Below are 57,671 nucleotides of genomic sequence, written 5' to 3'. Positions count from 1 at the left end.
GGCGTAAGCCGAAAAGGCCGCAGTAACTCGCTGGAACACGAACCGAACCACCAGTATCTGTTCCGATAGAAAAATCAACGTCACCTTTTGCTACCGCAACAGCACTGCCACTTGAAGAACCACCAGGTAAACAGTCAGGCGCTAAAGGATTAACTGGCGTGCCATAGTGAACATTAATACCATTCAGGCTGTAAGCTAGCTCATCCGTTTGAACTCGGCCTTTGCACTCTGCTCCTGCATTTAAAAGCGAGATGATGAGTGGCGAAGTACTTTCTGCTTTGCTGTGAGTCTCTAGCCACTTAGGGTTTCCTGCTCCGGTGACATATCCCTCTACGTCAAAGAGATCTTTAAAGACAAAACTCAATCCATTCAGTGAGCCTTGCTTTAAAGCCGGTAGGTAATCAGGCCCTTGGGTACAATAAATACGTTGATCGATTTCCATTCTTTCTTCTCATTCCTTTGAAGTAAACAAGCAACCACTTGTTGAGTTACTTGTTTACTTTATCTTTAAGTTGGCGATTTAATTCAATTTAAAGCCACGAATAAAGTTGTTTATTGTTGCTTTGCTAGAGCTGCCTTTGATACCCAAAACAATTTCTTTTGCATCAACTGTTTGTACACGATTGCTGAAACGAAACCACCGATAAACAACGCGTAGTTCGCTAATTCCGTGACAAAGAAGGTTGCAATAATGGCAGCGACACTTGCGATTACTAGCGCATAAACACTGTTCATGTTAACGCCGTTTTTGTACCAGTACTGACCTTGTGGCGATTCAGTGTAAAGTGATGGGACATCGATTTGTCCTTTCTTCACAATGAAGTAGTCAACAATGATGATGCCGTATAGTGGACCAATCATCGCGGCTAAAACGTCAACCGTGTAGTGAATCACTTCTGGGTTGTTAAACAGGTTCCAAGGAGTCAGTAGGATTGAACCAAACGCTGCGATGAAACCACCCATTTTAAAGCTGATTTTCTGTGGTGACACATTCGAGAAGTCAAACGCTGGTGCAACAAAGTTAGCCACGATGTTGATGCCGACTGTCGCGAAAATAAAGGTCAATGCACCAAGAACAGTGATTAAGCCAGAATCAAGGCGTTTAACTGTTTCAACCGGGTCAACAATCATCTCTCCGAAAACTGGAATCGATGCTGACACAATAACCACACTGAACAAAGAAAACACAATAAAGTTCAGTGGCAGACCTAACAAGTTACCAAGTTTCAAGTCTTTGTAGCTTGTACAGTAACGAGAGAAGTCACTAAAGTTAAGTGTTGGACCAGCAAAATAACCTGCAACCAATGCTGTTGCGATGATCATCTGAATGATTGCTTCAGAACCAACCAGTGTTTCTTTACCTAGGTTAAAGCTGATGTTCTCCCAACCTGCCAGATTGATCATGTATGCACAAAGAGCAAACATAGCGATGTAAATCGCAGGACCAGACCAGTCAATCACTTTACGAATCATGTCCATACCGAACATAAATACGATTGCTTGCAGTACCCACATTGAGCTAAAGCCAACCCAACCTAAGTAAGATAACCCCAGGAACGAGTCATTTGCTAAACTCTCCATCGATGGGAAGAAGTACAGCAGCAAGATAATGAACGAACTTGATGCTAAGTAAGTTTGAATACCGTACCAAACGACAGCAATAATGCCTCGAATGACGGCTGGAATATTCGCACCAAACACACCAAACGACATACGAGCGACGACAGGGAACGGAACGCCCGCTTTTTGTCCTGGCTTACCCATCAAGTTGGCAAATACTAATACAATAGATATACCAGCCAGCAAACTGATGAAAACTTGGATACCGTTTAATCCAAGCGCAAACAAACTCGCTGCAAATACATATCCCCCGACACTGTGCACGTCTGACATCCAAAAAGCGAAGATGCTATACCAGCCCCACTTCTGTTCCTTCTCGGGTGCTAGATCCTCGTTGCTTAGCCTTGGGCTAACAGGTAATTCCTTTTTCATGTGCTTATCTCCATTACTAATTGTATACAATCCCAAATACAATTAGCGTGCCAATTCTGAAAACCCCCGCCATACAACGAATTGGTGAAACTTGCCCTATGGAATCGCCCTTATAGCGCACCAGATTTGACCATAGTGCACATATTTGGTGCCACAAGCAGTGCGTATATACTCAACTCACCTGTCCTTTTGGTCAAGTAATTTGAATAGTCAATCACTATAGACACTAGAATTGGCAAAGATTTAAATTAAGATTGTATACAATGATGCATGCGAGATTGTTTAGTGGTATACATATTGCTTTATTGGGTTGGATAAAAAATTTGGATCGATTACCTATGTCAAACGATGAAAAGATCTATCAACAAATATTGAAGGCGATTGTTGAACACAAACTTGAGCCTGGAGAGCGTCTTCCAGAAGACAAACTCTCAGAAGCTTTTGGCGTGAGCCGAACTGGCATTCGTAAAGTGTTGCAACGATTAGCGCTTGAACGATTTGTGGTTATTCAACCGAATAAAGGCGCACACGTGAACAGCCCTAGTAAGCAGGAAGCAGAAGAAGTGCTGAACAGCCGAATTTTACTTGAGCCACTGCTGATCACCGACATTCTTCGTAACTGGGACGAAAAGCAGTCTAATTATTTGCGCTCCATTGTTACTCAGGAAGACAAAGCGACCCAACATGGTGATTTAGCCGAATCTATTCAGCTGACAGCTAAGTTTCACTATGAACTAGCCAAACAGTCGGGAAATTCTGTATTGGCCGAATTTGTTGAACAGCTTTGTTACCGCTCTTCACTGGTCATCGCCGCGTACGGCTCAAAACATAGCGTCAGCTGCGATTGTGGCTCTCACTCAGAACTTATCGATCTGCTCGACAACTTTCAGGATGAAAAAGCTCAGCAATGGATGAAGCATCACTTGGTCGTGATCAAATCGTCATTGGAGTTGGAATCGAAATCTAAAGAGCCGGTTAATTTTCATAAACTTTTTTGCGAAACGGACTAATACAAAATGAAAATCAATTTGATCAACCCTAATACGTGTCAGGGAATGACAGACAAAATTGCGATCAGCGCACAAACCGTTGCCTTACCTGGCACAGAAATCATCGCGTCTTCACCAGTTAACGGTCCGGAAAGCATTGAATGTGCATTTGACGAAACGCTCGCTGCTGCAGCGCTCCTTGATGTGATTCGCACTGGCGAAGAGCAAGGTGTCGATGCACATATTATCGCCTGCTTCGGTGATCCAGCTCTGGACGCAGCACGTGAGATTGCAACCAAGCCAGTGATTGGTATCGCAGGTGCTGCGTTCCAACTCGCAAGCTTGGTGTCTTACCGCTTTGGCGTCGTCACTACAATGACCAGAACACTACCAGCAAGTGAACACCTTCTTCAAAGATACGGTTACCACCACTTGTGCAGCGGTGTTCGAGCGACAGATATTCCGGTATTGGAACTTGAATCTCTAAGTATGGACACTTATCAGCTACTTGCTGAAGAATGCCGTAAAGCAATCAAAGAAGACGGTGCCGAAGCCATCGTACTCGGTTGTGCTGGCATGTCTGACTTAGCCAACGAGCTTTCAGAAGAACTGAATGTACCTGTGATCGATGGTGTTGCTGCGGCAGTGAAACTTGCTGAGTCACTGCACCAACTCAACTTAGTGACATCAAAAAGTGGCCAATACGGGGCACCGTTGGTGAAGCCAATCCATGGAATTTTCAAGCACTGGTCGCAGTAAAAGTCACCACATACCCATCCTGCTATTTAGAAGAATATTTATATCAAGGTTTACTTTATGGAAGAAAATAACCCTCGCGATTATATCGGTTACGGAAGAGATAACATCCCTCACGCTAACTGGCCTAATAACGCTAAGATTGCGGTGCAATTTGTCCTGAACTACGAAGAAGGTGGGGAAAACTGCGTACTTCATGGTGATGAGCATTCAGAAACATTCCTATCTGAGATCGCAGGAGCAGAAGCGTATAATGACCGCCACATGAGTATGGAGTCACTTTACGAATACGGTTCCCGTGTCGGTGTTTGGCGAATCTTAAACGAGTTTAAACGTCGCGAGCTTCCGCTTACTGTATTTGGTGTTGCTACTGCACTGCAGCGTAACCCAGAAGTGACCAAAGCGATCGTTGAAGAGGGTCATGAAATTGCCTGTCACGGCCTTAAATGGTTGCACTACCAAAACACGCCAATTGACGTTGAGCGCGAGCATATGATTCAAGCACTGGATATCATCGAAGAACTGACAGGCACTCGCCCAATTGGTTGGTATACCGGACGTGATTCACCGAATACGCGTGAACTTGTCGCAGAGCAAGACGGCCTGCTTTACGACTCTGACTATTACGGCGATGACCTGCCTTTCTGGACACAAGTACCAGACAAAAATAATGCCGGCAGCACCCGACCACACCTTGTGGTTCCGTATACATTAGACACCAACGACATGCGTTTCTCCTCCCCTTACGGTTTTAGCCACGGTGACGAGTTTTTCGAATATCTGAAAGATCACTTTGATTGCTTGTACGAAGAAGGGGCTGAAACCCCTAAAATGATGTCGGTCGGTCTGCACTGTCGCGTGGTTGGTAAGCCTGGTCGCTTCAAAGCGTTAAAACGTTTCTTAGACTACATTCAATCTCATGATGCAGTTTGGGTAGCAACCCGTGAAGACATAGCAAGACACTGGATTGAGAACCATCCACCAGCGTAATTGGCTTTTGACTAAATAAGTATCAAAAAGAGCGAGTATTATTTCGCTAGCCACTCAGTTCATCGAGAGCTTTACATCACTCTCGATGACTCTTTCTGTTGCAATGCCTTCACTTATTCTTGAGCATTCCCTTTATCACGTTGCTAATGAACGAAACGCAGACAAAAGCTCGGAGCAGACATACTTGAGCAAGAGGTCAGTTTCATTCTCGCAGGATAGATTCAAGTGCAGTTTGGTTGTGTTGCCCTTACCTGTCACCTCAACCAACAACTTTCTCTCGTCACCGCTCATCGGGATATTGAACAATCTCAATAACGATTCCGCTTGGCCCGAGGCGTTCTCAAATTCTAGATCGTGCTGATACTCAAGAAATACCTCTTCACCTTGCACGACACAAGAATACTGCCCCGGTTGAAGATAAGTGCCAAGCTGATATTCAAGGTCTGCCATGTGCTCTGCCACGGTAGAAAGACGATTGTTTAGTTTACTTAACATAATGCCACCTTTTGTTTCGCTCACCTCAGTACATTAAAGCTCATAAGAAACTTCTCAAGGTGGATTTTGCTCAAAACTTTAATGATCCCTTAAGCTTTAGTGCAAACGAACCAATTTGTGCAGTGAAAACTGCTAGTAATAAAAATCACACCAAATTATTCATCCAACTAATTACACCTATACCTATTAAACCCGTTGATATGTGACCTAAGCGTCGGATTTTCGTCTTGCAAACCACTAAACTATATGCACCCCCAACAATAAGAAACGTAATTACAATGAAAAATCTTATTTATGACACACTAGTTAGCCTTGCAAACCAGGAACCAGAACAACACGCCAAAATCCGTCAAGACTTATACGAGCAGCTCGATCTGCCATTCGATAAGCAGCTGATTTTGTATACGTGTGCACTTGGTCCGGCAAGCTCTGGTAAACTCGACAACAGCGAGGCGCTTAACAACACGGTAGAGAGCGTCATCAAATTACTGGAAACTCCTGAACGGTAATTTTCGTTGTCTTGTTTAAGGTCCGCATCTCAACCGGGCCTTTTTTGAATCCTGCTTTTTCAATGTAAAACCGCTCAACAACCGCCCCGTCGTCACCCCTTTTGTTTAACCCAATAAATCTCGACCCCACAAAGAATTTGTTTAACTTGCGCAGCAATCCAATTAAATCTAGCTACACTAAGTTTTAACCGAGAGTGAGAAACCTATGTTAGATAGCTGTCTTGAGTACCTGTGCGAACGCATGAATCAGTCAATAAACTCTGCTTTTGATCTGTCAGACAACTTAGTCATTGTGGCTTCCCCTTCTGATATTAATAAGCAAAGTAATGGCTCTAATGAAAATAAAGTGCTTATTTTTATTAGCGGCCTGGAAAGAGATCCCTTTTCCAAGGGAGGAAATATTGCCGCTTTCCAGCCCACTTCTCGATCCGCAATATCGAACAAGCCTCTATTTTTAGCGGTTTCCGTGGTGGTAGCTGCAAATTTCTCTGCATCCAATTACACCGATGGCTTAAAAATATTGTCTCATTTACTGGCCTTTTTTAATCGAAACCCGTTATTCAATAGACAGAACTCCCCCGATATGCCTGAGTTTGTCGAACAAATCGCGATGGAAATGGCGACTCTCACAGAAGCAAACTTGAGCCACATGTGGAGCATGCTTGGTTCCCATTACCTGCCTTCATGCGTCTATCAGGTACGTGTTGCGATCCCGAACAGCGAAGCGGTATTACTACAATCTGGGCCGTTAAATTTCGTCAAATCTAACTTACAAAAACGGGAGCAATAATGTCGAATTACGTTCCCTATATTGCACTTTCGGTCAATCATGAGTACTTTTCTAACAGTCGCATGAGCGTACCTGTTGATGTGGCTCCGACAAACGATACGATTCAATGGCTAAAGCATCACTACATGTTTTTAAAGCCTACACTTGGCGGGTTATATGTTGTTGCAGACATAGACATGCTGAAAGAGATCTCTCCACCTGACTCTCCTGCGTTATTGCAATTTAAAGTATTCAGTAAAGACCCACTATTTCGTAATTATACCGATATTCCATTGTCCACACCGATGTCGGTTGCACTATTCGAGATGCATTTAGGTAGTGAGTCGCCTCTTTCGGTATCTCCCAAACAATGGTTGACCGCTGAAGATATTATCAGCGGTGATCAATACGCTGCTATTTCAGAGTTTGAATTAAGTCAAAACCTTGTCGGAATAATAAATCTGACAATTAATGACGACTTTTTTTATAATGAAAACAGACAAGTAATATTAAATTACAGCCACACTTACGCTTATTGGCAGTATTATTTTTTTACCGACAATGAGTCAAAGGAATATCAAATTATCGACTCCAACGGCGAACTCACATTTAAAAGTATTGGGATACAGCATCTCAATCATAAGCCTTGCCTAGTGTTCCGCTCCAATACCTCGCTGCCTGTTTTACACCGTTCTGATTTGACACTTCAACTCAAAGCCAACCATAAAATCATTTACCGTCGTCTCGCCTCCGCCAGCCCCGCTCACATTGAAATTGAAACAGTCGATAATCAACTTCAACGACTGTGCCATATTTTTTTGGCCTAGCGATAAAAACTGTTTTTAAATTGAAAACAGTGATTTACATTCCAAATAAATCTTAATGATACAAAAATCAGTTTGCACATCTAATATTAATTTAAATGCAGTGCATTTTGTTTACTACATTATTTATTAGTAACTGCCTCGCTATGACAGCAGTACTGGGTGAAGTATTACTCTGCTAATCGCGAGCATTTGGTAACCATTCAATTCTCACTTAAAGGATTTAACTATGGTTGTAATGAAAACACCGGGCGTTTACATAGTTGAGAAAAATGCCTTCCCCAATTCTGTTGTCGAGGTCGCTACTGCTGTGCCAGCGTTTATTGGCTATACAGAGAAAGCTGAAAATGGCGGAAAATCGCTGAGTAAAGTACCCTGGCGCATCACTTCGATGTCAGAGTTTCGCCAGTACTTCGGTGGCGCGCCGTTACCAACCTTTGAGATCAGTGAAGCTGGTGATGATGCGAGTGCCGCGGTCGCTTTCAGCCAACAAGGTACGGCTTATCAGATAAAGCAATCGAATACACGCTATACGCTCTATCACAATATGCTATTTTTCTTTCAAAATGGCGGTGGGCCTTGCTATATCGTGTCGGTTGGAGGCTATAGTGATGACCTCGACCCAGGCGTTTTAAAAGGGGGAATTGACCCGCTGATTAAAGAGCCTGAGGCTACCATGCTCGTGATCCCTGAAAGTGTGCAACTGGCAGAAGATGCGTGCATTAATGTCCAGCAAGCCATGCTTGGTCATTGTGGTGGTAAGATGAAAAATAGAGTCGCGATACTCGATATCTGGGAAGGATTTAAAGATCGTCAGGATCCAAGTGGTGACTGTATAGAAAACTTCCGTTCTAAACTTGGTATTAACTATCTGGATTATTCCTCGGCATACTACCCTTGGCTCAATACTTCCATAGTTCAAGACAGTGATGTTAACTTCCATAACATCAGCAACTTAGATAAGCTTTCTGAGTTACTCACCAATGAAGTCAACGAGGCATTCAAAGATCTTGATGGCCTTTCCGATGATGAGCTAAACAGCGGCAGTAATAAACTTCGTGTTACTCGTAAACAGCAGATGCTTGATGAAATTGCCAAGCTCGCGACAGACTTACCTGATCAAGAACAGGTACTGCTTAATAAGGTGCTACAAACAATCAGCCCGCTTTACCAAACCATCATGAAGGAAGTGAAGCACCAACAAAACATACTTCCTCCAGCGGCGGCAATGGCGGGTATCTATACCATGGTCGATAATTCAAGAGGGGTCTGGAAAGCACCTGCTAACGTCAGCCTAAACGCCGTTGTCTCTCCAACGGTTAATATCAGCGATGACGAACAAGAAGATCTCAACGTTACTACTCAGGGTAAATCCATTAACGCGATTCGACCATTTGTTGGTGAAGGCACCTTAGTTTGGGGTGGACGTACACTTGATGGTAACAGCCTTGACTGGCGATACATTAACGTTCGTCGAACCATGATTATGCTTGAAGAATCAATCAAACTTGCCTCAAAGGCTTATGTTTTTGAGCCGAATGTCTCCAGTACCTGGGTATCGATGGAAAGCATGATTGGTAACTTCCTATACGGCATTTGGAAACGTGGCGGTCTGGCGGGGGCATCCCCTGGCGAGGCATACAGCGTTAGCGTCGGGCTGGGTAAAACAATGACCGGCGACGATATTCTAGAAGGTATTTTGAGAATTACCGTGTTGGTAGCCATTAGTCGCCCGGCTGAATTCATTGAGATTACCTTCCAGCAAAAAATGCAAGAATCATAATTACTTAGTACTCAAAAGCGCAGAAGGCTTTTAGCAGTAGTCCTTCGTAACTTTATGAACGAATTGTAGAAAGGAGACTACCATGGCAGATGATGGTTCAGCTCAATCAGAAACCGTATGGCCGATGCCCAAATTCCATTTTGAAGTCAAATGGGATGGTGGTGCTGGTGCCGACGCAAGTATGGTCGCCGCATTCCAGGAAGTATCAGGTCTGGATACCGAAGCCCAACCAATTGAATACCGCGCAGGCAACAGCAAAGTGTTCTCGACGATCAAGATGCCGGGGCTAGTGAAAACCAGTAACGTCACTTTGAAAAAAGGCATTTTTAAGAGTGATAACAAGTTCTATGACTGGTTTAGTAAGATCCAAATGAACACCATTGCTCGAACCGCCGTCACCATCAACTTACTTGATCAAGATAGTGGTGTGGTGATGAGCTGGAAACTAAAAAATGCGTGGCCAACAAAAGTAACAGGCACCGACTTGAAATCCGACGGTAATGAGGTTGCCGTAGAAACCATAGAACTGGCACATGAAGGGTTAGAAATCACAACCTCATAGTGCAACTCATTGGCTTGGTTGTCGTGCTTGATGCGTTAACCAAGCCAGTTTGTGGCATACAAAGCGTTATTGGAGATCAGAGCTTATGGCAGATGAATGGCCCCTACCCGCGTTTTACTTCAGCGTAGTGATCGGTAACAACCAAGATGATTCTGCTTTTCAGGAAATCTCTGGTTTAGAAGCTCAAATAGATACCGAAGACTATCAGGAAGGCGGCAATAATCTGGTCTATCACCTACCTAAAGTGATCAAACACTCTAATCTGACGCTAAAGCGGGGTATCGCTGATTCCAGTTCGGCATTGGTGAAATGGTGTCAGGACACGCTTGAAGCACAACTGTCCAAAGCAATCGTCCCAAAAACGGTCTCGGTCCGATTGCTTGATGAAAAAGGCTCTCCATGCCGGGTATGGGTTCTCTATAACGCCTACCCCGTTAAATGGCGAGTTGAAGGGTTCAACTCGACGAAAAATGACGTTGCGATTGAAGAAGTTGAGATCTGTTACAGCAGAGCAAGCCGCACAAAATAGCCGTTCAAGAGGTGACTAACGTATGCCTATAGAAATCAAACAAATGTCGATTCGTTCCAATGTCACGACTGAAGAAAAAAAATCGTCGAAACAAAAAAAGGAGCACCAATGTGACGGCGCGGATAAAGGCACAGGAGCTCTCTCCGAGGTTTCTTCTCAACACACGGCGCAATTCCAAACCATAAAATGGATGCACCGTAAACTCCAACAAGAAAACAGAGAGCGATAAGCATGGTCGATAAGCTAAAAATTGAGTCGATTGCAGCTTCCGGTAATACCGCAACCACTTTTAATGCCATGCTTAATCCAAATTCCATCAAGCAGGATTATGGCATTGGATATACCGACGACCCTTGCAAACACCGACAATCTCAGGGCGATATAGCGCCGACAGTGCAGTTTCAGGGATACCAAAGTGAGAAACTCAGTTTTGAAATAATGATCGATGCTACGGGTGTGGTTGAGTATAAAAAAGGAAAGTCCGTTCAAGACCAGCTGACTCTGCTTCGGAAAGTGATCTACGACTATAACGGAAAGCAGCACGAACCGAACCCTGTCAAAATCAGTTGGGGCACGGCACTTAGCTTTCGCGGACGCCTCACGTCCATGTCTGTCTCTTATGTGCTTTTTGATTCAAGTGGTGTTCCTTTACGCGCAACCGCTACACTAAACTTTACTCAATTTCTCACTGAGCAAGAGAAAGAAGCACTTGCCAAAAAGTCCTCCCCCGATCTGACACATCATGTCGTTTTTAAAGCGGGTGACACCTTACCGGGACTTTGCCATCAAATTTACAAAGACAGCTCCTACTATTCCAAAGTGGCGGCATACAACCAATTACCCAGTGTGCGAAACATTGCCCCTGGGACCAAGCTCTACTTTCCACCTTTGAGCTAAAAGTGAGGCGACATGGCAACATCTCCCACCGAGACCAATAGTGACATTGTCACGTTAAGCATCAAATCAAATGGCAATGTCATTGAGAGTTCAATTGGCATTATCTCGGTCAATGTTTTTTATCAGGTAAACCATATTGCCTATGCAGAGCTTGAGATCCGTGACGGAGACATCGCTGATCAAACTTTTGAAGTCAGCTCAGGAAACACATTTAAGCCAGGGTCAACGATCACTATCGATGCCGGCTACGGAACGGAAGACGAAACCATCTTCGAAGGCGTGGTGACCAATCATGCTATTCGCATCAGCGAAAACAACCAAACCACGCTCAATGTGACATGCAAAGATCAAGCGGTCGCCATGACGATAGCGAGAAAAAGCCAATGCTATTTGAAGCAAAAAGACAGCGACATCATAAATTCTCTTATTAGCAACTACTCAAGTATCACGGCTGACAGCGTAGACAGTACGTCTGTTGAACACGACGAACTGGTTCAGTTTAACTGCAGTGACTGGGACTTTATGCTGACTCGTGCTGAAGCAAATGGCTTGGTAGTAGCAAACCAGCAAAACAAACTTTCGGTAGAGGCTCCTTCCGTCAGTGATCCTGCGGCACTTGTCGTTACCTATGGCACTGACCTGATCAATTTCTGTGCGGAAGTAGACGCACGTTATCAATTTAGTAGTGTAACCAGTACCGCCTGGGACCCCAGTACACAGGCAATGCTATCGCAACAATCTGCAGCGACCGAGATTAGTAACCAGGGGAATTTATCAGCCAGCGAACTGGCAAACGTGCTAGGTATTAGTGAATATCGAATGCAAACCTCAGCCTGTTACACCCAGGACAGCCTGACCAACTGGGCAAAAGGACAACGTGCGAAGTCGATGCTTGCCAAAGTACGTGGCACTGTCACGTTTCAAGGTAATGCAAAGGCGCAAATTAATAGTCTTATCGAGTTAGCAGGCGTTGGCGATCGATTCAACGGCTCTCACTATATCGGCGCGGTACATCACAGAATCGAGCAAGGTCAGTGGCTAACGACCGTTGACTTGGGGCTTGCTCCGGTATGGTCTGCAGAGCATCGTGACCTCGGTGCCCCACCCGCCTCGGGATGGCTTCCTCCCGTGGACGGTTTACAGATCGGCGTAGTAACTCAGCTCAATGAAGACTCAGAAACCCAATATCGAATCAAAGTAAAAGTACCCGCATTAGGTGATACCAATAACGAGGTTTGGGCAAGGCTTTCCAGTTACTACGCGACTAACGAAAGTGGCAACTTTTTTATTCCGGAAATCGACGATGAGGTCGTGCTCGGTTACATCAACCAAGATCCCGGCCAGCCAATCATTCTCGGCAGTTTGTACAGCAGTAAAAAAGCGATGCCCTATGAGCTCACCCAAGAGAACTACACCAAAGCGATAGTGACTAAAAACAAACTCAAAATAGAGTTCGACGATGACAAGAAGATCATCACCATCACTACGCCCGGTGAAAATTCGATCACCATTAGTGACGATGAAAAGTCCATTACGCTCGCCGATCAAAACAGCAACACCGTCACTTTAGACGACAGTGGAATCACGTTGGATTCCCCTAAAGACATAACCATATCGGCGGGCGGAAACATTTCGCTGAAATCAACCGGTGATACCAGTATCGAAGCGACGGGAGACACCAACATAAAGGGAATGAACGTTTCAGCAGACGCCACCACTTCGTTAACGGCCAAAGGCTCTGCCAGTGCGGAACTGTCTGCTTCAGGAAATACCACCATTAAAGGCGCAATCGTCAATATCAATTAACGACTGATTTAAAGAGGACATCAACATGCCACCAGCAGCAAGAATTACCGATATGCACGCATGTCCAATGGCGACGCCAGGCGTTCCTCCCGTTCCCCATGTCGGAGGTCCGGTGATTGGGCCTGGCGTACCCACGGTGTTGATCGGGAAAATACCCGCCTCGGTCGTTGGTGATTCATGCACATGTGTTGGCCCACCATCCACCATAATAAAGGGTTCGGCGACCGTGATGATTGGCGGAAAACCAGCAGCGCGAATTGGCGACAGCACGAACCACGGTGGCAATGTTGCGATGGGTTGCTTCACAGTGATCATTGGCGGTTAGTTTTCAATGTAAAGGGACTGGATTATGGACAGAGACAATGGATTCTTGGGGACTGGTTGGGCGTTTCCTCCCACCTTTACCTCCGACAACTGCTCGGTCGAACTGTGCAGTAACGAAAAAGACATCAAACAGAGTCTTGCGATCCTCCTCTCTACCTCACCCGGCGAACGCCTGATGCACCCTGAGTTTGGGTGCCGAATTAACCGTTTTGTTTTTGCTGAACTAACAAAAACAACATTGACTGAAATGGAATACGAGATTCGGCAGTCGATATTGCTGTTTGAATCACGTATTGACCTGGATTCGTTAACGCTGACGCCCGTTCCGCTAAACGGGAAAATAATGATTGAGCTCGATTATCAGATAGTCACCACCAACACGCGAGACAACATGGTGTATCCGTTTTATCTGCAAGAAGGCACCCTGGTTAGCCCTGATCTTCTGCCTGATCTCGGTTCGGGAGATGCTTTATGACGCAACAAAACGAACGAGGTAACGTTGCACTTAGCCCTCACTTCTTTCAGCCCTACGAGCTCAGCTTCGAACAGCTCATCCTATGGGCGAAAAAGTTTGCCGAGCTTGTTCCTTATATGGATGAGAACAAGCAGATAAAAGGGAATTGGAGTGCGATGTTTGAACAAAATGAATTGGTGGTTTGTGCTGCAATACTAAGCATGGATGAAGCAGCATTAAAACGTCAGTTCAAACAATCACAATGTCTGGATGAAGAGCATACGCTAGAATTTATTCTTCACCTTTTTACTGTGTTAAACAGCTGGTACCGACACTTACCGAGCACACCAGAAATAAGCTACGAGTTAAAACTTCGCCTGCTCAACCGCTATCAGGCTCAACTTAATGCCCCATTACAACAACTATTTAATTGCACGCCCAAAAACCTCATCAATAAATACGAGCATCTCGATCCTTTGTGGAAACTATCTGATTCATCCCAGAGCGAAAAACAAGCGGCTCAATTAACCAACATCAAAGAGGAAGCACAACATTGTCTGTCTAAGATTCTGGTGTTGATTGAGTCCTTAAAGCAAGACTGTCGTGATACCTTCAAACAATCTCTCCACCATGGTGAACACCCTCCACAGCTTGCTCTGTTTCTCAGCTTTTTAAAACTTTTTAAGCGTGCTCAAAACAAAATTAATCAGTTTACTCATAAACATCTTCTGTTTTATTACCAAGACGTTTTGAACCAGTATCCGCAAAGTGCAGAGGAAGCGCCTGTCTTTCTCAAATTATCTCAAGGTAAGGCGAGCAAGACGCCCGTGATCATCAACAAAGGGCAAGCCTTCACTCCCGGCAATACAGCAACGTTTGAGCCGATAGAATTTCGCACCAACTACGCTATGTCAGTGACCGATGCGGAAGTGAAAAAGGCGTTCGGTTTTACACTTCGCCGTGATCCTCTGATTTCTCCAGAGAAAGAGCTCGGCTTTAATTCTGGTATTAGTCGTCAGAAAATTGAGCTCGATCCGATGCAGACAGGTGCTCAAAGTGACAATACCCAAGCTTTCAAGATGTTTGGTAGCCACCAGATTGATGATGACAGCCTTGAAAAGCATCTTGGACTGGTGATTTCAGACCCAATACTCTCTTTGGCTGAAGGTCATCGAGAGCTCACTTTGCAATTTCAACTTCAAGAAGTGGGCAATGGCATTGTGTATCAAAGATTATCTCAGCTCTATATCGAACATGATCAGGAACACTCGCAAGAGTCCAGTAAGTTGAGAGATGCGCTTGAAGCCGTTGTTAATGAAATCGTTTTATTGCAAGTGCCTGTGATTGGAAATTGGCTGTACGAAATACAAAGCAAAGCGCTTGTCGACAAAGTTGACGATGATAGGATTTTGCAGTTGGCCGACAGAGAGCCGACTCAGCAACTTCGCGCGGTGTATCGTGGTGTATTACTCGCGCTGCTAGAGGAAGTCGCGTCAAAACCCACCCAAAATCTCCACGCCATGGAGCAAAAAGAGCGATTTTTCCGCGTGCTTGGACAGTTAGTCTCACGTTACGCATTAAATCACGTTGAGTGGCTATCAGAAGAAGACATTAACAAGATCAAGTCACTGACTGAGCAGCTGATTGACGAGCATGTTCTCGATGAGTCGGTCAATGCGACGGTCAACTTGTTGCTCGGTTATTCGCGTATTCAGACCTTTTACCAATTATTTGAAGAGATATTTGATGTCGCCATTTCCACTGAAGAAGGATGGCAGCTCGTCGATTGTGCTCAGATCATTCCGATTGAAAATGACAGCGACTTTACCATGGGGTTTGGTCTGAATATCCGGCTTGAACCGGGTTTCCCCGCGACAAAAGTGCCTACCCCAGCCATTCACAACTCGAAATGGAATTTTACTGCGCCAGCATTAAAGCTGTGTTTAAAAGCGCAGAGTAATTGCTTCCCCTACACTATCTTCCGCGATTTTGAATTCGCTCAGCTTTTGATGGAATGCCGTGTAAAAGGAGCAACTCAAGTACAGCTGTTTAATCAGGATGGTCAGGCCGATCCAAGCCGCCCCTTCTTGCCACTTGGTGCCCAACCCAAAGATGGCTCCTATTTGGTTGTCGCAAGCAAAGAATTCGCCATCAAGCATCTCAAGCAGCTCACTTATCACCTCGATTGGTCTGGATTACCACAGGGAAGTGATGGGTTCCGTGACCACTACAATGAGTATCCTTTCCCTTATCGAAACCATAGTTTCAAAGTGGTAACTGAAGTACTGAATAACGGGCGCTGGGATACGACAGATGATGGCCCACAAAGTTTGTTTTCACCGCAAGACGGCGCACTGGATCGCGAGAATATTTTAACGTTCGGCAATATCAGTAACAGCTATACGCCAACGACTCAAACGTGGCCCCAGACACCATACAGCCCTCAGTCAAATATTCGTAATGGTCTGTTTAAGATCACCCTGGTGAAACCTATGGATGCTTTTGGGCACGATCAATATGGATTGCTTTTGAGTAAGACACTGACGGCGAATGCAAAATCGAAAAAACAGCAACCTTTGCCAAAAGCGCCATACACCCCGATGTTAAACCGTCTGTCGATTAACTACGTAGCCAGACACAAAGTCGAGCTGGGTGATATGACGACGAAAACCCAGTGTCGAATGATCCACCTTCACCCATTTGGTGAAGTGGAAATCTATCCACGAAACGAAAAACACAAGTTCGCTTATCCTCGCATCCTGGCACACTACAAAGAAGACAGTCACTTGTTTATCGGCTTAACGGCGTCAGAGCTCTCAAGCTACCTCAATCTTTATTTTCTGCTTGGTGATAAAGCAAAGATGTTGACGCCTTATCCGTCTACGGAATATCAGTGGTATTACCTTGTGGGCGAACAATGGGTCGAACTTCCGGCAAAACACATCATTCATGACACAACGCACCGATTTTTGACGTCCGGCATCATCACGTTGGATATTCCGGATGCCATCAATACCGAGCACAATATTATGCCGTCGGATTTATATTGGCTTAGAGTCAGTACAAACCAAGGCATTGATCAATATCCAAAATGTTACCAAATTGCAACGCACGTCATTCAAGTGGAAGGCGGAAGAAATGCAGAACCGCAAACACCACCCTTTGCGTCCTGGCAGTGTCTGAATAAGCCTGCGAATCTGGGTGCCATTACGCAACTCACTCCGATACAACAATTAAAACCAGATGAGAACTTTGATCATTGGGTCACGAGAACCAGTGAGCATTTACGACATAAAGGAAAAGCAATAACCCCATGGGACTATGAGCGCCTGGTGTTGGAACAGTTTCCGGATATAGACGCCGTAAACTGTTTTGCAGCTAAACAATTTCACTCTAACTCGCACAAGCCAGGGCATATTTTGCTCACGGTTATTCCGGTTCACAACGACTGCAATCACACCCCGTGTCAGCAGCGTTACATTGACTCAACCACGCTTATCGCAATACGTGATTACCTCAGTACGATTGCCCGCGCCCACACTCAAATTGATGTCCGCAACCCCGGATATGAAACGCTACAAGTTCGCTGTTCTGTAACGTTCACTGAAGGTACCCACCATGGGTTAGCGTTACGTCAGTTGGAGTACGCCATTATGCAGACGCTTTGCCCCTGGAACAGCGAAGGTATGAACATGGGTTTGGGATGGCAGTTATCGCTGTCAAAATTAGCCGCATTCATCGGTAAACAAAAACAGGTGACCAGCGTCAGCGGTCTGTCGGTACTTAAAATAAGCCATCATTCAACCAACAAGTATCACTTACAAGACAGCGCACGAACTGAAGAACCCATTGGCGCAGAACTTCCATGGTATTTATTGGTGCCATCTCAGCACCATTTCATCACCATTGCGCCCAAGCATCAGCAAGCGGCACCGGTTCCTGCCGGTGTAGGAGACCTTGTTATCGGCGAAGAGTTCATCATCAACACTCAGCCCCAATCATCACATAACGGTGAAGAGACTCCTGTTCAGTATCATAAGGGGACGGATTAACTATGCCAAAACGCAATAGAAGTACACTCAAAAACTTTTTTCAACCCGGCAATATGCCCTCTGCGGAGCATTTCGCGGACTTGATCGACTCCTGCGTCAATCAGGTTGAAGATGGATTTGAGAAACCGCCTGCAACTGGCTTGCAATTGACCGCTTTAGATCAGGAGCACTTGCTGAGTTTTTATCAGCAAAGTGATCGCAATACTGCTCTTTGGCACGTAGGTTTAGCCGCGAAGACCACCAACTTGCATTTTAAGGCTAACCCACTCGCCAATGTTACGGATTCAGATGAGGATGACGCTCCCGAAACCAATTTGACGCTCACTCCGAGTGGTAATGTCGGGATAAAAACCGAAACGCCAGAACACGAGCTCGATGTAAAAGGCACCGTTTCTTCACAAGGCCGACGCGGAACAGAAACGGTCGACGCTCTGATTCCTGCTGACGGAAAATGGCACGACATCACGGAAACATTAGAGGGTTGCCAAATGCTTGAAGTGGTCGCGGGCATCGGCATCCGACACACTGGCCGATATGCGATGCTCCACGCGATCGCTATTAATACATGCGCGCCGAATCACTGGTGGTGGCAATGGCGCAGAAAAAATCCAATAAAGGCGCAACACGCATTCTTTCGCTCTCCTGCGGACAAGTTAAAACTGAGGTGGCTGCATGAAACTGAAAAAGGCACGAAGCGACCTTATCGACTGCAAATTCGAACCAACACCAGTTATGGAGATAACCGATATATCCGCTATCACATCACGAAATTATGGGATGACGACTACATGACCAATTGCGAGATTGTCCAAGAGGATAAACAGGCCTGATTATGTCAGTGACCATATCGAAGCAAGAACATCAAAACGACCCGGATAAGTTTGAACGCTTGTTCCAGCTTGGTATTACCTATATTCAACAATTAGGTGGCAAAGTCTGGACAGACTACAACACCCACGATCCTGGCGTCACCATTCTGGAACAGGTCTGTTTTGCGCTTACCGATATTATCTATCGCAGTGATTTTGCCGTATGCGATCTCTTGGCGGACGATTACGGCCGCATTGATTATCCGTATTACGGGTTGGCTCGCCCCGATGAGGTTTTGTCTGCCCCGCCTCAAATACCGAGCGAGTATCAGGACTTCATTGTCAGAACAACGCCGCAACTGGAGCAAGTTTGGTTTCAAAGCTCAGAACAATACCCACACTTGGGCCTTTATCAGATTTCCGGGCTATTACAACGTTTCTTTCGACGCCAGCAACACGCTTTGCAAACCAAGGGCGAGGATTCCAATCCGGAAAAGAACGACCCTACCATACAAAGTATTCTTCAAACCTACCACCAGATAAGAGGATTAGGTGAAGACATCGAAGAAGTAAATGTTATTGGAGAAACTTGCATTCATCTCGCAGCCACTATCGAGATAAGTAATGATGGAGTCGATGCAAATCAGGTAGCCGCTAACATCTATTATCAGTGCGCGCATTGGTTGAGACAAAGAACCAACGGAGACTTAAGTGAGCTTGAAGATCTAATTCTAAGCAGTGCCAGCATTCAACAAGTGAGAGGTATCAGGTTCGAAGCCGAAACACACCCAGATGAACCCATCGTGGCCATATCAGAGATACCTGAGTACGCCAGTTTAATCATGCCAGAAGCCGATTCAGATATTCGCCTTGAGGTTGTACAAAACCAACATCTCGTCGCTCTTGACGTTGCCGATGTGGTCATTCAAATTGAGCAACAATTGCAGCAGCAAACCATACAGCGTCAGCATTTAGCGACCGCAATGCCACTCCCATCCGGTCATCATCGCGATCTCAGTAGCTACGACTCCATCCAAACCTTATTCCCGCGAAACTATCAATTGGCCACAAAAACCAATACTGGCTACGATCCAAAATCTCAGGCACAGCGTCATCAATTGCGTAGTTACCTGTTGCTGTTTGATCAATTGATGGCCAATTTTTGTGAGGATCTGACAAAGCTGCCCGAGCTGTTTTCTACTTCATTGAGTCAACCAACCAGCTACCATGTCCACACGCTGACGCCTCAAGAATTCAACGATATCAACAGCCATTACCCTGCCGACGCAAAGTCGAAACTGCAAGCGCTGCAATCCGAATTCGATAATTTTCCTGAGCGTAAAGGTCGAATCTACGATTACCTGATCGCACTTTATGGCGAACAGTACCCCGATACGCTTCATCGTGCGTTTACCCCATATTGTAGAGAGCAAGATATTGATTGGCTGTTGCTAGAACACAAACAGCGATTTATTCGCAACATCGCAACCATTAGTAATCAGCGCGGTTTGGGTAATAACTTGCTTAACCCGAGTCACATCGGCGGATATCAACAAAGGTTATCGATTCTGCTCGGCATGAATGCCTTAAAGAATGAAGATGAGGGAACAAACCTCAATATCAGTCGCTACCTTTTGAATATCGTCACTGACGAAGACTATCTAAGCAGCGATATGGGACAAAAAGCGGTTTTCGAACTTAAAGAAACCGTCTTACCCAACCTTGAAACGCTACCGGAAAGCCAAGAGAAAATATCACTTTCTACTCAGCAAAAACGTCAAATTCGATCCTCTGTTTACGCATTAGATGCTCAAACGCTACCTGAATCGCTGTTGCAATTTGGCATCGACAATCAACGCTACCGGATACTCAAACGCGCAAGAACGGGAGACTACCGACTCTTCTTTGACATTGGAACAAACGAAGAGAAACGTTGGCTATACATAGGGCGTTACAACCACAAACAAAAGCTGATACGTTTTTGCCATTGGTTGCAAGCGTGGCTGGTCGAAATCAATCAGCAAACAGAAACGCTGCACGTGGTGGAGCCAATCACACTCCGCCATCCCGAAAGCGACATTGAATCGCTGGCCAATCAGGTCTGCGTGGTTATACCGGGATTCACCGCCCGTCACCGCAGTCCTTTGTTCCGACAACAAGTAGCGCAACTGATCAGAACGAATACTCCGGCTCATCTCTGCGTTCACTTAATGTGGCTAAATTTCAATGCCTTTTCTGAGTTTGAAAATCTGTATCACGCATGGAGAAAACAAAAAGCCTTAACCATCCAACTAAATAGTAAAGAGGATAAGCAACAATGCGATGAGATGGCGAAGAACCTGTTAACGTTCCTGCAAAAACCAGATGCCGCGCAGGAGGCGCTAATCTTATGATCAAAGCAGACAAAATAGCGTCGAAACCTGAAACTCAAACCCACTTGTTCAAACAAGTAGAGCTTGATATCGAGTTTGATAACGCGGTCGATGCAGAACAGTTTGAAGCGGAGGCGTATCAATGGCTAATAAACGATCTTCTGCCTTCTATGGATGAACTTCTTAACCAAATTTGCTCTCCGGATATCGTTATTTGCATTGATAAGATTGAGCTCGATACAGGCGATATTTCGAGTACAAACCTACGCCCTGCCCTGCAAACGCAGATCTTAAGGCTGCTGTACCAAGAGCTTTACCGAAAGACGAGCTTGGATGCTTCGTCCAGGATGCGAAAGTCGAACATTCACATGTCGCAGATCCAAGTCAGTGAAAGTATCGAGAATGGCGCGAACCAACATGAACTTGATGACTATCGCTGGCAACAAGCGTGGCATTTTATCGCAACAGGACAACTCGCGTGGCCGTTTAAATATCAACAGCAACTGTCCGAAACCGGGGTAATAGAGGCTCTGCTCAACGCTCCAGACCGCATAAACAATGCTCTCGAGTTCGCGGATAACTCTGAAACCCTCTGTCTAAGATTGGCAATGCAACTTCCTGAGCAATCATTAGCGCAACTCTTACCGCTATTAAGCCATAAAAACCGTCTCGCGGTAATGATTGCGTTACTGGAAACAGGTGGCATTCACCATGATTCAGGCCTGAAAACCCAGCTCACCAATCACTGGAACTACTATGTTGATACCGCGATTTCGAACCGTAACTTGTCTGCATTTCTACCGCATTGGGATCAACTCATGGCGCGATACGCATCGAGTATTCTTTTTGCGTTGGGTAAACACAGCAAAGACCCACGTTTACCCCTGCTTTTGATCCAGTCACTCGACGAAAATAGACGTTTCTCTTTACTAGAACGTTTAGAGCCATTGCATTATCCATTTTTAGCCCAACTCTTATCTCGCCCTCAGCTATGGCTGCCTACTAAAAATTCTGCCCCTGCAACCAGTTCAACAGCCGTTTATTCTGCGGTATCAAACCAACAAGTGACGCTGCAACTGTGGCACTTCACTTTCCATTACGTGCTGGTCGAGCGTGGCAGCCACTTCAATAAACAGCAGTACATGAAAAGCGTGATCGTAAAAATGGCCGCCATGCATAACCTCAACGCATCGACGTTGCTTGCTGATCTTCGTAACAGGCTCCAGATGACTGGTATCGATAGTGCGTTAAGACAGCAAATGATGAAATTATTGGATGCTATAGAACCCGACATTTTCCGCGTTAACTCAGACAAAGCATCACCTAGCGATACAGATAAAGCGGCATACGAAACTCAAATCTCATGGAATACACTTGCTCAAGACCACTCGCGAGTTTCAACCAACACAAGTAAATCAGACTCGCTAACTGCCCTCTTACTGATCCTCCAACATGGAGATGAAAAAAGCCTGCTCCGCGCATTACCTGACGAACGTCGCTTTATCAAAGGATTATTGCTTTGGATCGGCCAACTCGCCGCCGTACGCCAGCATTGGAGCGAACACTATTCCGATGCCACTCTATTTCGATTCATCGACATTATTGAACCACGAGCGAACGAAGTGGTTCACGACATCATTTCCAACCGTCATCATATAGAGAGGACGATCATAACTGAAACTGAGTCAAAGCCAGTAGAAGACCATGCTCTACGCAGCAGCTTGTGGCAATTTACCCTCAGCTATTTGCTGGTTGAGCGTGGCAGTGAGTTTAATAAACGCAGTTACTTGTTGTCCCTCACTCATCAAATTGCTTCGCACCGAAATATACACCATCTCGACTTGGTTCAATCGCTGCTGTCTTCGTTAAATACTCAAACTAACTACCGGCTCGTGCAATCGTTACGTTCTCTTTTACCCGCATTAAAGAGTACCAATCACAATTTGTCTTTAGAGACTCCACAAGATGCAGATACTCCTCTTCAGGCTAACCAACACTGGTTAAACAGCGTTATTTCGAGCCACATAAATGTTCCTGTTGAAGTGATTCAGGCACTGGCAGACGCGAAGCCCGAACAGTGGCAACGGCTATTGAAAACTGCGCGTTCTTCTCTCGATGCTAAATCACTTGCGGCCGTGATTATTGAATTAAGCCAGTCAGGCACGATACAAAAACGCTGGATTCAACACTTTGACGAGCAAACGCTTTTCCAGTTACTCACTCTGGCGAATAAAGACTTATCAACCGTTGCGATTGATGTTCTCTCTATGCGCTCATGGATAGCAGATTCGATTCATGAATTGACTCATCATCCAAAAACCAGCATCAGGTCATCGATTGATAGACTGATTTGGAAATGGATATGGGAAGCTTCGCTAACTCAGACAGGGCTATCCTTCTCAGCAGAAACGGCACTGCGTTCCATTCTTTTAACATTGAGCAATCACTTCCAAATAGAAGCCGCCCAACTTGCTCATACAATGGTGATCAAAGGTAAACACAATTCTGAGCGGTTCAATGGCTCGAGAATAACGAACGGCAGCATTCAAGCTGTGCTTGAACAGGTGTTAATGGAACGAACATCTGGAACCGATATCTCTTCGTCTCAACATTTCCGTGGGCATTCGGCATCGAGCACACAAAATGACACAATCGCGCACATTACGAATTGGGATTTTCTGCAATCGAGTCAAATTGATGAAACCAAGTTAGAACTGGCACTGAATCTCGATCATCACGCACTATGGACGCGTCTGTCTGCGGAGCTACTCAATCCAGAAAAGCTCGCGAGTTGGATAGACGGACTGACCGACCACTATCACTTTCAAGTATTCGCAAAACAATACACAAATTTCGTGCCCGTCATGGTTAGCCTATATCAGACGTTTTCTTTGTTGATGGGAAATACACAAAAATGGAAACAGGTATTTTGGCGTGTCATCTATCACCGTTTGTTGCTTCAGGGAATAACAGCAAGTGCGGTTCAATTGCTGCATGTAGTGCTCAACGACCTCACTGCTTATCCAGTAATTATGGATAAACTCGAAGACGATGATAAAAGTGACAAGACAAAACAGTTAGCAGAGAAACTAAACTTATCCCGCCAATCAACACTCTTCCCGCTGTTAGAAGAGATAAGTCGCAACACCTTGCCTTTGAAGTTAACAGCCCCAGTTCCACCAGCCGGTCTCGACCGTTCACAACCGCAAGTTCAACGTCTCTATAACTCAATAGAAAACGTAGCTGAACCAAGCCGTTCAGAGATGAAAAGCAAGCCGTTATTGTGGAAAGCTCCAAATGAAAAAGAGAACAAAAAATCAGAGCCTATAAACATCAATAATGCAGGTTTAGTGCTCGCGTCCACTTATATCCCGACTCTGTTTCAACGACTCAACCTCACGGACGGCAAAGTCTTCGTCAGTAAGGAGGCTAAATACCAAGCGCTGTTTTGTCTGCAGTATTTGGTTGATGGTCGAAGCGAAGCACCTGAGTACTTGCTGCCACTAAATAAGATTTTATGTGGCATACCGATAAGTACTCCTATCCCCAGCCAAGTGGATTTGCCAAGTGAGGCTATTTCGATAATTGATGGTCTGCTCAATGCAATTATTAGTCACTGGAACTCGCTTGGTTCAACTTCGATAGAAGGCTTGAGAACAACATTTATACAACGTGAAGGCCAACTATTAGACGAAGAAAAACAGTGGCAACTTAGCGTAATTCCCGGTGCATTTGACATGCTGTTAGACCAAATTCCCTGGAGCTTCCAAACCATCAAATTCCCATGGATGGACAAACCTCTGTTTGTCACGTGGCGGTGAGGATAACTTATCATGAATGATTTCTTCCTGAACCTGATTCATAGTCATCATCTAATCAACCACGGCCGCACTGTGCTGCGCTGGCTACTAGTCGCCACAATAATCTGGGTGTCCTTTTTATCGGTGTCGGCACAAGCTCCATCGGCATCGACTTCCGCCTACAGTTGCAGCGGCCAATTGCCAACCAAAGATTCCCGTTATAACGGGCGCGTCATTCAGCAGCAATTGAAGGTAATTTACCAACCTGACGCGGCTTATCAGGCGGCATTAAAGTCCAATGGAAGGCTGTTAACCGACGGCATTTTCGGCCCAGTAACTCGCCAGTGGCTGATTAATTTTTGTAATGATTTCAACGTGTCGGATACCGTAAGTGAAACCTCCGGCAGCAGTTCAGATTTTGTTGACACAACGCTGAAAGATCTGGCACGTGCGGCAGAAATTAGTGCCGTATTCCCGAACTGGAGAGACAGTGTCGACTCAGGAGAACTGCTAACTTTGAGTTCATCACAACTGGCTGAGCTCTTAGCGCCAGATCTGATTCCCGGCTCTACTGGTTCTTCATCGTCAGGCTCTCAAGCCAATATACCAAGCTATTACTACCAACTGACTGATAATGACCTCAACAGACAAGCGACGCTCACTGCACTCACCGCCTTAGGAAAGCAACAGTTCTCACAACGAAACGAACTCTATAACCAGTTAGTGACGCTGATTGATCAGCTTGATGTTACGTTCAACCCAGCATTGGACCTTAACAGCTTTATTCAATCTCAGAGTATTGACCAAACGACACAAAGTAATAGTGAAACCGAAAGCACCACCACATCCCAAACCAGCAAAAATAGTGACGCTACAGACTCTGGATCAAGTTCCGATACAACGACAGGCTCCGGTTCTAGGTCTAGTTCTAGTTCTAGTTCTAGTTCTAGTTCTAGTACAAGCTCAACGCCCAGTTCTGCATCTAGTTCAAGCTCCAATACTGATTCAACGGCTTCTTCTACCTCAGATTCAAGTAGCAGCTCTACAGAAAGTTCAACAACATCTGACGGTGAAAGTAACAGTGACACCAACCAACAAACGGCTGATGATGGAAAGAGTGTGACAGAAAGCAGCACCACTGCGACAACGAAAACCACCGCGCCTTTGATAACCTGGCAGCTAGACAGCGATGCCCTTGCAAACGCATTGCAAAAGCAAAACATCTACGTCGTACCTGCAAGTCTGCAAAAACTACTTGAGCCTATTGCTAATCAGGTTTTCGCCAGCGAGTATTTGATGCAAGCGGCAATGACGCTTGAAGGTATAGATACTTCGTCGAGCGACGCCGAGAATGTACTCAAAGTAGCCTATAAATCAGGGCTTGCTCCTGATACGAGTACACCAGTGGTCTGGGAAGCACCTGCGGGTTGTGGTTGTCAGGACAGTCGCGACTCCATTTTTAACGATGCAACTTTCTATGGCTTTTTTCCATACTGGTATCAATCCGAAGAACAGCAAATCATCAATTTTAGTCAGCTTGACCGCATCGGCTTTTTTGGCGCAGTGGCAAAACCAAGCAACAGTGGTAGTTTGTTAGTCTTACCGCCGAATTGGAAGCCAGAGCCAGATAATACTCAGTTTATTCGATTGGCTCATCGCTATCGCAGCGAGGTCGACCTTGTTGTGACAACCCCAAGAGACTTAACTTTAGTGTCCCTAATCGAGCTTTTGGATAAGCCGTTAATCGATCAATTGGTAGACGCCATTGATCAACCGCTCGACAGCAGCTTCATTAATCGAATGAAGCCAATCATGACCTTAGGTATCGAACCAGTCCCTAGCATTGGCGATGGCATTACATTGGATATCGACTTATCGGTGCTGAAAACATCACAAAGTCAGCAAATATTTATTACCTTTGTACGCGAACTCAAATTTGCTTTACTCAAGCAAGAAGGATCCGACATTGCCAGCAGTAGCGATGTTGTAGCAAGTCCACACGATCGCTATTTTCTCAACGTTGTTATACCTGCCAATCAGGTTCTTAGTGGAGACTCTTCCAGTTTCTATCAATTTGATAACCTCAATGCTATTGGCCAAGTGACAAACTTAATGATCATACGCCCTCAGGTTGATACCGCTGACACTACTGGAACAAGTGGTCAAAGCAATTCATCTCAAGAGGCCATCGCACAACAAGAACTGACTCAAATACAGGAATTCCATCACTGGTTGAGCAACCAAAGCGATCAGCTCGCGGTCGAAAAACTGTTTAAACAGATTGTTCCTATGCTCATTACTGAATTTAACCGTAACTCAGAAATCGAGCTAACACAGCTACTTCGCCTTTCAAGCTGGAGCTTTATCGGTGCGGCTTACCAGCCTATCCCACTGAATGACCTAAGCCAGCAATTGGTCGATGACACCTTTTATCCAAAAACTTCGTCACTACCATCCATGTTCGCTGCATTACAAGAGCAGATTTTGGTTGTGATGGACTGGATATGTCCAAACCGATGGTTATTACGCACGATACTGTTTGTTGTCTTTATTGGTATTGCCGCCGTACTCATTATCAGCAACTGGTATTACGAACTCAGAAAATATCTCGTTCAACTGCCATTCGTCCTGCTATGTATCGGCTCTCTGGCTGCATTAATGTTGGTGTTTGTCGCAGACCCATACTTTAAAGCCTACCAGGTTCCGATATTACTTGGATTTATGGCGTTAATTATATGGATATTGTTGGTGGTCAGATGGCTGACAATGGAGGGGGATAAGCCTTAAAGCTTTAGAATTAGATAGATTGTAAACTAGTTGCTAATTAAAATTAGCCCCAAGTATTTAGGTGTAGAAATTGGGGCTTTATTATGACTAGGTAATAATTGCCAACTAAAGATGTTTGTTAATCCATTTTCTACATTCTAAATATGTATGATGCCGATTTTTGTTATGAGATAAAGTGTTGTGGTACATCTCCATCTCTTTCTTAATATAGGTTTTTGTACGTCCGTCAAAATTTATTCTAGAACGGTCGTCACCATTGTATTTCACATGATCTTTATGAACATGCCACATGGAGCCCTGACCGGCTTCATAATTAATACCTTTAGATTGTAAAACACCCGTATTTACCAACTTTGGAATATGTAGTGGTTGTCTACTTTGAATTACATCTTTAGCTCTTTTTTGAACAATACCTTTATGGCGATTGTCTTCCAATTCCGCTCTTTGATTTACATGATTCTTTTTTTGAACCAAAACACTAGCGAGTTGAAGTGAAGAGTCATTTCTAGAACTTTCGATTTGAGTATACATTATTCAAACGCTCCCAGATTTTAATGTAGCTGCCTTCAAAAAAGGCAACTTTTGAATTCGAATGCCCTACAGTGGGTTACTGTAAATCTCAGAATTTTAACGCTAATCTTCGGGTTTCACTTAAACAATCTTCGCTAAGAAGTCATCAAAGTTTCCATTGTCGTGCTCTCTAATCTCCGAGTGAACGCCCTCAGCTTCACTATGACTACTATATCCAGCGATTCCAGTCTGAGTACCTTTTGGAGAACCTTTCCAAGTTAAACCAGGTCTTGGTACTGAAGGAAACCATCCGCCAGTATATTTTAACGTTGGGACGGGTGCCTGCATTGCACCTTTTACTGTTGCAAACCCTTTAAGATGCTGCGTAAAACCCTGATCAAAATTTTGGAAACCAGCCCCTTCGGTCTGGACGAAAGTATCTCCATCCGGAGTCAAACCAAACAGTAAATGACCTCCAATAGCTTCTGGCATATCTATCCCGTACTGTGGTGGTCCACCCACCGTTTCAGGGTAATGGCTCGTTTCTTTAAACTCAGCTCCAGGACGCCTTGCCATCATGCTCCCTCTTCTTTGTTCATGTGTACTGGAACCAAAACCAAAATAATTGGTAGATGTCATTCCTGCGAATTCAGTCTTTGTCTTAATACTTCCGTCTTCTTTACGCGCGGCGATAGCTCCTCCTTTCTGGAGTAACTGTTTATAAACGGAACCGTTATCTTTGAATACAATGTGAGCGCCTTTCCAGAATTGGATCAGAGTATTGTTACCTAAATTTTTTAGAATTCTCAATTTAAGTAACTTGAGTACTTCATAGTGCGGCCCTGAAGCATTGGGGCCACTTTTAACACCATCATAAATCTGATTTATTCTCTCTGAAGGAATATTTGGATCGATTTCATTTGCTGCAACCACAGAGCCTCCAGAACGATCTTTAAATTTTGTTCTATTACCCATGCTATCGAAATCGTTCATTGCCATCTTTAGCTTATTGAATTGGCCAGATGTAAACGTTGTTCCATCATTTAGGTTCTCTAGTTGACTCCAACGACTATATGATCCTTGTTTTGCTGGGGAGCTATCTCCAGTAATTTCTATATATCGATTTAGTAGCCTATTAACCTGAGGCATTGCTAATTGCATTATTTTTGTAGGACTTTTGCTGTTGCAAGAGTCCATACTTTCCTGCTTCCTTTGTGCCAAAGGGATGATGAATTGGCTATCTGTAGTTTCAGGGGTAGTTTTAGGGGTTAGTTCGATTCCCTTTTTTTTCAAAGCCCTATTCCCCATCTCTGTCGCTTCATTTTCCAAAGATGGGTTATCGTTTACTGCCATTCCTCCGACAGAAGTCGTTGGCTTAACGCGACCTTCCATTTGCTGAACGACGTGTCCCAATTCGTGAGGTAAGTGTTTTTCCTGTCCGGATGCAAGGTGGATATCGCTGCCCTGCGCATACGCGTGAGCCTGAACGGCTGCCGGCTTGCTGGAGTTATAGTGCACTTTGACATGGTCAAGACTCTGGCCGCTAAGGCGTTCCATACCAGACTTTAAGTTGTCCGGTAGGCCTGTGCGGTTCGGTTGACGCTGAATAGCATTAGATTCACGGTTATCTTCCAAGACTTGCGCGCTTGCTTGACCGGATTTACGTTGGACAGATTCTTTGGACTGTGAAGTAGACTGTTTTTTAAGCTCAGAAAACACTTTGGTTATCCTCAAACGTTGCTCTAGCTTACATTGAGTCTAGGATCGAACGTGCATTATGCAATAAAGCGCAAACACCAATTTAGACCAGTTTGTTGTCTTTTTTGAACTCATTCCGAATGCCCGAGATAATATCTTGTTGATATACAATTCGTTCGTTTCGACGTATTGCTGTTAGAGCGCATTGCCGAAGGACATTAATAATTTGCCCACCAGCCATCTGGTAATCACTAGCTATGCTGTTTAAGTCAACGTCATCAGCAAGATCACATACATTGTGGAAGGCATTTTTCCACAGCTGCAAGCGCTCCTCTGGGCCGGGGATGGTGAAATGCACCATATTTTGGAATCGACGAGTAAAAGCCTCGTCCATATTGCTTTTCAAATTGGTCGCAACAATCACCGTTCCGGGAAAGTCCTCAATCTTTTGTAATAAGTATCCCGTAAGCTGGTTAGCATGGCGATCATTTGAAGAACTGGCTTCAGTCCGTTTGCCAAACAGAGCATCGCCTTCATCAAAAAACAGTATCCACTCTTTGTAACTGGCAGCGTCGAATACGCGCGACAAATTTTTCTCGGTTTCCCCTATGTACTTTGAAACCACCATCGACAAATCGACCCGATACACGTCTCTGCCAGTAGACTTACCAAGCAATGCAGCCGTCAGTGTTTTCCCTGTACCGGGTGGCCCAGAAAACACAGCTCGATAGCCGGGTTTTACTTTTTTCGCCAGTTGCCAGTCTTGCATCAGAGTATTGCCGTGGGCGAGCCAGGCGCGGATCTCGTCAATCTGGCTCATTACGTTATGCTCCAACACCAATTCCGACCATTCTAGCGGCGTATCTAACGGATGTGCGGGAAAGCTCGTACTTAACTCTGGCCGATGCTGCTCACCCGTAATGAAATAATTTAGCCAGTGGTCATTCAAACGGTAGACACCTGCTAAACTTGGGATTCCTGACTCAACAGAGAGCAGCTCTGTGACTTGCTCTGCCATCAGCTTATGTTGGGAAGAGAGAATAGACATCGTATGGACACGCCATTCAGGGTTATTGGCACTGATTAAAAAATTGAGCGTTTGGCCCGTAGGTACGAAACCGCTGAATGTTCGATCAGCGACGCCACCAAACTCGGTGAATGGACGATCAATCATCCCGTTAAGACCAAAAAAGAAATCCAGTGCATCGGGACGGATTGAAGGCGCCATTGCCAAGGCTAATGCGAGTCGTTCAAAAACGTTTAACTCCCAGTCAATGAGCATGTCAGCATACAAACTGCTACCGGGTGCTGTATCTGGTGGAGGAATATCAATCCAATGCTGCTCATGTCCGTCTTGTTTTAGATAGCTACAGATAACTTGGCTAATAACATTGGTTAGCCAGTCCACTTCCCGATACAGTGCTACCATATTAGCCGTTGTATTGTTTGGGTTATCACCATAGTAATCGCTATCGATTAACGCCATTTAGCCATCTCCACCATACACAACTCATTGCTCATTCAACCAGTCTGTAAAAGTATAGGCAAAGCTGGGGTATTGGTAACGTATGATACGCGTACTTGCTCGACTCATACCAATTTGGATTCTTAACTGGTCAAGTTATTACCCAAGAAAGATCGCTTAATGCAAGACATGAAAAAATATATCCCACTAGAAATAATCGGGTATGGCAAAAAATAATCTTCGATTTGGCTATCCGTTATTAAATTAAAACAAGAGATATTTATTTCAATAAACGGAATTAATTAATTCTCGGCTCATTAAATTTTGACTTCACAATTGAAACCAGTTCCTGCAAAGCTGGATTTTGATTATCTTTATTCCACGCCATAATAAGATCAAAACGTGGTGCTTCTCCTTGTAATGGGCGAAAAACCACATTACCTGGATTAAATTTTTCCATATAACCCGGGCATATAGTAAGCCCTAATCCCATCCCAACCAAATTCATCGTAACCAAGATATTAGTCGACGTCTGTACAATATTTGGTTGGCATTCTGTGGAATTAAGATAATCCTTAACCATTGGCGACAAGGCCCCTGAATAAAGCGGATCTGTGGCAATAAAATCCTGCCCATTGAGCATCGACGGACTAATCTCAGAGTGCGAAACCAGAGGGTGCGATACGGGCAACATCACGATTAGCGGCTCACTAAACACAACCATACGTTCTACAAATGGGCTAATAACAGGGTTACGCATGAAGCCTACATCAAGCTGACCGTCGAGTATTTGGGATTCCTGCTCCGTGGTGATGACACTACTCAACTCTATTTGCATATCCGGATTTTCAAGTCGTAGTAACGGGAGCACTTCAGGTAATACGTTAACTTCTGCTGAAGGCACAAAACCAATCGTTATTGATTTATCGTTTAACATTGCCTGTCTTGCTTTAATCTTGGCGTTTTCAGCCATCTCCAATATCGAAATAGCTTCCTTAAGAAATAACTCCCCCGCTGCAGTGATCGTCACTTTTCTTCGATTACGCATTAGCAACGGCACGCCCACGCACTCTTCCAAATCCTTTATCTGACTACTCAACGATGGCTGTGATGTATGTAACTTCGCCGCAGCCCGAGTAAAATTTAACTCTTTCGCAACAGCAACAAAATAACGTAAGTGCCTTAATTCCATGGTTTTATCCTATTTATAGGTGAAAACGATTACTTAATACAAATTAACTATTTCACACTTTCCCTACCAATCTGCAACATGATTAGGGACTCTACAAATAAGGTCAATAACTCTGTAACCCGAGGATATCAATAATATGACCACACACTCAAAACTGGACATCTACAGTCTGATCGATAGCACAAATGGCCGTGTCACCCCAAGTATTTATACAGATCCTGATATATATCAACTTGAATTAGAAAGAATTTTTGGTCGATGCTGGCTATTTTTAGCCCACGAAAGCCAAATTCCTAAACCCGGTGATTTTTTTAACACTTACATGGGGGAAGACGCTGTAGTTGTTGTACGCCAAAAAGATGGCAGCATCAAAGCTTTCCTTAATCAGTGTCGTCACCGCGCTATGCGCGTCAGCAATGGTGACTGCGGAAATACTCGCGCTTTCACCTGCCCTTATCATGGCTGGTCATACGGTATCGACGGTAACCTGATCGATGTACCGCTCGAACCACGTGCTTATCCCCAAGGTCTGTGCAAATCACAGTGGGGCCTGAATGAAGTACCTTGTGTCGAAAGTTACAAGGGATTGATTTTCGCTAACTGGGATACCAGTGCTCCGGATCTAAAAGAATATTTAGGGGATATCGCCTGGTATTTGGATGGTGTATTAGATCGCCGCGAGGGTGGAACCGAAATCGTAGGTGGTGTCCAGAAATGGGTGATCAACTGTAATTGGAAATTCCCAGCTGAGCAATTTGCCAGTGATCAATATCATGCACTCTTCTCGCACGCCTCTGCGGTGCAGGTGTTAGGTGCCAATGATGACTCCGACAGAAAACTTGGTGCAGATCAGACTGCCCGACCAGTCTGGGAAACAGCCAAAGATGCTGTTCAGTTTGGACAAGATGGGCATGGCAGCGGCTTCTTCTTTACAGAAAATCCGGATGCAAACGTATGGGTAGATGGCGAAGTAGCCCGTTATTACCGAGATACCTACGAAGAAGCTAAACAACGTCTTGGAGAAGTCCGTGCATTACGCTTAGCTGGTCACAACAACATCTTCCCGACTTTATCATGGCTAAATGGTACAGCTACGCTGCGTGTCTGGCATCCAAAAGGCCCTGATCAGGTAGAAGTATGGGCATTTTGTATCACTGACAAAACGGCCTCTGATGAAGTAAAAGCCGCATTCGAAAACAGTGCCACTCGCGCATTTGGTCCTGCTGGTTTCCTTGAACAGGATGATTCAGAAAACTGGTGCGAAATTCAGAAATTACTTAAAGGTCACCGAGCTCGAAATAGCACTTTGTGTCTTGAAATGGGACTTGGTCAAGAAAAACAGCGTGAAGATGGTGTTCCAGGTATCACCAACTATATCTTCTCAGAAACAGCGGCACGCGGCATGTATCAGCGCTGGGCAGACCTGCTAACGAGTGAAAGCTGGGATGAAATTCAAACCAAGACTGATGCTTTTCAACAGGAGGTTTTGAAATGAAACCAGTATCTCTTCAAATTCATCACGAAATCAGTCAGTTCTTATTTCATGAAGCCACATTACTCGATGACTGGAAGTTCCGCGATTGGCTAGAACTGCTGGACGACGAGCTGGCTTATACGATGCGCACTACTGTGAATGCTCAAACCCGTGATCGTCGCAAAGGCAAGCAGCCACCGACGACATGGATTTTTAATGATACCAAGTCACAGCTTGAACGACGCATTGCCCGTCTGGAAACCGGTATGGCATGGGCGGAAGAACCACCTTCAAGAACTCGCCACTTAATTACCAACTGTCAGGTGGAAGAAACTGAACTACCGGGTGTTTTTGCCGCGAGAGTCAATTACATACTGTATCGCGCACAAAAAGAACGCGATGAAACCTTCTATGTCGGCACTCGTTTTGACTTGGTGAAACAAACCAATACCGACAACAACTGGAGCTTGTTAAAACGAGAGATTGTTCTCGACCAAGCGACTATCAATTCTCATAACCTTAGTGTGCTTTTCTGATGAACCGAATTAAAGCTTGCCTCGTTGAAGAGTTACCGGAAGGTGAGGCTCTCCGGATTGATGCTGACCCAGTTATCGCACTGTTTCATGTTGGCGACGAATTTTATGCGATGAATGATCGTTGCAGTCATGGTAACGCCTCTATGTCTGAAGGCTACTTGGAAGATGATGCGACAGTGGAATGCCCGCTACATGCCGCCAGTTTTTGTCTAAAAACGGGGAAAGCACTTTGCCTTCCCGCCACCGATGCCATTGCCACCTACCCGGTCAGTGTTGAGGACGGCACCGTCTACATTGATTTACCGGAGGCGTCATGAGTGATTTACAAGACAATGTCGTCTTAATTACCGGGGGTGGTTCCGGACTCGGGCTGGCACTAATAGAGCGCTTTATTGAAGAAGGTGCAAACATTGCCACGCTCGACATCTCTGCAGACAAAATAGCCTCTCTTAAGCACCAGTTTGGTGACCGAATTGTCGCCGTTCAGGGTGATGTAACATCAGTGGAAGATAACCAGCGTGTTGTAGACGCAGCCCTAACTGAGTTTGGTAAATTGGACTGCTTTATTGGCAATGCTGGTATCTGGGATCACAATGCATCGCTGGTTAAAACTCCGGCTGAGAATTTAAAACAAGGGTTTAGCGAATTGCTTGGTGTTAACGTGCTTGGCTACATTCTGGGAGCCAAGGCCGCTGCACCAGCTTTGATTGAAAGTCACGGCAGCATGATTTTTACCCTGTCCAACGCCGCCTGGTATCCGGGTGGTGGAGGTCCACTTTACACGGCCAGTAAACATGCTGCGGTCGGTCTAATCCGTCAACTGGCTTACGAGCTAGCACCAAAAGTGCGTGTTAACGGCGTTGGACCTTGTGGTATGGCGACGGATCTTCGTGGTCCTAAATCACTCAATCAGCAAGACTGCGCGATTATGGATTCACTAACCCCCGAAAAAGTAGCAGCAATTCTACCGCTTCAGTCTATGCCAGAAACCCAAGATTTTACCGGACCATACGTGATGCTAGCGTCGCGACGCAATAACCGAACGCTGACAGGTGTGATGATCAATGCCGATGCTGGTCTTGGTATTCGTGGTATCCGTCACGTTGCAGCAGGTCTCGATCTGTAAGGAGAATCCATGGAAAAACACTTTGTAATCATAGGTGGCGGCCAGGCGGGAGCGATGGCTGCCGCCTATTTACGCCAAAAAGGCTTTGATGGACGTCTCACACTAATTTGTGATGAAACCGTTATGCCCTATGAGCGTCCACCTTTGTCAAAAGCGGCACTATTAGATGACGACCCCCAGTTGCAGTTTATCCTGCCAAGCGACTGGTGGCAGCAAAATAAAGTCAACATAATGCAGCAATGCACGGTAAAAGCCATTGAACCGCAACAGCACCGACTGTGCCTAGAGAATGATACGTTTATAGACTTTGATAAGTTGCTAATCACTACCGGAGCTTGTGCTCGCCGTTTTCCGTTATTAGATGAACTCGGAGAGAGAGCGTTGACTTTACGTCATCATCGAAATGCTCAAACTTTGAGGCCTCATCTGCAAAATCAGGAGCGTATCATCGTTGTCGGTGCCGGAACTATTGGTCTGGAAGTTGCCGCCAGCGCACGCCAAAGCGGATGTGAAGTGACCGTAATTGAAGCCGCTCCGGTATTGATGGGACGCAACACACCTAAGCCGGTACAAGAATATCTGCTAGATTATCACCAAAATCGTGGCGTGAAGTTTTACTTCAATGCCCAAATTGAGTTAGCCGAATCCGCTAGTGACGTCACCCTTACGCTGCAGGACGGCCAGCAAATCAAAGGCGATCGAGTAGTATACGGCATAGGTATTGAACCAAACGATCAGCTCGCTCAACAAGCTGGTCTGGAAACACACAACGGCATTATCGTGAATAACCAATGTCAGACATCCAACCCAAATATCTTTGCCGCTGGAGACGTCACCCTTTGTAAAAATGCGCAAGGTCAACTGGTACGCAAAGAAACTTGGGAAAATGCCAACCAACAAGCCGATATCGCAACCTCGGCAATGCTGGAGCAACCTTTTAGTCAACCTGGTGCGGGCTGGTTCTGGACCGATCAATACGATCTTAATCTGCAGTTTGTGGGTGATATTCACGGTGAGCACTGGATAATCCGTGGTGATGTATCAACTCACAAAGCAATCTGGTTTAACGTAGTAGACAATCAGGTAAAAGGCGCCATCACTTTAAATCAAGGTCGCGAAATCCGTGTACTAAGAAAGTTGATCGATTCAGGTAAAGTTGTCGAGATACCGTCCATAACTGATGAGACTGTGGCACTAAAAAGCCTGTTAAAATGACCTCTCCTCTGCCAAGACAAAGTAGCCGAGCCACACTCGGCTACTTTTTGTGTTCCTAACCAAACGAGTCAGACCACTGACAACACCTCATTAAGAATCCTATTAACAATTCCATCATTATAATTGCCATTAATGACTAACTGTTTCTAAACTTCAAAGAACATTTCTCATCTAAACAAGATGGAGGTTTCAACATGGCCAGGCAAAAATCTTTTCCTACTCAACAAGATGGACGACTTTATCTAACCGAGGGAGGGACGGAAACGGAACTGATGTATAAGTACGGTTTTGATTTACCCCAGTTTGCCATGTCCCCCCTACTCGATAACCCCGCTGCGGTTGAAAAGATGAGAGAGATGTTCCGAAGTTATCTGGACGTCGCGGCGAAACATAAGGTCTGTGCACTTATGGGTGGGCTCGACTACCGCGCCAGTCCTGACTGGGGAGCGCTATTGGGCTACTCTGCACAAAGTCTCGCTGACGCCAATATTCAATGCATCGAGTTTCTTCGTGAGGTCGCAAAAGAGTACGCCACAGATATTCCGGAAGTTCTGTTCCAAGGTTTAATCGGACCACGAGGCGACGCCTATTCCACCAATCACAAGATCACGGAGAATGAAGCCGAAGACTATCACTCTGTTCAGTTAGAGACCTTGAAAAAAGCGGATGTCGATTTAGCGTTGGCCATCACCTTCAATAACATCCCTGAATCAATCGGTGTTGTCCGAGCAGCTCAGAAAATCGGTGTGCCTCTTGCCATTTCACTGACATTAGATAGTAGTTCGAAACTCAATTCAGGCCCCAGCTTAGCCGAGGCAATAAAAACGATTGATAGAGAAACAGACAACGCAGTCGAATTTTATTTAATCAACTGCTCTCATCCAGTGGAATATGAACCTGCGATTGAGAATAGTGACTGGATACATCGAATCAGAGGCGTTCGACCAAACGCGTCCAAGATGGAAAAACTCGCGCTGTGTAAGCTTGGACATCTCGAGGATGGCGATCCCGTAGAACTGGGCGAGCAATGTGGCGACCTGGCTAAACGATACCCGCACATGGACATTTGGGGTGGCTGTTGCGGAACCTGGGATAACCACTTGGACGAGATAGCCAAACAGGTCATCGCGGCTAAAACCAAAGAAGATTAGCTTACTTTTCGGTTTGAACTTACAACAAAGCTCTCTAACAAATGGGCTTTGTTTTTGTTTACTAAGAGAAAAGTGATAATGCTAACCAAAGACAACCACGTGACTCCAGAAGTGATCAATCAAGCCTATAGATAGCGCCCCCGCAACATTGCCGCTAGTTCACAAAATTTTTCATTTCCCAAGCATCACAACGGTGGCGATCTCATCACCCGACGTGGTACAGTCGGTGCCCCTATTATTCTCGATCACTTATCTATGGGCTGTATTTATCCGTAAACGTTTAAAAAGAGCTCAATCAGGAGGCACTTAACAACCTGATCGACCCAAGCGATTTTAACAATCGTAAATAACTATAAAAAATAAAAAAATAATACTTTTGAAGACAATAACGTATCCCTCGCTTTCGACTACTTGTTATTTTAGAGAGAGATTACACCCCAATGAACAACGCAACTGGTATAAATGAATTAAACCAGCTCAGTTCTGACAGAGAAAAAATGGTTGATATTGTCTTAATCGGAGGAGGTATCATGAGCGGGACGCTCGGTACATTCATCCAACAACTAGAGCCCAACTGGACAATAGAAATGTTTGAGCGCCTTGATGATGTCGCTCAAGAAAGTTCCAACGCATGGAATAACGCCGGAACGGGGCATGCCTCTCTTGCGGAATCTAATTATACGCCAGAGATGCCGAACGGCCAGGTCACGATAGGTAAAGCTGTTGATATTTATGAACAATTTCAATTGTCTCGTCAGTTTTGGTCCTATCTGGTAAAGGAAGGCACAATTAGTAACCCGGGTAGCTTTATCAAAAGTGCTCCTCATATGAGCTTCGTCACTGGCGAAAACAATGTCGAGTTTCTGCGTAAACGCTTCAAATTGCTTCGAACTATTCCTCTTTTTGATGGCATGGTTTATTCAGAAGATGAACAACAGATCCGCTCTTGGGCTCCATTACTGATGGAAAACCGCGATCCAAGCCAGCCTGTTGCGGCCACCCGTTCTCGTTTTGGTACTGATGTGAACTTTGGCGCTTTGACACATCACATGGTTGACGCCCTGGGAACAAATCACAACTTCAAACTCAACTTGCAACACGAAGTCCGTTCACTGAAACACCAGCCTGATGGTACCTGGAAATTAAAAGTGAAGGATTTTAGTAGCAACAAAACCCGTACTGTTCATACGAAATATGTATTTATAGGCGCAGGAGGCGCATCCCTTACGCTCCTGCAAAAATCAGGAATAAAAGCAGCCAAAAGCTATGGTGGTTTTCCTGTTGGTGGTCAATTCCTAGTGACCGAAAAACCTGACATCATTAAAGCCCACAAAGCCAAAGTATATGGCAAAGCCCCCGTCGGTGCCCCACCCATGTCGGTGCCACATATGGATACCCGAGTCATAGATGGAAAAGAAGTGGTTCTATTCGGCCCATTTGCAACCTTCTCAAGTAAGTTCCTGAAAAATGGTTCTTTATTAGACTTGTTTAATTCCGTACGCCCATCAAACTTACTGCCAATGACACAAGTAGGGATGAAGAGCTTTGATCTTATCAAATACCTTATCGGCCAGCTAACACAGAGCAATGAAGACCGAATGAATGCACTGCGCGAATTTTTCCCGTCGGCAGACATCAAGGATTGGTCTTTGGTACAAGCAGGTCAGCGCGTCCAAATCATAAAGCATGTGCCAGGTAAAGGTGGTGAATTACACCTCGGATCCGAACTTGTTCACGCTGAAGATGGTAGCCTCACCGCCTTATTAGGCGCATCACCAGGAGCATCTGTTTCGACTTCGATAATGCTTCAATTACTTGAACGTTGTTTCAGTAACGAGATGGCTTCGGATAAGTGGAAGCATAAAATTAAAGAAATGATTCCATCATATGGGTTGCCATTAATCGAACACCCTCAATTGAATCAGGAAATTTTACGTACAACGAGTGAAATACTGCACTTAGAGCAGGACTTACTTGAGGTTCGCTCGAGTAAAGAAAGCATAGTGGAGCAAAACGAACCAGTTTATGCCTGCAGGGCTTAATCTCCTGCGGTTTTCAACGTTTTATTCCCCTATTCTACTCAACTTCCATAACTAAAATACCGCCCGTCAAGGGCGGTATTTTTGTTCTTCAAATGCATGAAAGGTAAGGAAAAGCCTGAATCTGACATAAATTCCTGCAATTCTCAGTTCAAACCCAAATGCTCTTGTGGGCTCATTGAACGACTAAAAAGCAATCACTAAGAACATAAGAATAAATATAGCCACCTGTCGCTATATTTGTTAATGACAAAACACTCAACTAATAACTTTCAAAACTTGATCGAGGTCAAATTAGTGCTACTTTTTATGTATGGGTTCTCTGTTTTTGAGAGTACACCCATACAAGTCGAAGCTGATTTTTCATTTTCAGATAGCCGTTTTTTCATTTTCAGATAGCAGAAAGCTTGCAAGATTGTGACAAAGATGACTATCGGGATGACATCAAGAACAAATGAATTGGAACTTAGTCTTTGTGTGTGCCTAATATCCTGTTCATTATAAGGTACTGTTATGAAAGCGTTAATTACAATCTTATGTATGTTTTTTGCGTTTACCGCTACCGCTGGTGAACGGATGGTTCAAAACAACAAAAAACTATACTCAGATACATTTGCTAGTAAAGAAGAAGCGATCAATGCTGGTTTCAATATGTACGATTCACTAGCGAGCGCAAATGACAACCAGTTACGTTGGAAACTGAATCCTACTGGTCAAAGCGTTGTCGGACATAGTATGAATGTAGAAAGTGCTCAAGTGAGGGTTGAGGAAGTCCCAGTATCTCGAGGTACTGTTGAGTATCGTGCCATTGTTGACGTTGATTTCAACTACAGAGTTAATGAAGACGGTCGCTAAACGACAGGTTTTGAAATGAATTTATAAAAGGCGAACGACTCATGGAGTTGTTCGCCTTTTCTATTTAGGTATATGCAGATGGTATTTAGTTTAAACTAACAAATTTTTCTGTATTACCCGCTTCTTTCGCTGCTTTAAAATCTTTTGAAATACGTTCTAACTCTAAATATGCATAGCTATGCTCATTATAACTGCATACGTTCAAAGATATGGCTAACTTGTACACTGATAGCGCTCGGCTCATATCGCCATGTTCCATATAATACTTACCTAAATAAAAATAAGCTTCGGTAAGTCGCTGTGCCATCACTTTATTATCTGTTGTGCTATTAGTAACCAGTTTAACAGCATTTTCTTCAGTTATTTCGTTTAGCAGTATACCGGCTAACACCCAACCCCACTCATCGGTGCGGTTTTTATAACTCTCTTGTAACTTTGCCGTTGCTGCAGTTTTATCAACGTCCGATTCTATAATGTATAACCAGATAGCACGGAAAGGATCATTCGGGTTGTCCTCATGGAAAGTTTTCATGTCTTCCAGTGCAAGTTCTGGTCTTCCACCATAATAAAGTGCAATTGCACGGTTGTAGATAGCCTGCTTATTACTCGGATCCAATTCAAGAGATGAATAAAATGCGTCATAGGCAGCATCAAACTGACTCAGTTGGGTGTAGTACATCCCAAGCAGATTGTAGATATCAGGTTGTTGAGGGTTGATCTCCAGCGACTTGGCATAGTCTGTACTCGCCAAATCTCTTAACCCAATCTCATCATAATAGAGACCTCGTTTTAAATAGATTTCTGCACGAGCCTCATCGTCGAGTTCTTTATCTGTCAGGAGATGATTTAGTTTTGCAATATTAGCCTCTGCCATTGCATTCGGTTGCAACGGTACAGCCATAGCTGGATAAACTAATTGTTTTTCATTTCGGGTTGAGCTTTCTTGTGAAATGTCTTGCTCAACAGGGTTACATCCTGTCAAAACAATCAGCGCACCTAGACTATAAAACTTATACCATTTAACCATATCTTTACTCCAATTCTACTCCCTGAATCAGCTTGGGAGTCATTCGAGCACCTTTATAGCACAAAAAATAATCAAATTGCCAACTATTAACCAAATACTCAATAAGGATCTCATTGTTACTGATCTAGCTAGTGATCACTTTACTTAAATGTCTTTTCCTTACTGTCTATTTGCGTGATATCGAAATGCATAGCTCTCCACTCAAATTGGCTAATCATTATTTCGTCAAGCCATCAAGTGCTACTCGCAAGGGAGCATAAGAAAAACAAACACCAATGAACACAAACAATCAAAACAATGTTCACTTATTGATCATTATGTCCATTTGTGTTTTTATTGCTTCAGTGACCGATTAAAAAATGAGGAATGCAATAATGATTAAACTGATTATCACGGATATGGATGGGACGTTTCTAAACCGTCATGGGGATTACAACCGCGAATTATTCCAGCAAGTAGTCACCAGCATGCAAGAGCATGGTGTGAAGTTCGCCCCTTGTACTGGCAAGCAAGTTGAACGGGTTGAAGAACTATTCGGAGAACAAAGCAAAGATTTCTGGATACTCGGAGACAGCGCTACTCGTATCAAACATCAGGGACAGATTATTTATCAATCTCTTCTCAATAATGCGTTAGGTCTTAACATCATTCAGCAATTAGAGTCTATCCAAGGCTCGCATATCGTCATTGCGTGTACCCCCGAATTTGCTGCTATCAAACGAGATACACCCGAGCATTTACGCAACTTAGTAAGAACCTCTTATGCTGAGGTAAAATTGGTCGATTCATATACAGATATTGATTCTGATTTCGTAAAGATCACTGTTTATGATGAGAACAAACAGTGTCCACTAATTCGTCCTCAACTCTCTCACTTTGACGAACAAGCCTATATCGTTGTATCAGAAGCTGCATGGATCGATATTGCGAATGCTGGCGTTCACAAAGGAACCACCGTTGAAAAACTGCAATCCATCGTCGGAGCAACAGAAGCTGAAACCATGGTATTTGGAGACGGATTCAATGATATCGAGCTAATGGAACGTGCTCACTTTAGCTTTGCCATGCGTAATGCTTTTGAAGAAACGAAAGCGGCGGCAAACTATATTACCCGTTCAAATGATGAGGATGGTGTAATGCACACGATTTTACAGTTCCTAGCCCTGCAAACAAAATCATAACCTGTTCCTTAAGTTGGGCTGGCCACTTTAAAGCTGGAAATTCGATAAGCATAAACGAACAGATATGAACACAAAGCGTGTTTGTTTATAATGGTTGCACTAGTTCATGAATAGAAAATGATAATGGAAAAATTTTCACCAGAAGAACGCCATCAGTTAATCCTGAATTTACTCAAATCTCATAATAAAGTGATGGCAACTGACCTAGCCGTGCAACTTGGAACCACCGAAGCCACGATTCGTCGAGACTTACGTTTTCTAGCCAATGAAGGATTATGTAAACGAATTCATGGCGGTGCGCTGTCTCTCGTGCCACCGACAGGAACGCAAGAGCAACGCCTGGAGAACAGAAATAGCGAAAAACAGGCTTTAGCACTTGCGGCACTAACCATTATCAAAGCAGAACAAGTCATTTTCCTAGATGCCAGCAGTACCCATATGTTGCTCGCAAGCCTGTTACCTACTGATATCGGTTTAACGGTCGTAACTAACAGCCCAGCTATCGCCACCCGACTACTGGAAAGGCAACATATCAGAACCATTCTTATTGGTGGTGAATTGAATTATGCCGTTGGTGGAGCCATCGACATTACAGCCGTTGAAGCACTAAGCAAATTTCGATTTGATCTTTGTTTTATGGGGATTTGTGGATGGTCGTCTGAAGCAGGATTCAGCGCGATTCACTATCAGGATGGTGAGTTCAAACGCCATGCAGCATCAAAAGCTGGCGCAATTGTTGCGTTATGTACTGAGGACAAAATTGAAGCATTAGGCCCCTACCCATTTATGGAATCTAAGGACGTTGATTACCTAATCTGTTCTCCAAGCAATACGGTAGCAAAAGATTATTTCAGCCAATTAGATTGCACCGTGATTACCACTAATCCTCTTTAACGAAAAACTCTAAGGCTTCTAAAGTTGATATGCCGACTATCGTTCAGACAACTTGAATTAGGCCTATCAACTCTACCAAACACAAAGTTGGTAAGCCTCATTCGTCAATTGTCTGTTTACGTCCTTTTAATACCGCCTACCATTTTAGCGTTCGACTAAACTCTTCTCCTTAAATGAAACCTTTTTGATATAAGTTGGGAAAAATCTACCTGATTAATCTACACTTTCTACTTCCTACCAATTCATTTTTCGACGTTCCTTGAGGGAAACATCATGAGAATTTCACCTTTGGTATTCGCTTTACTTTCCGCCAGTGGGACCACTTGGGCGGCAAGTCCAGCAAAACCTTTTGCAGATACGATCTATGTTGGCGGCGAGATTATTACGGTTAATGACTCCGAACTTACCACTGAAGCTTTAGCGATTAAAAATGGTCGCATTTTAGCGGTCGGTAAAGAATCAGAATTGATGAAGTTACGAGATGATCATACGAAAATTGTCGATTTAGATGGTAAAACGATAATTCCAGGCTTTATCGATGGTCATGGACATGTTTTTAACACGGGCATTCAAGCATTATCTGCGAACTTACTTGCCGATCCTGATGGTAATGTAAATAGTATTGCGTCGCTGCAAGAAGAACTAAGATCTTGGGTGGCGAAGCCAGAAAACGGCAAGCATGGAATCATCCTGGGGTTTGGTTATGATGACTCACAGCTAAAAGAGCAAAGGCATCCTACTCGCCAAGAATTGGATGAAGTATCTAAAGACCTTCCGGTACTTATTATTCATCAGTCAGGTCACTTAGCAACGTTGAACACTAAAGCATTGGAGTTGGCAGGTTTGACGGCTGAGAGCACCGATCCTGATGGCGGTAAGATTCGTCGTGAGAGTGATGGAAAAACACCTAATGGTGTGCTGGAAGAAACTGCTTTCTTTGGGACCTTGCTACCGCTATTTGCCAAACTCAACGCCAAAGAGAATGAAGTCATTTTTAAAGCGGGTATGGAGCTTTACGCAAGTTTTGGTTATACCACCGCTCAGGAAGGCCGCGCTTCAACGTCGGCGGTGAAAACCATGTACGACTTAGCTCAATCGGGAAAACTCCCTATCGATGTGGCCGCGTATCCTGATATTCAAGTGGCTCAAGAGGTTATCTCTCCTCCGTATTACTCAAGTGAGTATTCTAATGGATTCCGCGTGGCAGGAGCTAAGCTTAATCTGGATGGTTCTCCTCAAGGCAAAACCGCTTGGCTAACGGAACCTTACCTTGTTCCACCTGTTGGTCAAGAGAAAGGCTACAAAGGTTACCCGAGTATGAGTGATGAACAAGCCGCTGAGCTTATAGAGTTAGCACACCGTAATGGGTGGCAATTGTTAACCCATGTCAACGGTGATGCTGCAATTGATCAATTGCTTAATGGTATTGAAGCGAGTGAGAAAAAACACGGTGTACCTGACCGAGGTTTTATCGCAATACATGCGCAGACCGCTCGTAAAGATCAAGTAGAGCGATTTAAGCGCTTGGGCGTTTTTCCGTCGTTTTTCCCAATGCACACTTTCTATTGGGGTGATTGGCACATGAATTCCGTTTTAGGCAAAGATCGAGCAGAGAATATCTCGCCAACAGGCTGGGCTCGAGATTTAGGCATGATTTATACCTCTCACCATGATTCTCCTGTGGCTCTACCTAACTCAATGCGTGTTTATTCCGCGACAGTTAACCGCGTAAGTCGTACTGGGCATGTTTTGGGGCCTAAACAACGCGTGTCGGCGCTGGACGGATTAAAATCGCAAACATTATGGGCGGCCACTCAATACAAAGAAGAGAAAAGCAAAGGTTCTCTGGAAGTAGGAAAACTCGCTGACTTGGTTATTTTGTCTGAGAACCCGCTCACGGCAAAACCTGAAACACTGGCCGATATCAAAGTATTAGAAACGATAAAAGAAGGGCTAACGGTATATTCAAGTGATCAACAAGTCGCCGCAGGTAGTTGCGTAAACACTAAGCGATGTCAGGAAATCGCAACTGCCACGATGATTTCTGCCGGACTATTGCATCACTCCCACTGATCTCTTTTTTCAGTCTCTTACTTTTAACAAACAATTAGGAAGCCAGTTGTGCTTCCTATTTGTTTAACCAACTCTATCTCTAAAATATGGATATATTTGAAAAACAACAATGAATCGCCGCGATTCACTGGCATACAGTTCGTTCTTACAGACTATTAGAGGACATTAATCATCTCGTTCAATCGTCAAAAAGGGCCTAACGTTAGTAATTTCAGATCCAAAAATTTTCTTACCCATGACCAAACTAAATGCAGTCTATGAAACAATCAGCAATCGTATTGAATGATAGCGCTTGTCTCATTCAATTTTCTACTGACTTAATGTAATAGTGGCAAGCCTGACCATGTTGTATAACAAGCTAAAACGCATGAAAAAACTTAATCTCATTTTTGTCGCTTTGATCCTTAACTTGTTAGTTGGGTGTTCCTCCGCTTCGGCCATAAGCCAAGATAAAACAAAAAGTTATTCCAGATCACATCAGCTTACAGGTAAAGCTTCATGGTATAGTCAAAAGTTTCACGGAAAACGTACAGCAAGTGGTGAGCGATATAACAAAGGAGCTTACACAGCGGCTCATAAAAGCTTACCTTTTGGAACAATCGTGAGAGTCACCAATACAGCAAACGCCAAAAAGGTAGATGTCAAAATCAATGATCGAGGTCCTTTTGTAAAAGGCAGAGTCATTGATCTTTCACAAGAAGCATTTGAGCAAATAGGCAGCATCAAAAAAGGCGTCGTGCCGATCAAAATTGAGATTATTGATGATAGTAATACCTTTAGGTATAAAAACTAAACCCCTGCTCGAATTCAGCTTGATAGTAAACAAGGCTCGACTAAAACCTTTCGTGATAGCCGTGAAATAACAGCTTTGCCATTCCCTTATGATAGGCTTTTAACAACAGCCACTGCTGCTAACAGCAAGAAAATCGCACCGCAACACTGATTGAAGATTCGCCCATTGGCTAAAAGTAGCGTTTTAACCTTATCAGCGAGTCTTGCCACGCTAAACTCTACAGCGAACTCGATGCAAAGAAAGCTGAATGTTATCACCAGGAACTGTGGAATAAATGCTTCTTCTGGGTTGATAAACTGAGCTAAAAAAGCCGTAAAAAATAACAATACTTTCGGGTTGGACAGTGCTGCAAAATACCCTTGCTTAAACAGCTCCTTAGGCAATACAGAAACCACATTTCTTGTTTGTTCTATGCTCACAGCTGATACGAAGAATAGCTTGAAACCTAACCAAGCAAGATACAATGCACCCAACCATTGAAGACCAATCATCAACTCAGGTTTTGCTTCTAGTAGCGTGCCTAAACCTAGCATTGCTACCGTGATCAATATGAAAAAGCCACTAATCCCCCCACATATCGTCCAAATTGTCTTTTTATAACCATATCGAGCACCATGACTTAGTGCCAAAAGTGAGTTTGGGCCCGGCACACAAGCAAGACCTAGAGCAGACAAAGCAAAGACACACCAAATTTCAAACGTCATAAATAACCGATTAATTGAGATACTGAATTGGGTTTAGTATCTCTCAGTTCCAAAATTGTTTATGGTATATTCTGGACGTAAAGTATGACTATTTAGACAAAGGGCGCAAGACAAATGAACGCAGAAAATGGTGTCCGGTTTCTATTGATACCTCTGAATAATTTTAACATGCTTCCGTTTGGCGGCTTCTTGGATAAACTCCGTTTTTCAGCAGATGAAGCCGATAACAGTCAACAACGGTATTGTTCATGGAAAATTTTATCTCACACCAAAGGATTAGTTGTCTCCAGTAGCGGGATCCCGATTGAAGTTGATCTCGACCCTAGCGAAGTTCAGCTTGCGGATTTTGACTATGTGGTTCTGTTTGGTAGTCGCACTGCGATTGAATCACAGCAACAATCAGCTTATTACCGCTCTTTTATTCGAACTATTGTCGCAAATGGAATACCAATAGTAAGCATCGATAACGCTTGCTTTACCCTTGCTGAGCTAGGGTTACTGAACCGTCACCAAATCGTGGTTCATTGGCGACATCATAGTGAATTCAAAGCGACCTACCCTAAAGTCGTCGTACGAGATGAACAACTTTATCATTTTGATCGCAAGCTGATCAGTTGTACTGGGGGAAGTGCCGCTATCGATCTTGCGGTGGCAATTTTGCAAAAACATGTTGGCCAGATAAAAGCAGAAAAAGGCTTAGCGGATATGCTGGTTGATGAAAACCGCAGTATGCAGCACCGCCTGAAATCGTCACATCAAGGACTATACCAGAATCGTCATATGGATAGAGCGGTCTCTTTAATGCAAGAAAACTTAGAGCAGACAATAACCGTTGAACAGGTTGCTACGCTCATTGGCATCAGCCGACGACAATTGGACCGTTTATTTCAGCAAAAGCTTGGCGTTTCCGCGCGTCACTATTGGCAAGAGTTGCGTTTACAACATGTGTACTGGCGATTGACGCATTCTAGCCATGACCTTGTGCAACTTGCAGATGAAGTTGGTGTAAGAGATATCAGCTATCTATGCAAGATTTTCAAAAAAAGATTTGGCATCACACCAGGGCAATGCCGTCGCGATCCAATAATTTAACTATGAGATGTGTTTATTTAAACCCTTTTCGAGGCTAATTTATTTTTTAATCTGTCTTTCTCGGCATTGCTAAATGATCAGAATGCAAAAGTGAAGATAACTTTATTGTTCGAGATAAATTGGCTGCTGACACAGCCAAAACGATACGATTATCTAATGAAAGAAGACTTATAAGTTTTAGGCAAGTTTATCTACTTTGAAAACTGATTTCACTTGTCACGTAAACAGGTATTTTTAATGTATTAGATTCAGACGGAACATATTCTAGTTTACTTAAAGCCTTTAACGCGATGAGATCCCACTCCCCCTCGGGAGATGACTCTACAATTGTAGGGTTAAATATCTCTCCATTCGAGTCTATTAAATAGTTGATTTGTACATAACCACCTATTTTTGGCACATCAATATGAGGCTTTAAACTGAACCTAAAATCTTCAGATGTCTGAACCCAATAATCTTGTAAATCCTGTAGCTCAACTTTAATTGGTGATTGTGTCAAATATACTTCCTGCTTTGATGCACAACCACTTAAAGCTAAAAGACTTATCGATAATAAACTCAAAATTCTCATTTACACTCCTTGTAAAATATAACACCTTGTTATGGGGTGAGTAGCATAATGCTGAAGCTTATTAAGCCACCTTATAATTTATAATCAACAGGTTGAATGGATAAAAGAAGGTTGGTTCACAAAATCGAGCATTCGCTCTAGGTTGACCTGATTGAAGGCTGACGATGAGTATTGCTAGCTTCAGCCACTGAAAAATGGAAAATTAGGCCTCACCTGTTAATGTTCTAGTCCAATTGTTTTAGAGTATGCCTCCTACGGTAGTCGATTTAACTAAACAGTGAATTTATGCAAAAAAACTCTGATCTTATCCATCAGGCCAATCGCGAAGCGTGTTGGGCGATACTTCTTGCTCTGGGCTACTTTGCCTGGTGGTACTGTGGTGCCTATGTTTTCTCTGCGCCAAAAGACGAACTGCAACTCCCTCAATTATACTGGGGCATGCCACTGTGGTTTGTATTGTCATGTGTACTTGGCCCCATCCTTTTCACCGTGCTATGCGCGCTAATGGTTAAATACCTTTATAAGGATATCCCTCTCGATAAATACGATGACGAACATTATGAATAGCCAGCTTATTATTCCTTTATGTATTTACCTTTTTGCGGTTTTCGCTCTGGCATTCCTGACTCGCCGTTATCACAAGCCGGGGAACTTTCTTACCGAATACTTCGTGGGAAGCCGCAGTATGGGAGGATTTGTCCTCGCCATGACGCTGGCGGCAACTTATGCGAGCGCCAGTAGCTTTATCGGCGGACCGGGAGCGGCTTACAAAATGGGACTGGGCTGGGTGTTGCTGGCAATGATCCAGCTGCCGGCTACCTGGCTGACTCTGGGCGTTCTCGGGAAAAAATTTGCGATAGAAGCAAGACGCCATAACGCGGTGACGATCAACGATATTTTATATGCCCGTTTTAAGAGCCGAAAAGTCGTGATCTTCTCTTCACTTGCTCTGCTTCTGGCCTTTTTCGGAACAATGGTAGTGCAATTTGTTGGGGGAGCCCGCCTGTTGCAAACTGTGCTTGGGATCAGCTATCAGAATGGGCTACTGTTATTCGCCTGTACAGTCGGCATATACACGACGATTGGTGGTTTCCGGGCTGTTGTTCTGACTGACACCGTTCAGGGGGTGATGATGGTCATCGGCACCATCGTTCTGCTGGCTGGTGTTATTCATGCTGGTGGGAGTCTGGAAAACCTGGTCACCAAACTTCACTCCATTGACCCTGCTCTGGTGACACCATATGGTCCGGATCATTTCCTGAGTCAGCCGTTCATCCTGAGCTTTTGGGTTCTGGTCTGTTTTGGCGTCATCGGGTTACCTCAGGCTGCTGTTCGATGCATGTCATACAAAGACAGCCCTTCTCTGCATAAAGGTATGGTGATCAGTACAATTATGATTGCATTACTGATGTTTGGAACTCACCTGACCGGAGCCTTAGGCAGAGCACTCGTGCCAGAGGTTGCCAGCCCGGATCAAATCATGCCAACACTGATGATGACGGTTCTGCCCCCGATGTTTGCCGGAATTTTTCTCGCAGGGCCAATGGCGGCCATTATGTCGACTATCGATTCACAGCTGATTCAAGCATCATCGACGCTGCTGAAAGACCTTTATATAAACTATATCAATCCCCAGATCGTTGAAGACAAGCGTGCAGACAGTAAACTGAACCGCATTTCACTGTGGACGACCGCTATCTTCGCCAGTCTGGTTTTTGTTGCTGCGACGAATCCCCCGGATATGATCATCTGGCTGAACCTTGTGGCATTGGGTGGTCTGCAGGCCGTATTTTTATGGCCGCTGGTATTTGGTTTGTACTGGTCAAAAGCCTCGGCTACCGGCGCGTTTAGCTCCATGGTCATTGGGCTCGGTGTATACATCAGCTTAGTTTGGCTCAAACCCGATATGGCTGGTGTCCACCCCATCGTTCCGACGATGATTACTGGCATGCTTGCTTTTGTTATCGGCAGCTTATTGAAACCGAATGCAGCTAATAACGAACAGTTAGTATCAGTCAATTAAAAGAGCTAAACATATTTCACACAGAAAGAGCGATAGTTGATATAAGCGACATATATCGCTCTCTCTTTTTTACACTCAAGACCAAAACTGAACTACGTAAAGGTCGATTATGATTTAGTTGTTACACTCTTTTTTCACTTACATCCACTTGTAAAGAGTTTAGAGCTTTAATGCGATCATATCTGATTTGAAGAAGTGTATTTAAGTCTTAGTCGCTTTTAATAACTGTGTTATCAAACTTATATTTCTTTTAATAATACACCCGATCACGCTCATTGATATTCCATAGTACTTGGTAGGGTTAATTATAATGATAGGTTTAACGTATAATAGGAATATTTTAAATAGAGTAAGATTAGCCAAAATATATGATAACTAGAGAGGCCCTCAGGAGCTATTTAGCCTCTCTAGGTAGGTTGTACTCTTAGACACTTTTAATAATCGGACAACTAGGGGGGAATGGTCCGATTAAAATCTGTATTGAATTATAGCTGCCATGGATGAGTTCCACGTACTGCTAATAATTATTCAGTGCAATAACAGCTTCTAAAACTTAACATTTATGGACTTACCACCAAGCTTCCATCTGTATACCAAAGCTCAGTTGACTATCCTTGTTATCAGCAAAAGGCGTTTCATCATTCGCTTTTAGATATGTAGAATAAATTCTGATCTCAGGTCTCAGGAATTGGCTTTCACCAACTGAAAGAACCTGTGCTAGCGTTACTTTATGGCCTTGGTATTCTTCAGTTGTTGAGCCAGACGTTTCTTCACGACCAAACCAAGATACCTCAATGGCGGATTTACTGTATTTATTCCAAATGTATTCGGGACGGAAAGCTACTGATAATTCTTGAGCCTTATCATAGCCTAAGCCATCACCTAAATTATCAGCGTAGGCATAAGCAATAGCGTGATTGGCGATAATGTTATCCGACAGGTACTCTTCACCATAGTTGGCTACCCTAAAGCCTTTAGCACTACTAAAATCTGAATTTGCCTGAAGATAATAACCGTGATTCACCATATTAGGTGCAAAACCATGATCCGCATACTGAATAACAGTTTCGTTAAACCCATTGTCTAAAGGTGCAGTAATAATAAACGATGTCTGCAATGAATTTTCCGACTTATAATTTATTCCATTATCTTCGTTATATTTTTGCGCATCGTTTTTATTCACTAGAGCATAGTCAATTAAAACCTCTCCTTTTACATCATTAAACAGAGGTAAATTCGCGTATCTAATATCTAATATATTAGTATTATTTAAAGTATTACTTGCTTCTGAATCAGAAACTTTCACATCAGCATAAGAATCGTTTCTTATCCAGGCCAAAGATAAGTTTCCTGGACCCACATTAACATGATCAATACCAGCACCAGGGCCGAATACACCGATTAGTTTATAGTCAAACATTTGCAATTCACGAGACTTATAACTTCTTTTACCTACCCAAATGGAAGCATCAGGTAGAGAAGGGATATATCCATACCCTTCTAAGAAATACTGTGTAATTGCCATCGGGTTATTGGTTGACGATAAACTCTCATCGTCAGAAGATGAGTCAACGCCCACTGACTCCCAGTTGTTTCGCATATCCATATTACCCTCAGCATCAACACGAATATCAAATCGACGCTCGGTCTCATCACTGAAAATTTGATGCTGCAATGCTATATCGTAGTAACCATCAACTTCATTGCCAAATCGTCCTAAATTGTTTAATCGATAACTTTTCATTTCACCGTTTGTTGAAGTAAATACACCACCTCGAACGTATCCATGGAAGTCAACGGCATAGCTGCTACTGGAGCCTAAAACCAAGGCTAAAGATATACATTTAATTAATTTATTTTGTTTTAATAACATTTTATTTCCCTATAAAATATGCAATAAGAATTCATACGCCTGATTTACACAGGCGCTGAATAAATATTAATTACTTAAATTGAAGTTATTTATTAAAGAGTGTTTTCCCGTTGGTACTGATTACTTCTTTATACCAATTAAAACTTTTCTTTTTGTATCTATTTAATGTGCCAACACGTTCATCATTAATATCGACGTAAATAAACCCATAGCGTTTTTTAAGCTGACCAGTAGATGAGCTTACGATGTCAATAGGTCCCCAACTTGTATAACCAAGAAGTTCGACACCATCATCAATTGCATTTTTACTTTCAATAAGATGATCTTTCAAATACTCGATTCGATAATCGTCGTTTACCTGATTGTTCTCGTCAATGGTATCGATTGCTCCAAGACCATTTTCGACAATAAACAAAGGCTTTTTATATCTATCGTAAAGTACGTTAAGCGTGTATCTCAAACCTTGAGGATCGAGCTGCCATCCAAAATCAGAAGTCGCTAAGTAAGGATTTTTAACGCCACCAAGAATGTTACCATCCGTGGTTTCTTTATCTTCAGGGTTAGCACTGTACGCACAGCTCATGTAGTAACTAAAGCTAACAAAATCGACCATGTTATCTTTCAGCGCTTCTACATCCCCTTCTGCAAACTCTATTTTGATGCCTTTTTTCTCAAAGTAGCCTTTGGCAAAATTAGAATATTCACCTAGCGCCTGAATATCACTAAACAATAATTGCTCTTGTTGCTGCTCGTAAGCCGCCTGAACATCAGCCGGATTACAGCTATACGGATAAAATGGAATAAAGGCTAACATACAACCAATTTGCGCATCCGGTATTATCTTATGACACTCACCCACAGCCAACGCGCTGGCAACAAATTGATGGTGTGCTGCCTGATAGATAATCTGTTCGCGATTTTCATCAGACTCGTCCAACAACAAACCACCACCAGTAAATGGGAAGTGAGAAATGATGTTGATTTCATTAAACGTCAACCACAGTTTCACCTGATTTTTATAACGCTCAAATAGAGTTTTTGAGTAGCGAACATAAAGGTCAATCAGTTTTCTGTCACGCCAACCACCATATTTTTTAACCAAAGCTAACGGCATATCGTAATGACAAATGGTTACCATAGGCTGGATATTGTGTTTAAGCAGTTCGTTAAACACATCTTCATAATACTTTAAACCAATTTCACTCGGTTCAGCGTCATCACCGTTAGGATAAATACGAGTCCAGGCGACAGAAAGACGTAAACACTTAAAGCCCATTTCGGCAAATAATGCAATGTCGTCCTTATAGCGGTGATAAAAGTCTATCGCATCATGAAAAGGATAATGACCTTCATCTGAATCCATAATTTTACCGGCAATACCATTAGGCAGAACATCGGCAACAGACAGGCCTTTTCCATCGATATTATAAGCACCTTCACATTGGTTAGCCGCTAGAGCGCCACCCCATAGGAAGCCTTCTGGAAATACTTTGTCTTTGTTCATATACATCTCGTCTTTATTTATTTGTTTCTACAACTGAACTTTTTACATCTTCAAAGCCAATAAGTCTGGTTAACACTGCTGCACTGATAAACGACACCAAACATCCAACAATGAAATAGACAAATTTAGGACCAAAGAAGAATGCCAATCCAGCTAGTGGCCCAGTACCAATACCGGTAGAACCAATTTGGAATAGCCCCATAACAGCGCCACCCAAAGCACCACCAATACACGCCGCGATAAGTGGTTTTTTCAATCTCAGGGTTACACCAAAGATGGCAGGTTCTGTAATACCAATAATGGCATTGACACCAGCACCACCTACAATCGATTTAAATGCTTTATTTTTGGTCATCAGGAAGACCATGAAAGTCGCACCTGCTTGAGCAGAGTTCGCCGCAATACCAATAGCCATAATGTAATCAAAGCCGGTTTGCGAAATAGATTCAAACATCACAGGGAGGAATCCGTAATGCATACCAGTAATAACGATTGGCGCATACAAACCACCAAGTAAAGCACCGGCAAAGATACCCGCAACGCTATATATTTGAATAAAAGTAGAAGCAATCACGTTACCAATAACAGAGCCTAGAGGACCCAAAACAGCCAACATTACTGGCGCAACGATCATAAGAGTTAACACAGGCTGGAAAACACCTTTTAAAGAGCTAGGTACGAATGATGCCAAAAATTTCTCAACGTATGACATAAACCATATTGTAAGAATGATCGGTAACACTGAGCTCATATAAAGGGTTGATTTAAGTGGGATGCCAAATAGATGCATAAAATCACCACTACTTTGCATCAATGCTTGCAATTGAGGGTGGATGAGAATTCCGCCAAGAGCCGCGCCTATATATGGGTTACATTTAAACTTCAGAGCAGAACTCACACCAAGAATAACGGGCAAGAAATAGAACGCTGCGTCTCCAATAACAGTGAGAACTTTGATAGTTTCACTGTCTGCAGGAACAAGGCCAAAAGAGGTGAGCATTACGATAATGCCTTTTAATAAGCCGGCACCGACAATTGCAGGAATGATCGGAGAAAAGATACCAGCAATAGCGTCCAGAATCGTTGCTAGCAGCCCTTTTTTCTCTGCTTCTACACTGCTTGTTTTACTTTCATCTGTCGCAGAAGAATCCGTTCCGTAAACAATAGCCTTTAGCTCTTCGAATACATCAGAAACGCGGTTACCTAGTATTACCTGTAGTTGACCACTGTTTTCATTAACACCGAGAACGCCTGGAATCTCGGAAATCGAAGATTTATCTACAGAATCAAACGAGTTCAGTGTGATTCTGAGTCTGGTAATACAGTGAGTTAAGTGGCCGATGTTACCGTTACCCCCGATAAGCGGTAAGATCTCACTGGCAATTTTCTTATTGTCCATACTAATTCCTTTTAAAAGCTAACTAAGAACTAATCAAGTTCCTGGTACCCAAACATACAGATAACTAAGTAGTAAGACTTGACTGAGTTAACCCATTTTATTGTCTCTATGAGACAAACTAACAAAACCATCAATTAGGAAACGAGTGAAAATCGTCACATTCCGGTGCGAACAAACAAAACCTCAAAACTTTAATGCCTTGTATTTAAAGAACTAATTCTTTTCTGACCTAACGATCTGTGATTGTCAGCCAAGCTCAGTTTCTATTTCTCTACCTCGTCGCCATAAATCGGATACTAAGCGCAACCGGTTGTTCAATGTAAGTAAAAAAAACAAAAAAGAACAATTTTCGTGCTATGAGTCACAATAAAATCACAATAGGACAAAAACATTTGTTCAAAATACAAACAGGTTGCATAAAGGTTGCTGTTATAGAGAGAATTTAATTTGATAATTGTCAGATAAAGTTAGAGCAATGTGAAAGGACCAATAAATAACTGCTTGATATATAGTAAAAAACCCGAGAACTGAACAACCGGTTGTTCATAATTTATAGGTATTGCTCCCCCGATTCTGTAAACCTTAAAGTACCGATATTTATTTATCTAACTTACTAAGTTTTATGGACTATCTATAAATTTAACGCTTTACCTGTTTGGCATTTAGCTCTTCTTCGCTACAATCACATCAATAGAAATTTTGGAAAGATAAATATGACAACATTGTTGGATGTATCCCGACGAGCAGGAGTATCTAAAACGACAGTGTCTCGTGTGATGAACGGGAAAGGACGTATATCGCAAGCAACGAGAGACGCGGTGTTTAAAGCGATAGAGGAACTCAATTATCGACCAAACATTCTTGCACAATCTTTATCCAATCAAACAACCAATAGCGTGGGCTTAATCCTTCCTTCTGGCTATCATAGTTCTCAAAACGTCATGGAAATAATGGATCTGGCTCATGCTATGGCAAGAGAATCAAACAAATTTTTGATCATCACTCAAACTGATACCAATAACATTGAAAGTGGCATTCGCTCTATAAACCAATTAGTCGATCGACGCTGTGACGGGATTTTGTACTACAAAACCTCACATATTGAGGCAGGTAATGGTGAAGAACAACTTTCAAGCCTTATCGATGAACTCCCTATTCCGCTCGTTGTTATCAACTATAAATTGGCGGATAAGCCAAACAACTACGTTTGGTATGATCAGGTAGAAGCTGAAAGCTTAGCAGTGAACAAATTGCTAGAATTGGGACACAAAAAAATAGCCTATATCTGTGGTCCTATGAATATCAACACATCAAGACAACGCTTTGAAGGCTATAAACAGTCTCTTCATAAAAGTGGTTTAGAGATAGATCCTTTTTTAATCATAGAAGCTTCATCATCTTTTGACGGTGGGTATACCGCCTGCCAACAATTACTTCAACGTCAGGTCGAGTTTACCGCAATTGCATGTCACAGTGACGCTATAGCTATAGGTGCCCTAAAAGCGTTACAACAGGAAGGTATTCCAGTTCCTGAAACTATATCTATATTTGGTTTTGGTAATGATGATATATCTACCTATACAAATCCTTCGATTTCTTCGGTTAAATTGCCGGTTAACGACATTGTGCAACGCGCTTGTAAGATGCTCTTCAAAAAAATGGAAAACATAGAGTGTGACTTACACCTACTCGATGATATACACGGTGAGCTTGTACTTCGGGATTCAATAAAAGAAATAACTCTGTAGATATCCAAATAACCTCAAGATACCAGGCT

Annotated in this window: 48 protein-coding genes (1 of these 48 running past the window's edge); 35 read left to right on the top strand and 13 right to left on the bottom strand. The window is 43.7% G+C overall.

The genetic code is table 11. From position 1 onward, the window contains the following. Both VER99_RS06860 and VER99_RS06855 read right to left on the bottom strand, forming a co-directional pair. Positions 1-442 carry the start of an amidase gene (locus VER99_RS06860; RefSeq protein ID WP_020333205.1) on the bottom strand. 740 nt of this gene lie to the left of the window's left edge, so only the first 442 of its 1,182 coding nucleotides appear in the window; it begins with the start codon at positions 440-442; its stop codon lies beyond the left edge, outside the window. A gap of 110 nt (positions 443-552) precedes the next feature. After that, positions 553-1,992 carry an NCS1 family nucleobase:cation symporter-1 gene (locus VER99_RS06855; RefSeq protein WP_020333204.1) on the bottom strand — a complete coding sequence of 480 codons (1,440 nt, stop codon included), beginning with the start codon at positions 1,990-1,992 and terminating at the stop codon, positions 553-555. Between the two features lie 338 nt (positions 1,993-2,330). Here VER99_RS06855 and VER99_RS06850 point away from each other — a divergent pair, with 338 nt between their 5' ends. The 3 genes from VER99_RS06850 to puuE are packed head-to-tail and all read left to right on the top strand — an operon-like array spanning position 2,331 to position 4,727. Beyond that, a complete protein-coding gene (locus VER99_RS06850) occupies positions 2,331-3,002 on the top strand; it encodes a GntR family transcriptional regulator (protein WP_014231715.1) in 672 nt (223 codons plus the stop codon). A 6-nt stretch (positions 3,003-3,008) separates the two neighbouring features. Next, positions 3,009-3,740, top strand: coding sequence for an aspartate/glutamate racemase family protein (locus VER99_RS06845; protein ID WP_014231714.1), 732 nt, complete (start codon positions 3,009-3,011; stop codon positions 3,738-3,740). Between the two features lie 57 nt (positions 3,741-3,797). After that, on the top strand, positions 3,798-4,727 hold the full coding sequence (gene puuE / locus VER99_RS06840) for an allantoinase PuuE (RefSeq protein WP_020333203.1): 930 nt from the start codon (positions 3,798-3,800) through the stop codon (positions 4,725-4,727). A 135-nt stretch (positions 4,728-4,862) separates the two neighbouring features. Here puuE and VER99_RS06835 read toward each other — a convergent pair whose 3' ends face one another. Next, complete coding sequence (locus VER99_RS06835; RefSeq protein WP_020333202.1) at positions 4,863-5,222, bottom strand: hypothetical protein; 360 nt, start codon at positions 5,220-5,222, stop codon at positions 4,863-4,865. Positions 5,223-5,500: 278 nt separating this feature from the next. Between VER99_RS06835 and VER99_RS06830 the strand changes: the two genes are divergently transcribed. The 16 genes from VER99_RS06830 to VER99_RS06755 all read left to right on the top strand — a co-directional run bounded on the left by VER99_RS06830 (position 5,501) and on the right by VER99_RS06755 (position 27,499). Continuing rightward, entirely contained in the window at positions 5,501-5,731 is a 231-nt protein-coding gene (locus VER99_RS06830) for a PAS factor family protein (RefSeq protein ID WP_020333201.1), read from the top strand. Between the two features lie 205 nt (positions 5,732-5,936). Continuing rightward, complete coding sequence (locus tag VER99_RS06825) at positions 5,937-6,521, top strand: DUF4255 domain-containing protein (protein ID WP_020333200.1); 585 nt, start codon at positions 5,937-5,939, stop codon at positions 6,519-6,521. Next, positions 6,521-7,327 carry a hypothetical protein gene (locus VER99_RS06820; RefSeq protein WP_020333199.1) on the top strand — a complete coding sequence of 269 codons (807 nt, stop codon included), beginning with the start codon at positions 6,521-6,523 and terminating at the stop codon, positions 7,325-7,327. Before VER99_RS06825 ends, VER99_RS06820 begins: the two co-directional genes overlap by 1 nt. 226 nt (positions 7,328-7,553) lie before the next feature. Beyond that, positions 7,554-9,107, top strand: a complete 1,554-nt coding sequence (locus VER99_RS06815) for a phage tail sheath family protein (protein ID WP_014231708.1) — start codon at positions 7,554-7,556, stop codon at positions 9,105-9,107. Positions 9,108-9,189: 82 nt separating this feature from the next. Beyond that, positions 9,190-9,669 (top strand): phage tail protein, encoded by a 480-nt coding sequence (locus VER99_RS06810; RefSeq protein ID WP_014231707.1) that lies wholly within the window; start codon positions 9,190-9,192, stop codon positions 9,667-9,669. A gap of 85 nt (positions 9,670-9,754) precedes the next feature. Then, positions 9,755-10,198, top strand: a complete 444-nt coding sequence (locus VER99_RS06805; protein WP_014231706.1) for a phage tail protein — start codon at positions 9,755-9,757, stop codon at positions 10,196-10,198. Between the two features lie 22 nt (positions 10,199-10,220). Beyond that, positions 10,221-10,427 carry a hypothetical protein gene (locus VER99_RS06800; protein WP_020333197.1) on the top strand — a complete coding sequence of 69 codons (207 nt, stop codon included), beginning with the start codon at positions 10,221-10,223 and terminating at the stop codon, positions 10,425-10,427. 2 nt (positions 10,428-10,429) lie between these two features. Continuing rightward, positions 10,430-11,095, top strand: a complete 666-nt coding sequence (locus tag VER99_RS06795) for a CIS tube protein (RefSeq protein WP_020333196.1) — start codon at positions 10,430-10,432, stop codon at positions 11,093-11,095. A gap of 12 nt (positions 11,096-11,107) precedes the next feature. After that, positions 11,108-12,901, top strand: coding sequence for a type VI secretion system tip protein VgrG (gene vgrG, locus VER99_RS06790; protein WP_020333195.1), 1,794 nt, complete (start codon positions 11,108-11,110; stop codon positions 12,899-12,901). Between the two features lie 25 nt (positions 12,902-12,926). Further along, a complete protein-coding gene (locus VER99_RS06785; protein WP_020333194.1) occupies positions 12,927-13,226 on the top strand; it encodes a PAAR domain-containing protein in 300 nt (99 codons plus the stop codon). 24 nt (positions 13,227-13,250) lie between these two features. Further along, the gene (locus VER99_RS06780) at positions 13,251-13,700 is read left to right on the top strand and encodes a GPW/gp25 family protein (protein WP_020333193.1); all 450 of its coding nucleotides are present in this window, start codon (positions 13,251-13,253) and stop codon (positions 13,698-13,700) included. Beyond that, positions 13,697-17,731: a hypothetical protein gene (locus VER99_RS06775; protein ID WP_020333192.1), complete on the top strand. Its 4,035-nt coding sequence runs from the start codon at positions 13,697-13,699 to the stop codon at positions 17,729-17,731. The genes VER99_RS06780 and VER99_RS06775 overlap by 4 nt, the downstream gene beginning before the upstream one ends. 2 nt (positions 17,732-17,733) lie before the next feature. Next, entirely contained in the window at positions 17,734-18,561 is an 828-nt protein-coding gene (locus VER99_RS06770; RefSeq protein WP_020333191.1) for a hypothetical protein, read from the top strand. A 2-nt stretch (positions 18,562-18,563) separates the two neighbouring features. After that, positions 18,564-20,933, top strand: a complete 2,370-nt coding sequence (locus VER99_RS06765) for a hypothetical protein (RefSeq protein ID WP_020333190.1) — start codon at positions 18,564-18,566, stop codon at positions 20,931-20,933. Continuing rightward, positions 20,930-24,733, top strand: coding sequence for a contractile injection system tape measure protein (locus VER99_RS06760; RefSeq protein WP_020333189.1), 3,804 nt, complete (start codon positions 20,930-20,932; stop codon positions 24,731-24,733). Before VER99_RS06765 ends, VER99_RS06760 begins: the two co-directional genes overlap by 4 nt. 12 nt (positions 24,734-24,745) lie before the next feature. Further along, a complete protein-coding gene (locus VER99_RS06755; protein WP_020333188.1) occupies positions 24,746-27,499 on the top strand; it encodes a hypothetical protein in 2,754 nt (917 codons plus the stop codon). 105 nt (positions 27,500-27,604) lie between these two features. Here VER99_RS06755 and VER99_RS06750 read toward each other — a convergent pair whose 3' ends face one another. The 4 genes from VER99_RS06750 to hcaR form a co-directional block, all read right to left on the bottom strand. Continuing rightward, positions 27,605-28,030: a hypothetical protein gene (locus VER99_RS06750; protein ID WP_020333187.1), complete on the bottom strand. Its 426-nt coding sequence runs from the start codon at positions 28,028-28,030 to the stop codon at positions 27,605-27,607. A 120-nt stretch (positions 28,031-28,150) separates the two neighbouring features. Continuing rightward, positions 28,151-29,728 carry an eCIS core domain-containing protein gene (locus tag VER99_RS06745; protein WP_020333186.1) on the bottom strand — a complete coding sequence of 526 codons (1,578 nt, stop codon included), beginning with the start codon at positions 29,726-29,728 and terminating at the stop codon, positions 28,151-28,153. Positions 29,729-29,810: 82 nt separating this feature from the next. After that, complete coding sequence (locus VER99_RS06740; protein WP_014231694.1) at positions 29,811-31,193, bottom strand: ATP-binding protein; 1,383 nt, start codon at positions 31,191-31,193, stop codon at positions 29,811-29,813. Positions 31,194-31,470: 277 nt separating this feature from the next. Then, on the bottom strand, positions 31,471-32,364 hold the full coding sequence (gene hcaR / locus VER99_RS06735; RefSeq protein WP_020333185.1) for a DNA-binding transcriptional regulator HcaR: 894 nt from the start codon (positions 32,362-32,364) through the stop codon (positions 31,471-31,473). A 136-nt stretch (positions 32,365-32,500) separates the two neighbouring features. On the opposite strand from hcaR, the gene hcaE reads away from it, so the two are divergent. From hcaE to VER99_RS06695, 8 genes are all read left to right on the top strand, one after another. Next, positions 32,501-33,859, top strand: a complete 1,359-nt coding sequence (gene hcaE / locus VER99_RS06730) for a 3-phenylpropionate/cinnamic acid dioxygenase subunit alpha (protein WP_020333184.1) — start codon at positions 32,501-32,503, stop codon at positions 33,857-33,859. Then, positions 33,856-34,374, top strand: a complete 519-nt coding sequence (hcaF, locus tag VER99_RS06725; protein ID WP_020333183.1) for a 3-phenylpropionate/cinnamic acid dioxygenase subunit beta — start codon at positions 33,856-33,858, stop codon at positions 34,372-34,374. Before hcaE ends, hcaF begins: the two co-directional genes overlap by 4 nt. After that, the gene (gene hcaC / locus VER99_RS06720) at positions 34,374-34,691 is read left to right on the top strand and encodes a 3-phenylpropionate/cinnamic acid dioxygenase ferredoxin subunit (protein WP_020333182.1); all 318 of its coding nucleotides are present in this window, start codon (positions 34,374-34,376) and stop codon (positions 34,689-34,691) included. The genes hcaF and hcaC overlap by 1 nt, the downstream gene beginning before the upstream one ends. Next, positions 34,688-35,500, top strand: a complete 813-nt coding sequence (gene hcaB / locus VER99_RS06715) for a 3-phenylpropionate-dihydrodiol/cinnamic acid-dihydrodiol dehydrogenase (RefSeq protein WP_020333181.1) — start codon at positions 34,688-34,690, stop codon at positions 35,498-35,500. Before hcaC ends, hcaB begins: the two co-directional genes overlap by 4 nt. 9 nt (positions 35,501-35,509) lie before the next feature. Further along, positions 35,510-36,715, top strand: a complete 1,206-nt coding sequence (gene hcaD / locus VER99_RS06710) for a 3-phenylpropionate/cinnamic acid dioxygenase ferredoxin--NAD(+) reductase subunit (RefSeq protein WP_020333180.1) — start codon at positions 35,510-35,512, stop codon at positions 36,713-36,715. Between the two features lie 194 nt (positions 36,716-36,909). Then, positions 36,910-37,866, top strand: coding sequence for a homocysteine S-methyltransferase family protein (locus tag VER99_RS06705; RefSeq protein ID WP_020333179.1), 957 nt, complete (start codon positions 36,910-36,912; stop codon positions 37,864-37,866). A gap of 440 nt (positions 37,867-38,306) precedes the next feature. Next, positions 38,307-39,908 (top strand): malate dehydrogenase (quinone), encoded by a 1,602-nt coding sequence (mqo, locus tag VER99_RS06700; RefSeq protein WP_020333178.1) that lies wholly within the window; start codon positions 38,307-38,309, stop codon positions 39,906-39,908. Between the two features lie 510 nt (positions 39,909-40,418). Continuing rightward, positions 40,419-40,760: a DUF3316 domain-containing protein gene (locus tag VER99_RS06695; RefSeq protein WP_014231685.1), complete on the top strand. Its 342-nt coding sequence runs from the start codon at positions 40,419-40,421 to the stop codon at positions 40,758-40,760. An 85-nt stretch (positions 40,761-40,845) separates the two neighbouring features. Here the strand turns inward: VER99_RS06695 and nlpI are convergent, their stop codons facing one another. Continuing rightward, a complete protein-coding gene (gene nlpI / locus VER99_RS06690; protein ID WP_020333177.1) occupies positions 40,846-41,787 on the bottom strand; it encodes a lipoprotein NlpI in 942 nt (313 codons plus the stop codon). A 374-nt stretch (positions 41,788-42,161) separates the two neighbouring features. On the opposite strand from nlpI, the gene VER99_RS06685 reads away from it, so the two are divergent. From VER99_RS06685 to VER99_RS06670, 4 genes are all read left to right on the top strand, one after another. Next, positions 42,162-42,968: an HAD family hydrolase gene (locus VER99_RS06685; protein WP_020333176.1), complete on the top strand. Its 807-nt coding sequence runs from the start codon at positions 42,162-42,164 to the stop codon at positions 42,966-42,968. 123 nt (positions 42,969-43,091) lie between these two features. Further along, complete coding sequence (locus VER99_RS06680) at positions 43,092-43,862, top strand: DeoR/GlpR family DNA-binding transcription regulator (RefSeq protein WP_014231683.1); 771 nt, start codon at positions 43,092-43,094, stop codon at positions 43,860-43,862. A 273-nt stretch (positions 43,863-44,135) separates the two neighbouring features. After that, positions 44,136-45,935 carry an amidohydrolase gene (locus tag VER99_RS06675; protein ID WP_020333174.1) on the top strand — a complete coding sequence of 600 codons (1,800 nt, stop codon included), beginning with the start codon at positions 44,136-44,138 and terminating at the stop codon, positions 45,933-45,935. Between the two features lie 367 nt (positions 45,936-46,302). Beyond that, positions 46,303-46,728 carry a septal ring lytic transglycosylase RlpA family protein gene (locus VER99_RS06670; RefSeq protein WP_049873810.1) on the top strand — a complete coding sequence of 142 codons (426 nt, stop codon included), beginning with the start codon at positions 46,303-46,305 and terminating at the stop codon, positions 46,726-46,728. Between the two features lie 86 nt (positions 46,729-46,814). On the opposite strand, the gene VER99_RS06665 is transcribed toward VER99_RS06670, so the two are convergent. After that, complete coding sequence (locus tag VER99_RS06665) at positions 46,815-47,432, bottom strand: LysE family translocator (protein ID WP_020333172.1); 618 nt, start codon at positions 47,430-47,432, stop codon at positions 46,815-46,817. Between the two features lie 114 nt (positions 47,433-47,546). Here VER99_RS06665 and VER99_RS06660 point away from each other — a divergent pair, with 114 nt between their 5' ends. Continuing rightward, the gene (locus VER99_RS06660) at positions 47,547-48,524 is read left to right on the top strand and encodes a GlxA family transcriptional regulator (RefSeq protein ID WP_020333171.1); all 978 of its coding nucleotides are present in this window, start codon (positions 47,547-47,549) and stop codon (positions 48,522-48,524) included. Between the two features lie 187 nt (positions 48,525-48,711). Here the strand turns inward: VER99_RS06660 and VER99_RS06655 are convergent, their stop codons facing one another. Beyond that, complete coding sequence (locus VER99_RS06655; protein WP_014231678.1) at positions 48,712-49,095, bottom strand: energy transducer TonB; 384 nt, start codon at positions 49,093-49,095, stop codon at positions 48,712-48,714. Between the two features lie 285 nt (positions 49,096-49,380). On the opposite strand from VER99_RS06655, the gene VER99_RS06650 reads away from it, so the two are divergent. Both VER99_RS06650 and panF read left to right on the top strand, forming a co-directional pair. Further along, positions 49,381-49,662 carry a YhdT family protein gene (locus VER99_RS06650; protein ID WP_014231677.1) on the top strand — a complete coding sequence of 94 codons (282 nt, stop codon included), beginning with the start codon at positions 49,381-49,383 and terminating at the stop codon, positions 49,660-49,662. Then, positions 49,655-51,118 carry a sodium/pantothenate symporter gene (panF, locus tag VER99_RS06645; protein ID WP_020333170.1) on the top strand — a complete coding sequence of 488 codons (1,464 nt, stop codon included), beginning with the start codon at positions 49,655-49,657 and terminating at the stop codon, positions 51,116-51,118. Before VER99_RS06650 ends, panF begins: the two co-directional genes overlap by 8 nt. A 568-nt stretch (positions 51,119-51,686) precedes the next feature. Here panF and VER99_RS06640 read toward each other — a convergent pair. From VER99_RS06640 to VER99_RS06630, 3 genes are all read right to left on the bottom strand, one after another. Beyond that, the gene (locus VER99_RS06640) at positions 51,687-52,991 is read right to left on the bottom strand and encodes a carbohydrate porin (RefSeq protein WP_020333169.1); all 1,305 of its coding nucleotides are present in this window, start codon (positions 52,989-52,991) and stop codon (positions 51,687-51,689) included. A gap of 85 nt (positions 52,992-53,076) precedes the next feature. Beyond that, entirely contained in the window at positions 53,077-54,495 is a 1,419-nt protein-coding gene (locus VER99_RS06635; protein ID WP_020333168.1) for a 6-phospho-beta-glucosidase, read from the bottom strand. 13 nt (positions 54,496-54,508) lie between these two features. Then, the gene (locus VER99_RS06630) at positions 54,509-55,894 is read right to left on the bottom strand and encodes a PTS transporter subunit EIIC (RefSeq protein WP_020333167.1); all 1,386 of its coding nucleotides are present in this window, start codon (positions 55,892-55,894) and stop codon (positions 54,509-54,511) included. Positions 55,895-56,607: 713 nt separating this feature from the next. Here VER99_RS06630 and VER99_RS06625 point away from each other — a divergent pair. Beyond that, a complete protein-coding gene (locus VER99_RS06625) occupies positions 56,608-57,642 on the top strand; it encodes a LacI family DNA-binding transcriptional regulator (RefSeq protein ID WP_024373096.1) in 1,035 nt (344 codons plus the stop codon). Positions 57,643-57,671: the final 29 nt, after the last annotated feature.

Source organism: Vibrio natriegens NBRC 15636 = ATCC 14048 = DSM 759, from assembly GCF_035621455.1.
Lineage (GTDB): Bacteria > Pseudomonadota > Gammaproteobacteria > Enterobacterales > Vibrionaceae > Vibrio > Vibrio natriegens.
Note: the sequence above shows the minus strand (reverse complement) of the source record. Positions and strands in the feature narration are given on the sequence as shown.

What these genes read in the sequence shown, in the direction of transcription:
- VER99_RS06855 (WP_020333204.1), bottom strand. Translation starts at nt 1,992, where the DNA reads ATGAAAAAGGAATTACCTGTTAGCCCAAGGCTAAGCAACGAGGATCTA.
- VER99_RS06850 (WP_014231715.1), top strand. Translation starts at nt 2,331, where the DNA reads ATGTCAAACGATGAAAAGATCTATCAACAAATATTGAAGGCGATTGTT.
- VER99_RS06845 (WP_014231714.1), top strand. Translation starts at nt 3,009, where the DNA reads ATGAAAATCAATTTGATCAACCCTAATACGTGTCAGGGAATGACAGAC.
- puuE (WP_020333203.1), top strand. Translation starts at nt 3,798, where the DNA reads ATGGAAGAAAATAACCCTCGCGATTATATCGGTTACGGAAGAGATAAC.
- VER99_RS06835 (WP_020333202.1), bottom strand. Translation starts at nt 5,222, where the DNA reads ATGTTAAGTAAACTAAACAATCGTCTTTCTACCGTGGCAGAGCACATG.
- VER99_RS06830 (WP_020333201.1), top strand. Translation starts at nt 5,501, where the DNA reads ATGAAAAATCTTATTTATGACACACTAGTTAGCCTTGCAAACCAGGAA.
- VER99_RS06825 (WP_020333200.1), top strand. Translation starts at nt 5,937, where the DNA reads ATGTTAGATAGCTGTCTTGAGTACCTGTGCGAACGCATGAATCAGTCA.
- VER99_RS06820 (WP_020333199.1), top strand. Translation starts at nt 6,521, where the DNA reads ATGTCGAATTACGTTCCCTATATTGCACTTTCGGTCAATCATGAGTAC.
- VER99_RS06815 (WP_014231708.1), top strand. Translation starts at nt 7,554, where the DNA reads ATGGTTGTAATGAAAACACCGGGCGTTTACATAGTTGAGAAAAATGCC.
- VER99_RS06810 (WP_014231707.1), top strand. Translation starts at nt 9,190, where the DNA reads ATGGCAGATGATGGTTCAGCTCAATCAGAAACCGTATGGCCGATGCCC.
- VER99_RS06805 (WP_014231706.1), top strand. Translation starts at nt 9,755, where the DNA reads ATGGCAGATGAATGGCCCCTACCCGCGTTTTACTTCAGCGTAGTGATC.
- VER99_RS06800 (WP_020333197.1), top strand. Translation starts at nt 10,221, where the DNA reads ATGCCTATAGAAATCAAACAAATGTCGATTCGTTCCAATGTCACGACT.
- VER99_RS06795 (WP_020333196.1), top strand. Translation starts at nt 10,430, where the DNA reads ATGGTCGATAAGCTAAAAATTGAGTCGATTGCAGCTTCCGGTAATACC.
- vgrG (WP_020333195.1), top strand. Translation starts at nt 11,108, where the DNA reads ATGGCAACATCTCCCACCGAGACCAATAGTGACATTGTCACGTTAAGC.
- VER99_RS06785 (WP_020333194.1), top strand. Translation starts at nt 12,927, where the DNA reads ATGCCACCAGCAGCAAGAATTACCGATATGCACGCATGTCCAATGGCG.
- VER99_RS06780 (WP_020333193.1), top strand. Translation starts at nt 13,251, where the DNA reads ATGGACAGAGACAATGGATTCTTGGGGACTGGTTGGGCGTTTCCTCCC.
- VER99_RS06775 (WP_020333192.1), top strand. Translation starts at nt 13,697, where the DNA reads ATGACGCAACAAAACGAACGAGGTAACGTTGCACTTAGCCCTCACTTC.
- VER99_RS06770 (WP_020333191.1), top strand. Translation starts at nt 17,734, where the DNA reads ATGCCAAAACGCAATAGAAGTACACTCAAAAACTTTTTTCAACCCGGC.
- VER99_RS06765 (WP_020333190.1), top strand. Translation starts at nt 18,564, where the DNA reads ATGTCAGTGACCATATCGAAGCAAGAACATCAAAACGACCCGGATAAG.
- VER99_RS06760 (WP_020333189.1), top strand. Translation starts at nt 20,930, where the DNA reads ATGATCAAAGCAGACAAAATAGCGTCGAAACCTGAAACTCAAACCCAC.
- VER99_RS06755 (WP_020333188.1), top strand. Translation starts at nt 24,746, where the DNA reads ATGAATGATTTCTTCCTGAACCTGATTCATAGTCATCATCTAATCAAC.
- VER99_RS06750 (WP_020333187.1), bottom strand. Translation starts at nt 28,030, where the DNA reads ATGTATACTCAAATCGAAAGTTCTAGAAATGACTCTTCACTTCAACTC.
- VER99_RS06740 (WP_014231694.1), bottom strand. Translation starts at nt 31,193, where the DNA reads ATGGCGTTAATCGATAGCGATTACTATGGTGATAACCCAAACAATACA.
- hcaR (WP_020333185.1), bottom strand. Translation starts at nt 32,364, where the DNA reads ATGGAATTAAGGCACTTACGTTATTTTGTTGCTGTTGCGAAAGAGTTA.
- hcaE (WP_020333184.1), top strand. Translation starts at nt 32,501, where the DNA reads ATGACCACACACTCAAAACTGGACATCTACAGTCTGATCGATAGCACA.
- hcaF (WP_020333183.1), top strand. Translation starts at nt 33,856, where the DNA reads ATGAAACCAGTATCTCTTCAAATTCATCACGAAATCAGTCAGTTCTTA.
- hcaC (WP_020333182.1), top strand. Translation starts at nt 34,374, where the DNA reads ATGAACCGAATTAAAGCTTGCCTCGTTGAAGAGTTACCGGAAGGTGAG.
- hcaB (WP_020333181.1), top strand. Translation starts at nt 34,688, where the DNA reads ATGAGTGATTTACAAGACAATGTCGTCTTAATTACCGGGGGTGGTTCC.
- hcaD (WP_020333180.1), top strand. Translation starts at nt 35,510, where the DNA reads ATGGAAAAACACTTTGTAATCATAGGTGGCGGCCAGGCGGGAGCGATG.
- VER99_RS06705 (WP_020333179.1), top strand. Translation starts at nt 36,910, where the DNA reads ATGGCCAGGCAAAAATCTTTTCCTACTCAACAAGATGGACGACTTTAT.
- mqo (WP_020333178.1), top strand. Translation starts at nt 38,307, where the DNA reads ATGAACAACGCAACTGGTATAAATGAATTAAACCAGCTCAGTTCTGAC.
- VER99_RS06695 (WP_014231685.1), top strand. Translation starts at nt 40,419, where the DNA reads ATGAAAGCGTTAATTACAATCTTATGTATGTTTTTTGCGTTTACCGCT.
- nlpI (WP_020333177.1), bottom strand. Translation starts at nt 41,787, where the DNA reads ATGGTTAAATGGTATAAGTTTTATAGTCTAGGTGCGCTGATTGTTTTG.
- VER99_RS06685 (WP_020333176.1), top strand. Translation starts at nt 42,162, where the DNA reads ATGATTAAACTGATTATCACGGATATGGATGGGACGTTTCTAAACCGT.
- VER99_RS06680 (WP_014231683.1), top strand. Translation starts at nt 43,092, where the DNA reads ATGGAAAAATTTTCACCAGAAGAACGCCATCAGTTAATCCTGAATTTA.
- VER99_RS06675 (WP_020333174.1), top strand. Translation starts at nt 44,136, where the DNA reads ATGAGAATTTCACCTTTGGTATTCGCTTTACTTTCCGCCAGTGGGACC.
- VER99_RS06670 (WP_049873810.1), top strand. Translation starts at nt 46,303, where the DNA reads ATGAAAAAACTTAATCTCATTTTTGTCGCTTTGATCCTTAACTTGTTA.
- VER99_RS06665 (WP_020333172.1), bottom strand. Translation starts at nt 47,432, where the DNA reads ATGACGTTTGAAATTTGGTGTGTCTTTGCTTTGTCTGCTCTAGGTCTT.
- VER99_RS06660 (WP_020333171.1), top strand. Translation starts at nt 47,547, where the DNA reads ATGAACGCAGAAAATGGTGTCCGGTTTCTATTGATACCTCTGAATAAT.
- VER99_RS06655 (WP_014231678.1), bottom strand. Translation starts at nt 49,095, where the DNA reads ATGAGAATTTTGAGTTTATTATCGATAAGTCTTTTAGCTTTAAGTGGT.
- VER99_RS06650 (WP_014231677.1), top strand. Translation starts at nt 49,381, where the DNA reads ATGCAAAAAAACTCTGATCTTATCCATCAGGCCAATCGCGAAGCGTGT.
- panF (WP_020333170.1), top strand. Translation starts at nt 49,655, where the DNA reads ATGAATAGCCAGCTTATTATTCCTTTATGTATTTACCTTTTTGCGGTT.
- VER99_RS06640 (WP_020333169.1), bottom strand. Translation starts at nt 52,991, where the DNA reads ATGTTATTAAAACAAAATAAATTAATTAAATGTATATCTTTAGCCTTG.
- VER99_RS06635 (WP_020333168.1), bottom strand. Translation starts at nt 54,495, where the DNA reads ATGAACAAAGACAAAGTATTTCCAGAAGGCTTCCTATGGGGTGGCGCT.
- VER99_RS06630 (WP_020333167.1), bottom strand. Translation starts at nt 55,894, where the DNA reads ATGGACAATAAGAAAATTGCCAGTGAGATCTTACCGCTTATCGGGGGT.
- VER99_RS06625 (WP_024373096.1), top strand. Translation starts at nt 56,608, where the DNA reads ATGACAACATTGTTGGATGTATCCCGACGAGCAGGAGTATCTAAAACG.